Here is a 57153-nt window from a genome sequence, read left to right on the forward strand (position 1 = left end):
GGGATTCTCGCGCCGGTTCCGGAGCGCTTCATTTCATTCCGAACCGCTTACGGCTTGAAGTTCGCGGCGTCGCGCGCCCAGCCGTCGAGTACCGGTTTCAGGTCGGTGAGATTCAGATGAGTGCTGGTGTTCTCCAGCGTCTTGCCCGCACCCTTGCGCACAACCTTGGCGACCGGTTTGCTGGTCGCCCCATCCAGCGCCTCGAATTCGACGTAGACCTCAGTGTCCTGGTCCCGGGTACCCATGGCCGTGGTCGTGGCTGCCACCACCAGGGCGATCGGGATCACTTCGTAAGCCTTCAGACCCTCGGTGGAAATGTTCACGCCCGTGATAGCGGTGCGCAGCACCAGCGTGTCGCGATCAGCCTGCTGGACGATGCGGTAGCGGCTGCCCAATTGCAGCTCCACCTGTTTCTTCAGGTAGTCGGGGATCTCGTCGAGCGTCTTTTGATCGATATTCTCGTTCGGCTTGGGCGGCGGGTAGTAAACCGGCCGCTCGACCAAGACCGAGCTGTAGTTCTGCAGCTTCAGGTTCGGGTCGACCCAGCGCAGCACCGGTTGGCCGCTGGGGGAGGTGGCGGGCTTGAGTTGCGAGTAGTCGCCGAGGAAGCCCGAGTACTGCGAGGTGTCCGGTTTCTGGCTGGAGCAGCCGGCCAGCGCCAGGGCACCGGCGAGGAGCAGCGTGGGTACTACGTAGCGTCGCGTCATGGAGCATCCTTATTCAAAGTTTCACCGCATTGTGCTTTCACCACATTGAACAACCCATTGCTAACCCGGCTGTCGCGGCGGCGGCAGGGTAGCCGCATGCTGGCTCGAAGCCGGTCGAACTTCACTGATGTCAGTCAATTGGGGCCTTGTGGAAACGACCTACAATCACCCACCGATTCTCGTCGGGCGATTTGCCCGATTGACGGTCAGCCACCACCTCCACAATGAAGAGCGGAGTCGAGCGACTGATCCACAGCGCCCGCGCTCCAGCCAGCCTTGCCGCCGATGGGCCCTTTGCTCGCCCACGGCCATCCCCCGACGGTCCACAACGTGACCGTACATCCGGAAACAGAAAGCCGCCGTCATCGCGCCGCGGCTTCTTCTCCGATGGATACACGCCATTGATGGCCGATTTGAACCAAGCCTAGACGGCTTTGAAGAGCGCTGCGTGACAGGCGTTGAGGAACCTGTGTCATGCAGAAAATCAAGGTTCCTGTGACCTGGAATCGAGGTTTCAGATGCCTTTTTCCATGCCGATTGTGCATGGGGTAGGCGTTTCCGGCATTAGACGGGAAATGAGTGGGTGGGAATCATGCGCCCCTTTTTTCGCTGGCCGTCGGCATCCCGATGGTTCGGCGACCCCGACTTCCACAAGAATCAAGGGTGACTCACTATGGGCAAAGCCAAGCTCAGCCTCGCCTGGCAGATCCTCATCGGCCTGGTACTCGGAATCGCACTGGGCGCCGCGCTCAATCATTTCAGCGCGGAAAAGGCCTGGTGGATCAGCAACATCCTCCAGCCGGCGGGCGATATCTTCATCCGCCTGATCAAGATGATCGTCGTACCGATCGTGATCTCCTCGCTCATCGTCGGCATCGCCGGCATGGGTGACGCGAAGAAACTCGGCCGCATCGGCCTGAAGACCATCATCTACTTCGAAATCATCACCACGGTCGCCATCGTGGTCGGCCTGCTGCTGGCGAACCTGTTCCAGCCCGGCGCCGGCATCGATATGAGCACCCTGGGCACTGTGGATATCTCCCAGTACGCGCAGACCGCCAAGGAAGTCGAACACCATCACGCTTTCATCGAGACCATCCTCAACCTGATCCCGTCGAACATCTTCGCGGCCATGGCCCGTGGCGAGATGCTGCCGATCATCTTCTTCTCGGTGATGTTCGGCCTGGGGCTGTCCTCGCTGCCGGCGCCGACCCGCGAGCCGCTGGTGAAGATGTTCCAGGGCGTGGCAGAGGCCATGTTCCGCGTCACCCACATGATCATGCGCTACGCCCCCATCGGCGTGTTCGCGCTGATCGCCGTAACGGTCGCCAACTTCGGCTTCGCCTCGCTGCTGCCGCTGGCCAAGCTGGTGGTGCTGGTGTACTTCGCCATCGCCTTCTTCGCCTTCATGGTGCTGGGCCTGGCCGCACGCCTGTTCGGCTTCTCGATCATCAAGCTGATGCGCATCTTCAAGGATGAACTGGTCCTGGCATACTCCACCGCCAGTTCCGAGACCGTGCTGCCGCGCATCATCGAGAAGATGGAAGCCTACGGCGCGCCCAAGGCGGTGAGCAGCTTCGTGGTGCCCACCGGCTACTCCTTCAACCTCGATGGCTCGACTCTGTACCAGAGCATCGCGGCGATCTTCATCGCCCAGCTCTACGGCATCGACCTGTCCATCGGCCAGCAACTAATGCTGGTGCTGACCCTGATGGTCACCTCCAAGGGCATCGCCGGCGTGCCGGGGGTTTCCTTCGTGGTGCTGCTGGCGACCCTGGGCAGCGTGGGCATTCCGCTGGAAGGCCTGGCGTTCATCGCCGGTGTCGACCGCATCATGGACATGGCGCGCACCGCGCTGAACGTGATCGGCAACGCCCTGGCGGTGCTGGTGATCTCCAAGTGGGAAGGCGTTTACGACGCGCAGAAAGGCGCCCGCTACTGGCAGGCCATGCAGAACGGCCGCATCGAAGCCTTCCTCGAAGGCGAGAGCGCCGACGGCAAGGAAAGCCCCGCCGCTCACTGACCCGCAAGGGTTATCCACAAGGCCCCGGCAGCGTCCGGGGCCTTGTCGTTTATGGCGCCGGAGGGGCTCGTGCCGCTATCATCCGGGCCATTCCAAGGGGGACTCTTCATGCTCAACGGCCTGTGGCTGGGCTTTTTCATCGTCGCGGCGGTCACCGCGCTTTCCCGCTGGCTGCTGGGTGGCGAGGCCAGCGTATTCGCCGCCATGGTGGAAAGCCTCTTCGCCATGGCCAAGCTGTCGGTAGAAGTCATGGTGCTGCTGTTCGGCACCCTGACCCTGTGGCTGGGCTTCCTGCGCATCGCCGAGAAGGCCGGCCTGGTGGAAAAGCTGGCCGTGCTGCTCGGCCCGCTGTTCCGCCGCCTGATGCCGGAGGTGCCCCGCGGCCATCCGGCCATTGGCCTGATCACCCTGAACTTCGCCGCTAACGGCCTGGGCCTGGACAACGCCGCCACGCCCATCGGTCTGAAGGCCATGAAGGCGCTGCAGGAACTCAACCCCAGCAGCACCACGGCGAGCAACGCGCAGATCCTCTTCCTGGTGCTCAACGCCTCGTCGCTGACCCTGTTGCCGGTGACCATCTTCATGTACCGCGCCCAGCAGGGCGCGGTGGACCCGACCCTGGTATTCCTGCCGATCCTGCTGGCCACCAGCGCCTCCACCCTGGTGGGGCTGCTCAGCGTGGCGGTCATGCAGCGGCTGCGCCTGTGGGACCCGGTGGTGCTGGCCTACCTGATTCCCGGCGCGCTGGCGCTGGGCGGCTTCATGGCGCTGCTGGCGGGGCTCTCCGCCACCGCGCTGGCGCAACTGTCTTCGCTGCTGGGCAACCTGACGCTGTTCGGCATCATCCTGCTGTTCCTGATAGTCGGCTGGCTGAAGAAGGTGCCGGTCTACGAAACCTTCGTTGAAGGCGCGAAGGAAGGCTTCGACGTCGCCAAGAGCCTGCTGCCCTACCTGGTGGCGATGCTCTGCGCCGTTGGCGTGCTGCGTGCTTCCGGTGCACTGGAGATGGCGCTGGACGGCATCCGCTGGGTGGTTGAAGGCGTCGGCTGGGATACCCGCTTCGTCGATGCGCTGCCCACTGCGCTGGTCAAGCCGTTCTCCGGCAGCGCCGCACGCGCGATGCTGCTGGAAACCATGCAGTCCTACGGCGTGGACAGCTTCCCGGCCCTGGTGGCCGCCACGGTGCAGGGCAGCACCGAAACCACCTTCTACGTGCTTGCCGTGTACTTTGGCGCCGTCGGTATCCAGCGGGCCCGTCACGCGGTGGGCTGCGCGCTGGTGGCGGACCTGGCCGGCGTGCTGGCTTCCATCGGCGTCTGCTACTGGTTCTTTGCCTGAAGGGCGTGATGGCTCGTCCGGTGTGCCGCCTGTGCCTGGAACAGCAGCCATTCGCGCTGGATCACGCTGTAGGGCACGAACACGCTCAGGCGTGACATGCCGGCCAGTTCCGGGCGGTTCGCCGGCGGCCTGAACCCTGCCTGGAATCCGATATTGATTCCCAGCACGCTGCCATCGCTGCCGATCAGCGGCCCGCCGGACATTCCCTTGGCAATGGCCGCGTCGTGCACGCCGTAGCGTTCGCCACTGGTCGAGCCGTCATCGACGAAGGGCACCGGCCAGACCTTGCCCATGCTGCTCATCGGGATCAACAGCGAACTGCTGCCCAGCGCAGTGACAGCTTCACCCGCGCGGAACTCACGCCATCGCGGCAGTTCGCCATCGGACTTGTGGGCAATGAACAGCAGGTCGCAGCCAGTGCTGCAGCGATAGGCCTGGTTGCGCAGGAAAGGCGTATGGGCGGCGGTCACCGCGTAGTCCGCATTCCATTGCACCGCGGAAGCTACGATAAAGCCTGGAATCGGCGGGCCGGAAAGCACCGAGAAATAGCGGTCGGTCAGGCGACCATCGGTTTCCGGCGAAACCCAGCCGTTGCAGCCGGCCAGTAAAAACAGCAATAGCATTCCCCACACTTTGTTCATCTGAAAGCTCTCCCTTTTTTGTGGGAAAAGCTAACTTCTACTCAGGGAATTTTCTTATATAAAAATAAGATTGTTACTCGCGGTATTTCTTTAGGAGTTATCTCGAATAATGAAGGTTTCCTACAGATTTTTATGTAGGAAGTTGGCTTTGTAATGAGGCAAATAGTTTCTCAATAGATTTATCCGAATTTTAAAAACTGAGAAGTTGTTCGAATAAACATGGAATCCGACGAACGGCATCGAAGCTTTCGCCAAGCTTTCAATTCCATAAAATATGGGCCTTTCAGCCATTTTCCGATTGTCGAACCGAGGCTTTTACACATAGGGTTACAAATAATTCGCTCATCCAGGCCTGCCGGGCGCGGATGAGGAACATTTGATTTTCCCTCAGGGAAATCCCCCCTGTGGCAGCCAGAGTGATGTTCTTATGGCCTCGAACAATTCCAAAGCCAAAGCCGTCTTCCGCGTGGTGAGTGGCAACTTTCTCGAGATGTATGACTTCATGGTGTATGGCTTCTATGCCACCGCCATTGCCAAGACCTTCTTCCCGGGCGATGACCCCTTCGCCTCCCTGATGCTGTCGCTGGCGACCTTCGGCGCCGGCTTCCTGATGCGCCCGCTCGGCGCGATCTTCCTCGGCGCCTATATCGACCGCCATGGCCGCCGTCAGGGGCTGATCATCACCCTCGGCCTGATGGCCGTCGGTACCCTGCTGATCGCCTTCGTGCCGGGATATACCACGATGGGTGTGGCGGCGCCGCTACTGGTGCTGTTCGGTCGGCTGCTGCAAGGCTTCTCGGCTGGCGTGGAACTTGGGGGCGTGTCGGTCTATCTCGCGGAGATTGCTCCACCCGGCAAGCGCGGCTTCTTCGTCAGCTGGCAGTCGGCGAGCCAACAGGTGGCGGTGGTGTTCGCCGGCCTGCTGGGCGTGATCCTCAACCACTGGCTGAGCCCCCAGGACATGGGCGAATGGGGCTGGCGCGTGCCGTTCTTCGTCGGCTGCCTGATCGTCCCGGCCCTGTTCATCATCCGCCGTTCGCTGGAGGAAACCGCCGAGTTCCAAAAGCGCAAGCATCACCCGAGCCTGGGCGAAGTGCTGCGTTCCATCGGCCAGAACTTCGGCCTGGTGCTGGCCGGGACCGCCATGGTGGTGATGACCACGGTATCCTTCTACCTGATTACCGCCTACACCCCGACCTTCGGCAGGAACGAGCTGCACCTGTCGGACTTCGACAGCCTGCTGGTCACCATGTGTGTAGGCCTGTCCAACTTCATCTGGCTGCCGCTGATGGGCGCGGTGTCCGACCGGGTGGGGCGCAAGCCGCTGCTGCTGGCCGCCACGGTGCTGGCGCTGGTGACCGCCTATCCGATGCTGTCCTGGCTGGTCGCTGAACCGAGCTTCGCCCGCTTGCTGGAGGTCGAATTGTGGCTGTCCTTCCTCTATGGCAGCTACAACGGCGCCATGGTCGTGGCGCTCACCGAAGTCATGCCCGCGGATGTGCGCACCACCGGCTTCTCGCTGGCCTACAGCCTGGCGACCGCGACCTTTGGCGGCTTCACCCCGGCGGTCTGCACCTGGCTGATCCACGCCCTGGACAACAAGGCGGCACCGGGCATCTGGCTCAGTGGCGCGGCGGCCCTTGGCCTGCTCGCCACCCTGGCGCTGTTCCGCAAGGGCGCCCGCATACGCGCCGGGGCCTTGGGCGCCAGCGCCTGAGGCCAGCTGCGACCTTCTGCCTCAGCATGGTTCCGGGCGGCATTGACTTGAGTCAGGCTCGCCCGGCATCCGCAGGAGAAGGATAGGGTCATCCCAATCCCTCTTCGCCAGCGGAGACCGCGTCATGATCACCCACACTACAGCCGAGCTCGCAGCCCTCGGGGCTGTTGGCGCCGATCACTGGATAGAAACCCTCGAAGACGGCAGCCATGTGCTAATCCGCCCGTTGCGCGCCGAAGACCGCGAGCGCGAGCGCCTGTTCCTCGAGCGCCTGTCGCCCATGACCCGCAAATTCCGCTTCCATGGCGAAGTGAAGATCGACGATCGCCTGCTCGATCGGCTGATGGACGTCGACTACCAGACCACCATGGCTTTCATCGCCCTGACCCATGTGGACGGTGAGTTGCGCGAAGTTGGCATCAGCCGTTACGCCGCTGTGGATAACCAGCAGTGCGAATGTGCGGTGACCATCGCCGATGAATTCAAGCAACTGGGTTTGGATGTCGCGCTGATGCGCCATCTGATCGACGTGGCCAAGCGCAATGGCTTCCACCAGATGTACTCCATCGACTCATCCATGGACCGCGACATGCGCGACATGGCGCGCGAGCTGGGTTTCCGCGCCCAGATCGACCCGGACGACTCCTGCCAGGTCATTCGCCGCCTCGCACTCTGAAGCCTGAAGGCGCCGACGGGGTTCAGCCCCGTCGGCGCCACAGCGCCAGCGCCAGCAGCCCCACCAGCAACAGCGCGCCCAGGCCCGCCAGCGGATAGACCATGTCGTCATCCAGCAGTGGTTTCTCGATGCGCAGGTAACCTTCATCCTTGAACAGTTGCTTCGCCACGTCGTTGGCGTGGGCCAGGCTGACCTTCGCCAGGCGCTTGTCCTCGTCGGGGAACCTGCCGTCGTCGAAGTCCGCCAGCGCGCCCCAGTAGTAATCCGCCAGTGTCGAATTACCCGGTGTGCTCCAGGCCAGTTGTGCGCGCGCCACGCGCTGGATGCGGGCGAAGCGCTGCGGGTCGAGGCCGTCGTGACGGATCTTCTCCACCAGCTCCCCCAGGGCCTTTTGTGCCACCTCTTGCTCGTCCCGCTCGACATTCGCGTTGAGGCTGAGGAAGCCCTGGTTGGCCCACGCGGTTCGTTCGCTCCAGGGGCCGTAGGACAACTCGCGGCGCACGCGCAGCTCGGTATAGAGGGCATCGTTCAGGTAGGCCTGAAGCAGGTCCAGCGTGGCGCCATCGGCCTGTTCCGGCTCCGGGAAGATCCAGTGCAGCACTGCGCTTTCGCCGAACAACCCAGTGATCAGGCTGCGCTGGCGTTCGGCGCTGTTCTTCATCTGCGGCAGATCGCGGCGTTCCGGCGTGTCGTGGTCCACCAGGGCGCCATAGGTGCGGCTCAGGTAGACCGGCAGGCGCGGGTCCAGGTCGCCGACGATGATCAGGGTCATGTTGCCGGGGACGTACCAATCCTTGCGCAACTGTTCCAGCTGCGCCTGGGTGAGGTTATCCACAGGTGCGCGCTCATCGCAGGCGAGCCCCAGCTCCACAGCCAGTTGTTCCTGGCCGGCACGGCTGACGTTCTGGTGGTCCAGCCAGCGCTGCAGGTGCGAATAGTGGCCGCCGTCCTCGCGCACCAGCACCTGCTTGGCGGAGTCGATCTTGCGCTGGTCGAGCTGGGTGCGGGTGATGATCTCCAGCAGCAGGTCCAGCACCTGGCGCTGGGTGGCGGCGGGGGACTCGACCACGAAGGCGGTGTCGCCCTCGCTGGTGAAGGCGTTCCATTGGCCGCCCAGGGCCTGCATGCGTGCTTCCAGGTCAGCCTCGTCGCCGCCGTCCAGGCCGCTGAAGAACAAGTGTTCCATCAAATGCGGAAGCTGGCGCTCGCGGCAGCTGAAATCGCTGAAGCCGACGCCGACTATCAGCCGGATCGACACGTGGCCTTTCTCGCGGGTTGGCTTGAACAGAACGCCCATGCCGTTTTCCAGCTGATAGGCCTCGACCGTCTGCCGTTGGTCGGCATGGGACAAGGCGCTGAGCAGCAGGGAGAGCAGGGGGACGAACAACCAACGCATGAGCGGTGTGCCTGAACGCAAAGCCGTGAGGATAGCGGATTGACCGGCCCGAACCCACCACGTTCAACCTTTGTCGGGGGGCGACGTCGACGCTGGGCCCTGTCCCGAAGGATCACGGTGGCTATCGGACCGCGCCACTGCGCTCAGATCATCTACCCTGACTGATGGACCTGTCGTTCGCTCCAGCCCGGGGCGATCTGGAGGCTACATGCGTGTCCTGATCACCGGCGCCGCGGGGTTTCTCGGCCAGAGCCTGCTCAGTGAGCTTGCCGTCCAGCACCTGGACTGGACGCTCATTGCCGCCGACATGCAACGGATCAAATCCCAGGGACTGCGCCCGAACATCGAGCCGGTCATGCTGGACCTGAGCGTCGCCGCGCATACACGGGCTTGCGTGGAACACTGGAAGCCCGATGCGATCGTTCACCTGGCCGCGGTGGTCAACCCGCCGCGGGAGATGACGGCCCAGAAACGCCACTCGATCGAGGTCGGCGGCACGCGCGCGCTGATCGAGGCGGCGCGGGATACTGGCGTGCAGCAACTGATAGTCACCAGCTCTGGCGCCGCTTATGGCTTCCACCGCGACAACGCCGAGTGGATCGACGAGTCGCACCCGCTGCGGGGCCATCCGCACCTGCTGCACGCGCGCTGCAAGCAGGAAATCGAGCAGCTGCTGGCCAACGCACGGGAACGTTATCCACAACTCAAGCAGCTGGTTCTTCGTCCAGGCACCATCCTCGGTCGACGTGTGCATAACCCTTTGGCGGAACTGTTCGCCCGACCCACCCTGGTCGGCGTGCTGGCGCATCGCAGCCGCTTCGTCTTCATCTGGGATCAGGACGTGGTGAACGTCATTCGCCAGGGACTGGAGCGCGGCAGCGAGGGCATCTACAACCTTGCCGGCGATGGCGCGCTGTCCCTGCGCGAGATTGCCGGTCTGCTCAACAAACCCTACCGGCCGATGCCGGCCAGCCTGATGCGCATGGGTCTGGGGCTGCTCAAACCGCTGGGGTTGTCGCGTTTTGGTCCCGAGCAGGTGGACTACCTGCGCTACCGGCCGGTGCTGGACAACCGCCGACTCAAGGAAGAGTTCGGCTATGAACCGCGCTACTCCAGTCGCGAGGCTTTCCTGGCCTATCTCGCTGCGCGGGGGCCGCACGGCTGAACGGGGTGCTGGGGATAACCTGTAGACAACGTTGTTGAAAACCCTGTGGGCTCTCGTCTGCAACGCACTCCCGGCAATGTCGCTAACCCGCGGATTGCCGCCGTTGCTGGCGATATTCGCCTGGCGTCAGGCCGGTCCAGTGGCGGAACGCACGGAAGAACACGCTGGGCTCGGAATAACCGAGCAGGGCGGCGATGTCCGTGGCCGGCAGATTGCCTTCCCCCAGGTATCGTTCTGCCAGTTGCCGCCGGGTATCAGCCAGCAGCTGTTGATAACTACTGCCTTCTTCCGCCAGGCGACGTTGCAAGGTGCGTTCGCTCAGGCCGAGCTCGCCGGCAACCGCCGCGCGGCCGGGTTCGCCGCGGGTCAGTTGCTCGCCGAGCAGGGCAACCACACGGCCACTGACGCTCGCGCTGGGCAGCTTGGCGAGCAGCCCTTCGGCGTGCTGGCGCAACAGGTCGCGAAGTGGCGGGTTGGCCTGCGGCAGCGGAGCGTCGATGAGTGCTCGAGGTAGGCCCAGGGCATAGTCCGGCGCGTCGAATTGCAGCGGGCAGTCGAAGGCCTTTTCGTAGTCTGAAAGACTTTCCGGCCGGCTGTGCATGAAGCGGCAACCGGCCAGCGGCAGGTCGCTGAGCAGGGCGCGCAGCTGGCGTGCCCAGAAGCCCAGCAGCGCCAGGGCGCGAGCGCGGGTGGCCGGCGGCTCCGGATTCAGCGGGCGGTAGCTGACCCAGATGATCTCGGCCTGGGCCTCGATGGACACCTGGCCACCTTCGCCCACCAGACGCTGGTAGCGCAGCGCCGATTCGAGGGCATCGCCCATCGTGGTGCTCGACTGCAACAGGTAGCCCAGCGCGCTGAAGGATGCCGGCGACAGGGCCCGGCCCATGGCAAGGCCCGGCTCGTCATGCGGCAGGTCGGCCTGGATCGCCTGCCACATACGCTCCTGCAGCGCGAAGTCGATGCGCGCGTCCGGATCGGCGAGCTGGGATTCGCGTATGCCGCTGACCGCCAGCAGTGCGTCGCGGTTCAGGCCCAGACGCACAGCCGCCAGCAGGATGGCCTGGGTCAGGCTGGCGCTGACCGAGGGAGTGTGTTGGGAGTGAGTGCATGCTTCCATGGCGGCGGATTCTGCCCGAACCCTGGGCGTCGTGATATCAGGACTTTGTAGGGGCTGGCGAAGGTTCTGACAGAACGCTCGCTCAGCCTCTTCGGTCGTCAACCCGTCGCGCTGGAGCCGGGAGAAGCCGGTCGCTGGGAATCCTGTGTCGCCTCGACTTCGTGCTCGACGAAGTCCTCGTCTTCCACAGGCTCACCGATTGCCGAACCGCTCGCATCGGGGTTGTCCAGAACAGCATAGGCGATGGCGCAGAACAGCGAGTTCAAGCGCTTCATGTCGCTGATCAGGTCCAGGTGCAGCGAGCTGGTTTCGATGCTCTGTACCACCTGCTGGCGCAGGCGGTCGACGTGCGAGTGGGCGAAGCGCCGTTCCTGCAGGCGGAAACGCTGCTTGGCGCGGCGCAGGCGCCTGGCGCCTTCCTGGTCGCCATTGAGGAACACCGAAAGCGAAAGGCGCAGGTTCGAGAGCAACTGGCCATGCAGTACGGTGATTTCCTCCAGACCGTGATCGGAGAAAGAGCGGCTGCGCGAAGTCTTCTTGTCCTGCACGGCGCCGAGCATGTGCTCGATGATGTCGCCTGCCTGCTCGAGATTGATCGCCAGTTCGATGATTTCCGCCCAGCGGCGGCTGTCCGCCTCGCTCAGATCCTCGCGGGGCATGCGCGCCAGGTAGAGCTTTATCGCGGTGTAGAGCGCGTCGACGTCGTCGTCCAGCTTGCGGATCTGCTTGCCCAGCAGCGGGTCCCCGCTGTGGATAACCTGCATCAGGTTGTTCAGCATCTGCTCGACGATGTCGCCCATGCGCAGGGTTTCACGTACTGCATTGACCAACGCCAGGCTCGGCGTATCCAGCGCCGCCGGGTCGAGGTGGCGCGGGCGCACGGTATCTTCCGGGGAATGGCGGTCGGGCATGATGCGCGTGCAGAAGGCTGCCATCTGCCCGGTGAGCGGCAGACAGGCCAGACAACGGGTGGCGTTGTAGAGCACGTGGAAGGCGATCACCAGTTCGGCGGTGCTGAACTGCCAGTGATCGATCCAGTCCGCCAGCGGGCCTACCAGCGGCAGCACCAGCGCGCAACCGGCGACCTTGAACAGCAGGCTGCCAAGCGCCACTCGGCGGCCGGCCGCATTCTGCGAGGAAGCGCTGATCATCGCCAGGATGCCGCTGCCCAGGTTGGCGCCGACCACCAGGCACAGCGCCACCTTGAGCGAAATCACCTTGGAAGCCGCCAGCGTCGCGGTGAGCAGCACGGCGGCCAGGCTGGAATAGGAAATCATCGCGAACAGCGCGCCGGTCAGGGCGTCGAGCATCACGTCGCCGGTGAGGCTGGAGAACAGCACCTTCACGCCCTTGGCCTGGGTCATGGGCTCGGCCGCGGCGACGATCAATTGGAGCGCGAGGATGATCAGGCCCAGGCCGATGAACACCCGGCCGATCTGACCGAGCCGCGTCTGTTTGCGGCCGAGGAAGAAGATCACCCCGAAGAAGATCAGCAGCGGCGACAGCCAGGACAGGTCAAGGGTCAGCACCCGCGCCATGAGCGCCGTGCCGACGTCAGCGCCGAGCATGATCGCCAGCGCGGGAGCCAGGGCCATCAGCCCGGTCGCGACGAACGAAGTCGCCAGCAACGCCGTGGCGTTGCTGCTTTGCACCAGCGCGGTGACGCCGATGCCGGCAGCGAAGGCCAGCGGGCGCTTCTCCACGCTGCGGCTGAGGACCTTTCGCAGATTACTGCCGTAGACCCTGAGGATGCCGGTGCGGACGATGTGTGTGCCCCACACCAACAGGGCGACGGCAGAGAGCAGATCGAGCAGTTTGAGCATGTCGGGCCCCCTCGCACTCAAGCGGGCCCGTTGGCGATGCGTCCGTCGACGGACCCTGTAACGACCTCGCCCGCGGCTCCGTACAGACAGCGCGGAGGGCCGAGAAGGACACGGCAACGCACAGGCGATTGTCACAAGACTGTCATGGTAGACCCTCGTTCTTCCTTGAGGGTTCGCCAAATCGCTGATTTGCCGGGATTCCTGTCTGTCAGTAAAGCCGATCGAAAGCACAAGCGAGAGCCTTTGCATCGGTTATTTCGCACGGAACGGCGGACGCCAATGTCTAGACTGCCGTCCATCAAACCCACTACAGGCCGAGGAGAAGTCCCATGCATTGGTCGTTCCCCCTGCTGGTCGCACTGGCACTCGCCGGTTGCGGCGAAAAATCCGCCCTGCCATTCACCGCCGGCACCGGGCCGCAGCCGCAGTTGCCGGAGCCCCAGAGCAGCCTGCTGCCCACCGTCAACGTCGCCACCGCCACCGGCTGGCCCGTCGGTCAGACGCCAAGGGCGGCCGAAGGCCTGGAAGTACAGCGCTTCGCCGACAAGCTCGACCATCCGCGCTGGCTCTTCGTGCTGCCCAATGGCGACGTGCTGGTGGCAGAGAGCTCCGCCCCGCCCAAGGAGGAATCAGAAGGCATCAAGGGTTGGGTGGCCGAGAAGATCATGGCCAAGGCCGGTTCCCAGGTGCCCAGTGCCAACCGCATCACCCTGCTGCGCGATGCTGACGGCGATGGCGTGCCCGAACAGCGCAGCGTGCTGCTGCAAGGACTGTTTTCACCCTTCGGCATGGCGCTTGTGGATAACTGGCTCTATGTGGCCAATGCCGATGCGGTGGTGCGCTTCCCCTACAAGACCGGCGATACGACCATTGGCGCCAAGGCCGAAAAGGTTGTCGACCTGCCGGGTGGCCCAATCAATCACCACTGGACCAAGAACATCCTCGCCAGCCCCGATGGCCGCTACCTCTACGCTACTGTCGGCTCCAACAGCAACGTTGGCGAGAATGGCCTGGACGCCGAGAAGAACCGCGCGGCGATCCTGCAGATCGACCTGAGCAACCGCAAGGTGCGGCTGTACGCCTCGGGTCTGCGCAACCCCAATGGTTTGGGCTGGGAACCCAACAGCGGCGTGCTGTGGACAGCCGTGAACGAGCGCGACGAGCTGGGCAACGACCTGGTGCCCGATTACATGACCTCGGTGAAGGAAGGCGGCTTCTACGGCTGGCCTTGGAGCTACTACGGCCGGCATGTGGATAAGCGTGTCGAGCCGCCGCGCCCGGACATGGTGGAAAAGGCGTTGGTGCCCGACTATGCCCTGGGCGCCCATACGGCTTCGCTCGGCCTTGCCTTCTATCAGGGCAGCCTGCTGCCGGAGCGCTATCGTGGCGGTGTATTCATCGGCCAGCACGGCTCCTGGAACCGCAAGCCGCGCAGCGGCTACCAGGTGGTGTTCATCGCCTTCGGCGGCGGAAAACCCAATGGCCAGCCGGTGACGGTGCTGGACGGTTTCATCAACGACAAAAACGAAGCCATGGGCCGGCCGGTGGGCGTTGCTGTGGATAAGTTCGGTGGACTGCTGGTCGCCGACGACGTGGGTAACACCGTGTGGCGCCTGCGGCCGGCTACCGTGAAGTGAAATCTGTAAAAGGAATGGATATGGCCATCGTTCGACGCGTCACCCTGATAGCCCTGCTGCTGGCGCTGGGCGCCTGCAGCAGTCTGTTCGGCACGCGTGATCCGCTGCGTATCGATCTGGTCGGTCTTGAGCCCGCGACGGGGCAGGGCATGGAGGCGCGCTTCACGGTCAAGCTGCGGGTGCAGAATCCCAATGACCAGGCCATCGACTACAACGGCATTGCCCTGGATCTCGCAGTGAACGGCCAGCCGCTGGCCAGTGGAGTGAGCGACGCCAGCGGACAGGTGCCGCGCTTTGGTGAAAAAGTGATCAGCGTGCCGGTGAGCATTTCAGCGTTCTCCGCCTTCCGCCAGGCCTGGGGCCTGTCGGGCGGGCCACCGCGCCAGGGCATGCCCTACGAGATCAACGGCAAGCTGGCCGGCGGACTGTTTGGCACGGTGCGTTTCAACGACAAGGGCGTGCTCAACTGGCCTGCGCCGGGCGCGCGTCCTTGAGGGTTCCGCTGAGCCACTGTGGATAAAAAAACCGGGCTGCTATAGCCCGGTTTTTTATTTGAAGCCTGTGGATAGCGCCTGTGGACTATTGTCCAGGAATGTCCTTGCGCAGCTTCACCGGGTTTTCCTTCTTCCCGCGCGCGGTGCGCATGCGGATGTTCAGCGCCTCCACGGCCAGCGAGAAGGCCATGGCGAAGTAGACGTAGCCCTTGGGTACGTGGACTTCGAAGGCCTCGGCGATCAGCACGGTACCGACCACGATGAGGAAGGACAGCGCGAGCATCTTCAGCGACGGGTGCTTGTCGATGAAGTCGCTGATGGCGCCGGCCGCCAGCATCATCACCAGCACCGCGACGATGATTGCCGCGATCATCACCGGCACGTTCGACACCATGCCCACCGCGGTGATCACCGAGTCCAGCGAGAACACGATGTCGATGATGGCGATCTGGATGATGGTGCCGATGAAGCCGCCCATCACGCTCTTGGGTTCGCCCTCGGCTTCGTCCTCGCCCTCCAGGCCGTGGAAGATCTCGCTGCTGCTTTTCCACAGCAGGAACAGGCCGCCGAAGAACAGAATCAGGTCGCGGCCGGAAATGCCTTGGCCGAACACCTGGAACAGGTCCGCGGTAAGGCGCATGACCCAGGTGATCGAGAGCAACAGCAGGATGCGCGTGACCATGGCCAGCGCCAGCCCGAAGAAGCGCGTGCGCGGCTGCATGTGCTTGGGCATGCGGCCGACCAGGATGGAAATCATGATGATGTTGTCGATGCCCAGGACGATCTCCAGGGCGGTCAGGGTGAAGAACGCAATCCAGATTTCAGGGCTGGTCAGCCATTCCATTTGAGCGGTACTCGAAGTCAGTCGTTAAAGAGAGGGAAAAGCCCCAACAGCAGGGCCGCGGCGAGAATCGCCAGGCACACCAGCACGGCCCATTTGAGGGTGAAGCGCTGGTGGTCGCCGAAGTCCACCTTGGCCAGCCCCACCAGCAGGTAGGTGGAGGGGACCAGCGGGCTGAGCAGGTGCACCGGCTGGCCGACGATGGAGGCGCGGGCCATTTCCACCGGGCTGATGCCGTACTGCGCGGCGGCCTGGGAGAGTACCGGGAGCACGCCGTAGTAGAAAGCGTCATTCGACATGAAGAAGGTGAACGGCATGCTCACCAGCGCCGTGATGGTGGCCAGGTAGGGCCCCAGCGCCGGCGGAATCACCGCCAGCAGGCTCTTGGACATGGCTTCGACCATCCCTGTTCCGGAAAGAATCCCGGTGAAGACACCGGCGGCGAAGATCAGCGAGACCACTGCGAGAACATTCTCGGCGTGGGCGCCGATGCGCTTCTTCTGCTCGATGATGCAGGGATAATTCACGATCATCGCGATACCGAAGGCGATCATGAAGAGAACAGGCATCGGTAGCAGGCCGCCAACCAGGGCCCCCATCAGAACCACCGTGAGCACGGCGTTGAACCACAGCAGCTTTGGTCGGCGAGCGTCGGGAAACTGCGAGACGCTGACCTCGGCCATGGCTTCGTGGTCGGTGGGCAGGTGCAATTCGCCCAGGCGCGCGCGCTCGCGTTTGCCGTAGGCCCAGGCCAGGCCGAAGATCGCCGCGATGCCGGCGAGCATGGCCGGGATCATCGGCACGAAGATATCCGCAGGGTCCACGTGCAGCGCGCTGGCCGCGCGAGCGGTGGGGCCGCCCCAGGGCGTCATGTTCAGCACGCCGCTGGAGAGCATGATCAGGCAGGCCATCAGCAGCGGGCTCATGCCCAGCCGGCTGTACAACGGCAGTACGGCGGCCACGCAGATCATGTACGTGGTCGAGCCGTCGCCATCCAGCGAGACGATCATCGCCAGCGCGGCGGTGCCCATCGACACCTTCAGCGGGTCGCCCTTGACCAGCCTGAGGATGCGCCGCACCGCGGGGTCGAACAGCCCGGAGTCGATCATGATGGCGAAGTAGAGGATGGCGAACATCAGCATCACGCCGGTCGGCGCCAGGGTGCGGATGCCCTCCAGCATCATCGGCCCCAGGCCCTTGGCGAAGCCGCCGAGCAGGGCGAAGGTGATCGGCACCAGGATCAGCGCGATCAGCGCCGACAGACGCTTGGTCATGATCAGGAACATGAAGGTCGCCACCATGGCGAAGGCGAGGAACGTCAGCATGGGGATAACTCCGGGTCGGCGCGGGGGATTCAGCAGCAGCTGTGGATAAGCACGTGCAGGGCGGACGGAGTCGGGGCGGACAGGAACAGGACAGGGGGCATGGGCGATCACCGATTGTTGTTTTTGTACGCTGCGCGAACGCAGGTCCGGCCGGGAGGACCGAGGCGGCGATGCTAGGGGGTCAGGCTTTCAGCAGGCTTTCGGCCACGCGATATCCGGACAAGGTCCCGATGACGGGGCCCGGATGGCGACGCAGTCGGGACGATGGGGATCAGGGATGGACCAGAATCGCCTGAACCAGTGTGGCGTCGTCGACGGCGGCCAAACGCTGGTCCTGGCGCAGTTCACGCAGGGCGGACGCCAGGTACGGGCCGCTGATTTCACCGTTGCTGGCGACATGCGTAGCCGCATCATCCTTGGCGTCGTGCAGCTTGTCACCGGCCATGTCGGTCAGGCCCTTGCTGAGCGTGGTGATGAGAAACGGGGCGAGCGTGGTGGCGATGCCCACCATGGTCGGTGCGCCGACATCTTCGGCAGATGCCGATGGCAGGTGTGCCCACAACGCGAGCATGAGGCAGGCGGTTCGACAATCCTTGTAGCGCGGCATGGAGAACTCAGTATCCATCTGAGAAAGGCGGCGATGGTCCCAAGTGCGGCGCCTGGGTTCAAGGTCTTGTCAGTGATTGTGCGAACGATCACCCAAGCGCCTGGATCGCACCCATCACCACCAGCAGGCTGGCGCCGGCCAGCAAGGTCTGCAGCGTGATGATCCCGGCCATCAGCCCGCTCTCGCCGCCCAACTGGCGGGTCAGCACGTAGGCGGTCGGGGCTGTGGGTAAGGCGAAGAACAGCACCAGCAGTGCGCTTTCCAGCGCCGGCAGTGCCAGCAGGCGGGCGATGGCGAAGGCCAAAAGCGGCATGGCCAGCAGGCGGATCGCACAGTTCCAGCCCAGCGCCGAGGCTTCCGCGCGCAGTTCCTGCGGCTGCAGCGCCGCCCCGACGCAGAGCAGGCCCAGTGGCAGGCTGGCCACGGCGAGCAGGTTGAACAGCCGGTCCGTGCCGCCGGGCAGACCGATGCCCGTCACGTTGAGCAGGGCGCCGGCCACGCAGGCGAGGATCAGCGGATTCTTCACGATGGGCAGCAGCAGCGAACGCAGGCTGATTCCGCGTTCGGCGGTCAGCGCCCACACCGACATCACGTTCACCGTCGGCACCATCAGTGCCAGCATCAGCGCGGCCAGGGTCAGTCCCGGCTTGCCGTACAGGCTGCCGACGGCGGCAAGGCCCAGGTAGGTGTTGAAGCGCAGTACGCCTTGGGCAATGGCGCCGAAGCGCGCGGCGCTCCAGCCGCGCAGGCGCTTGAAGGCCAGCAGGGCGGTCCAGGCAATGCTCAGGCCCAGCATCACCGCCAGCGCCTGGCGGGCAAGGCCGGGGTCGTCCAGCGGTGCGCTGGCCAGGCTGCTGGCGAGCAGCGCGGGGAACAGGATGAAGTAGTTGAGGCGCTCCGCCGCCGGCCAGAAGGCGTCGCCGGGAAAGCCTTTGCGGCGCAGCACGAAGCCGCCCACGATCAGCGCGAACAACGGCCAGAGGGCCTGGAACAGAGCGGTCACGGCAACCCCGCGATGGTGGTGGGAGCGGGCATCTTGCCGAGGGCGTGGAGGGAAGGGCAAGGCGTGTGGATAAGTTTCTGCTTCTGTCCGGAGTCGTTTTCCACAACCGGGTGCGGTGTGGAAAACCTTGTCCACAGGGCCGGCGAAGCCGTTCACCTCCCGTCGGCGTGAGCAGCACAGAACTGCCTGCCACTGAAACCGCTTCCGGCATCGTGGCGCCGAGTGGGCCGATTGCCGTCACTGGTGGGTTGCGTGCGTTGGCGGAGTTCGGCCGCATGCCGATGACGGAATCGCATCGGCGCGCCCCGGACGTCCGCTGCGCCACGCTGGTGCAATTTCACGCGCAAGGCAGCTTTTTCTTATGGCGCAACGACATATTTAATAATTTTCCGAGCCTCCCGCTTCGGCCACCATCGGTCTGTCAGACATGTCGCGAGACAAAGCCTTCAGACGCTGGGCCATAGAGCCCGATGCCGCCCATGTCCCGGTTCTACCGGCCTCCTGGCCACTGCCGCAGTAAATCAACAACAAAGCCAAATGGCTGTGGGAGTGCTTCATGATCAAGTCCTTGCTCGTGCGTTCCATCGCGTGTTCCGCCCTGGCTCTCGCCGCCGTTTCCGGCGCGCAGGCCGGCACCCTGTCCATCGGCCACACCACCTGGGTCGGCTACGGCACCCTGTACCTGGCCCGTGACCTGGGCTACTTCAAGGAACAGGGCCTGGACCTGCAGCTGACCACCATCGAGGAAGCCTCGATGTACATGGCGGCCCAGGCTTCCGGCCAGCTCTCCGGCTCCGCCTCCACCATCGACGAAATCCTCAAGTACCGGCCCAAGTTCTGCTTCAAGGCCGTGGCCGCGCTGGACGACAGCCACGGCGGCGACGGCGTCCTGGTGGGCAAGGACGTCACCTCCCTGGCCCAGCTCAAGGGCCAGGAAGTGGCGGTGAACGAAGGCTCCGTCTCGCAGTTCTGGCTGTCCTACCTGCTCAAGCACGCCGGCATGAGCATGGCCGACATCAAGGTGCAGAACATGACCGCCGATGACGCAGCCAGCGCCTTCATCGCCGGCCGCGTGCCCGCCGCGGTGACCTGGGAACCGCACCTCTCGCTGGTTCGCGAAAAGCAGCAGGGCAAGGTGCTGGTGGACAGCTCCACGACCCCCGGCGTGATCGTCGACGTGGTCGCCCTCAACTGCGACGTCATCGAGAAGCAGCCCGAGGACGTGAAGGCCCTGGTGAAAGGCCTGTACAAGGCCGTGCAGTACACCAAGGAGCATCCGGACGAGGCCTACGCGATCATGGCCAAGGGCGTCGGCGGCTACCTCGCCGATCCCAAGGCCCTGGCCGATGCCGCCAAGGGCGTGCGCTTCTACGACAAGGCGATGAGCGAGCAGCTCATGGGCACCCCCGGCAAGCCCGGCGACATCAAGGGCCTGATCCGTCTCGCCAACGAGACCTGGAGCGGCCTGCAGGGCAAGCGCCTGGAAGTCAGCTACGACGACCTGGTCGACCCGCGCTTCGTCTCCGAGTAAACCGTCTCACTCTTGTCCCCGCGGGCGGCCTGGCGCCGCTCGCCTGGAGGAATCCGCGATGCCTCGTCGTTCGCAATCCTGGCTCAGCCGTTGCCTGACGCCCAAGGTCGACCTGCCGCTGAAGCTGGTCTGGTCCGCCGGCACCCTGTGCTGGCTGCTCGTGTTCGGCCTGTGGGCCGGGCTTTCCTACGGCGGCGTGGTGCCGGCGATGTTCCTGCCTACCCCGGACGCGGTGCTTGCGGCCGGCGTGCGCCTGGCCAGTGACGGCACCCTCGCCACCCACGTGATGGCCAGCGTCAAGGTGGTGATGATCGGCTTCATCGTCTCCTCGCTGGTGGCGGTGCCGCTGGGGCTACTGATGGGCAGCTTCCGCATCGTCCAGGCCTTCCTCGAACCGCTGGTGAACTTCATCCGCTACCTGCCGGTGACCTCCTTCGTACCGCTGTTCATCCTGTGGATCGGCATCGGCCTGGAACAGCGCGTCACCGTGATCATCTTCGGCGTGTTCTTCCAGCAACTGGTGATGATCGCCGACGTCTCCCGCAGCGTCGCCAAGGACCTGGTCAACGCCTCCTACACCCTGGGTTGCAACCGCCGCGACGTGGTCCTCCACGTGCTCGGCCCGGCCTCGCTGCCCGGCGTGCTCGACACCCTGCGCGTGACCATGGGCTGGGCCTGGACCTATCTGGTGGTCGCCGAACTGGTCGCCGCCTCCAGCGGCCTGGGCTACATCAGCCTGAAGGCCATGCGCGGCTTCCAGGTCGACGTGATCTTCCTGGCGATCGCCATCATCGGCCTGCTCGGCCTGATCACCGACCAACTCTTCCGATTCATTCGACTGAAGGTGGCGTCATGGGCGCAGTAGCGATCAAGCAGGAAGAACAAGCCGTGACCGGCCAGCCAGCCGCCAACCCGGCCCGCCTGCGGGTGGAGAACGTCAGCCTGCGCTACCGCACGCCGGAAGGCGGCACCTTCAGCGCACTGGAGAACGTTTCCTTCGAAGTGCCGGACCAGCAGTTCGCCGTCATCGTCGGCCCCTCCGGCTGCGGCAAGTCGAGCCTGCTCTACCTCACCGCCGGCCTGGCCGAGCCCACCGACGGCGACATCTACGTCGGCGGGCAGTTGGTCGACGGCCCTGGCGCCGACCGCGGCATGGTGTTCCAGAGCTATACGCTGTTCCCCTGGCTCACCGTGCGCCAGAACGTCGAGTTCGGCCTGAAACGCCGCGGCATGCCGGCGGCCGAGCGCCGCGAGATCGTCGACTACTACCTCGACGAAGTCGGCCTGCGCCGCTTCGAGAACAACTACCCCAAGCAGCTCTCCGGCGGAATGATGCAGCGCGTGGCGATCGCCCGCGCGCTGGCCAACGACCCGCAGATCCTGCTGATGGACGAGCCCTTCGGCGCCCTCGACAGCCAGACCCGCATGCAGATGCAGCAACTGCTGCTGCGCGTGTGGGACCACAGCAAGAAGACCGTGGTGTTCGTCACCCACGACATCGACGAGGCCATCCTGCTGGGCGACCGCGTCTATGTCATGGGTGCGCGCCCAGGCCGCATCAAGCGCATCCTCGACGTGCCCATCGAGCGCCCGCGCTCGCTGGACATGGTCATGGACCGCACGTTCATCGAGATGAAGCGCGAAATCCTCGGGCTGCTCCACGACGACCTGGAAGAAGCGCACTGACCTGCCGCCGGCTGGCGCCTCCTGCAGGGCGCCAGCCGATGCGGTGATTCGCTGCAGCACCGTTCGGCCCCCTTTCCCATTGGGAGAGGGTTGGGGTGAGGGGTTCTGCCATTCACGCAAGGACCCAAGGAAACCCCATGTCCAACGATTCCACCTACGACTATCTCATCGTCGGCGCCGGTTCCGCCGGCTGCGTGCTGGCCAACCGCCTGAGCGCCGACCCGGCCGTGCGCGTCTGCCTGCTGGAAGCCGGCGGCAGCGACGCCAGCCCTCGCGTGCAGACGCCGGCCGGCACCATCACGCTGTACAAGAGCAAGGTGTTCAGCTGGAACTTCTATTCCGCGCCGCAGAAGCGCCTGAACAACCGCTCGTTGCATTGCCCGCGCGGCAAGGCGCTGGGCGGCTCCAGTTCGATGAACAGCATGATCTACATCCGCGGCCACGCCTCCGACTACGACCGCTGGGAAGCCGAAGGCTGCCCAGGCTGGGGCTGGAAGGACGTGCTGCCGTTCTTCAAGAAATCCGAACGCAACCTGCTCGGCCAGGACCCGGCGCTGCACGGCACCCTCGGTGAGCTGGTGGTGGACAAGCCGCGCGACCCCAACCCGCTGTCGCAGCTGTTCATCAAGGCCGGCGAGCGTATTGGCCTGCGCCGCAACGATGACTTCAACGGCCGCGAATTCGAGGGCGTGGGCATCTACAACCTGACCCAGAAGGACGCCAAGCGCCTGAGCAGCTACCGCGCCTTCGTCGCGCCGCTGCAGCGCAACAACCTCACCGTGCTGACCAACCGCCAGGTGGGTCGCCTGCTGCTCGAAGGCGAGCGTGTCGCCGGCCTCGAACTGCGCGGCGGCGAACGCCTGCTGGCGCGCCGGGAGGTGATCCTCTCGGCCGGTTCCCTCGGCTCGCCGCAGATCCTTCTGGCTTCCGGCATCGGCCCGGCTGCCGAGCTGAAGGCTGCGGGCATCCCGGTGAACCATGACCTGCCGGGCGTGGGCAAGAACCTCCAGGACCACCTCGACGGCCTAGTCACCGTCCGCTCGCCGAGCCCGCTGAGCCTGGGTTTCTCCCTCGGCTCGCTGCCGCAGATCCTGCTCTCGCCGTTCAAGTACCTGCTGGCGAAGAAGGGCTGGCTGACCACCAACTATGTCGAGGCCGGTGGCTTCGCGCGTACGCCGCTGGCCGATTCGCTGGCCGATGTGCAGTTCCACTTCGTGCCCGGCTACCGCAGCCACCGTGGCCGCCTGTTCGAGTGGGGCCATGGCTACGCCGTGCATACCTGTGTACTGCGTCCGAAAAGCATCGGCGAACTGCGCGTGAAGCAGGGTGGCGACATCGAGATCGACTACAACTTCCTCGCCAACGAAGAAGACGGCCGCGTGCTGGTGGAAGGCGTCAAGCTGGCGCGCAGGATCCTCGCCCAGCCGGAATTCGACAATATCCGTGGTGCCGAGATGCTCCCCGGTCCGCAGGTACAGACCGACGAGCAGCTGCTTGAGCACCTGCGCGAATACGCCGCCACCGTGTTCCACCCGGTGGGCACCTGCAAGATGGGTGAGGACGCGATGGCCGTGGTCGACCTGCGCCTGCGCGTGCACGGCCTGAAGGGTCTGCGCGTGGTGGATGCGTCGATCATGCCGACGCTGATCAGCGGCAATACCAACGCGCCCTGCATCATGCTCGGCGAGCGCGCGGCGGCGATGATCCTCGAGGACAGCCGCGAGCATGCAGCGGCTCCCGCCCACGCCGTGCCAGCCTGAGCGGCTTCATGTAGGAGCGAACTTGCTCGCGAACAAGCTCGCTCCTACAGGGCTGGCTCTGCGATTTCCGCTCCTACAACAGCCAATCCGATGCTGTGGATAACCCTCTACAGCCCCAGCTCGCTCAGCGACGGATGATCGTCCGGCCTACGGCCCTGCGGCCAATGGAACAGGCGCTCGTCCTCGCCGATCGGCAGGTCGTTGATGCTGGCATGGCGCTCGAACATCAGGCCGTTGTCGTCGAAGGCCCAGTTCTCGTTGCCGTAGGAACGGAACCAGTTGCCCGAGTCGTCGTGCCACTCGTAGGCGAAGCGCACGGCGATGCGGTTCTCGGTAAAGGCCCAGAGTTCCTTGATCAGCCGGTATTCCTGCTCGCGCACCCACTTGGCGGCAAGGAACTGCACGATCTGCTCCCGGCCCTGGACGAAGGTCGCGCGGTTGCGCCAACGGCTGTCCGGCGTATAGGCCAGCGAGACGCGGTGCGGATCGCGGCTGTTCCAGCCGTCCTCGGCGAGACGGACTTTCTGGATGGCGGTGTCGCGGGTGAAGGGCGGCAGTGGGGGACGGGCTTCGCTCATGGTGCGCCTCCGAGGGCAGTGGGTGAGGAATCTGGTGCCCATCCTCCGCTTGGTCGGCGGATGGGTAAATGACGGTGATCCCACAGATATTGCCAAGTGCTCCTGAGAACGCTCCTGCTGCCGGTGTTACGCCGATCCCTCTCCCTGGAGGGGACCGTTCGGTGCAGGATGAAACCTGGGTGACAGCCGGCTCTCCCTCTCCCTTCAGGGAGAGGGCTGGGGAGAGGGACTCTTGGCCACAAATCCAGAACTGCCCGCCACCTTGCGCAACCCCACCCGATCCTGGCTCGGACATACGCCGAACTTCGCCCGATAGCTGCGCGACAGGTACGAGGGGGTCTCGAAGCCGCAGGCCACGCCGATCTCCAGCACGCTCATGTCGGTCTGGCGCAGCAGCTGGCGCGCCTTGTCCAGGCGCAGGCCGAGGTAGAAGTTCGACGGCGTGTCGTTCAGGTGCAGGCGGAACAGGCGCTCCAGCTGGCGCCGGGTCACCTGGATGCGCTCGGCCAGTTCCAGCGTGGTCAGCGGCGGTTCGGTGTGGCGCTCCATCTCGCCGATCACCTGCACCAGCTTGCGGTTGCTCACTCCGTAGCGGCTGGCGATCTGCAGGCGCTGGTGGTCCTGGCGGGTGCGGATGCGCCCGACCACGAACTGCTCCGACACCTGCACCGCCAGCTCCGGCCCGTGGGCCTGGGCGATCAGGTCGAGCATCAGGTCGATGGACGCGGTACCCCCGGCCGAGGTGATGCGCGGTCCGTCGATCTCGAACAGTTCCTGGGTCGCCTGCACCTGTGGATAAGTCTCCCGGAAGGCATCCAGCGCCTCCCAGTGCACCGTACAGCGCTGGCGCTGCAGCAGGCCGGCCTCGGCCAGGACGAAGCTGCCGGTATCGATACCGCCCAGGGTCACGCCTTCGCGATCCAGGCGCTTGAGCCAGTGCCGCAGCGCCGGCGTGCAGGCGCGCAGCGGCTCGAAGCCCGCCACTACCAGTAGCGTGTCGCCCTCGCGCAGTGCTTCCAGGCCGCTGTCGGCGTTCATCGACATGCCGTTGCTGGCCAGCACCGGCCCGCCGTCCAGGCTCATCAGGTGCCAGCGATACAGCTCGCCGCGAAAACGGTTGGCCACCCTCAGGGGCTCCACCGCGGAGACGAAGCCCATCACGGAAAAACCGGGCAACAGCAGGAACCAGAAGTCTTGGGACATGGCGGGTACCGTGCGGCTTGATGGCAGCGTGCCCATCGTTATGAACCAGGGACGTCGCCCTGGCAATCGGGGAGGTCGCTGCTGTGCAAGAGCTGGTCGCCGCAGTGCGATTCACCAGCCCTGCAGCTGCGTAACTTGATCACCACAGCCCCGTCAGGGGCCGCATGACACACAACAACGATAACCAACGCCGCAAAGGCCTTGAGGGAGAAGTCATGAAGCTATCGATCAAAGCGCTCGGCTGCGCCGCGCTGATGCTCGCCGCCGGCAGCAGCTGGGCCGCCGAGCCCGCCCAGTGCCAGAACGTGCGCATGGGCAGCGTGAACTGGACCGACGTGGTGGCCAGCAGCGCCGTGGCCGAGGCCGTGCTCGACGGCCTGGGCTACACGGTCAAGCAGACCAGCGCCTCGCAGCAGATCATCCTCGCCGGCATGGCCGACAAGCAACTCGACGTCTTCCTCGGCTACTGGCAACCGACCATGCAGCCGGTGGCCAAGCCCTACCTCGACAAGCAGCAGATCGACGTGATCACTCCGCCGACCCTGCCCGACGCGCAGTCCACCTACGCCGTGCCGAGCTACGTCTACGACGGCGGTCTGAAGACCTTCGCCGACATCGCCAAGTTCAAGGACAAGCTGGGCAACAAGATCTACCTGATCGAGCCCGGCAGCGGTTCCAACCGCATCACCGCGAAGATGATCGCCGACGACAAGTTCGGCCTGAGGGGCTTCCAGATCGTCGAGTCCAGCGAGGCCGGCATGCTCACTGCGGTCAAGCGCGCCATCAAGCGCAAGCAGTGGGTGGTGTTCTTCGGCTGGAAGCCGCACCCGATGAACCTGCAGATCGACATGAAGTACCTCACCGGCAGCGACGACGTATTCGGCCCCAACGAAGGCTCCGCCACCGTTTCCATCATGACCGCCGGCGGCTACCAGGCGCAGTGCGGCAACGTCGCCAAGCTGCTGCACAACCTCAAGTTCAGTAGCGAGCAGGTCAGCCAGGTCATGGTACCGATCCTTGACCGCAGCCAGCCGGTAGACGCCGCCAAGGCCTGGCTGAAACAGAACCCCGAGCCGCTCAAGGCCTGGCTCGAGGGCGTGACCACCTTCGATGGCAAGGATGGCTTTGCGGCCGTCCAGGCCTCACTGAAGTAACCCCCTGACACAGCACTCCCTGCGCGCGCTCTGTCGCGCAGGGCCTGCGTTCGCCCAGAAGAAAGGACAGCCACCGTGAACTACGAAGTGATCGTCACCTGCGCGGTGACCGGCGCCGGCGATACCGTCGGCAAGCACCCGGCCATTCCCGTCACCCCCAAGGAAATCGCCGCCGCCGCCATCGAGGCTGCCAAGGCCGGCGCCACCGTCGCCCACTGCCACGTGCGCGACCCGCAGACCGGCAAGCCGAGCCGCGACGTGCACCTCTACCGCGAAGTGGTCGAACGCATCCGCGAGAGCGACACCGACGTCATCATCAACCTCACTGCCGGCATGGGCGGCGACCTGCAGATCGGCCAGGGCGAGCGGCCGCTCGAGTTTGGCGCCGGCACCGACCTGGTCGGCCCGCTGGAGCGCCTGAAGCACGTCGAGGAGCTGCTGCCGGAAATCTGCACCCTGGACTGCGGCACCCTGAACTTCGGCGACGGCGACTTCATCTACGTCTCCACCCCGGCCCAGCTGCGCGCCGGCGCCAAGCGCATCACCGAGCTGGGTGTGAAGGCCGAGCTGGAAATCTTCGACACCGGCCACCTCTGGTTCGCCAGGCAGATGCTCAAGGAAGGCCTGCTGGAAGACCCGCTGATCCAGATCTGCCTCGGCATCCCGTGGGGCGCGCCGGCCGACACCACCACCATGAAGGCCATGGCCGACAACATCCCCGACGGCCTGACCTGGGCCGGCTTCGGCATCGGCCGTTCGCAGATGCCGATGGTCGCCCAGGCCATGCTGCTGGGCGGCAACGTGCGCGTCGGCCTGGAGGACAACATCTGGCTCGACCGCGGCGTGCATGCCAGCAACGGCCAGTTGGTCGAACGCGCCATCGAGATCATCGAACGCCTCGGTGGCCGCGCCCTGACCCCGGCCGAAGGGCGCAAGAAGATGAACCTCAAGCCGCGCTGATCTGCCGCGCCGAACTGCTCCCGTAGGAGCGGACCTTGTCCGCGAATGCCCCCGCAGGGGCCCGTTCGCCCACCGGCCCGCTCCCGCCCAACGCCCTTATCCGCTGGAGTCGCCATGTCCTTCATCACCCAAATCAAAACCTTCGCCGCCCTCGGCAGCGGCGTCATCGGCAGCGGCTGGGTCGCCCGCGCCCTGGCCCACGGCCTCGACGTCGTCGCCTGGGACCCGGCCCCCGGCGCCGAAGCCGCGCTGCGCGCGCGCATCGCCAATGCCTGGCCGGCGCTGGAAAAGGCCGGCCTGGCCCCCGGCGCCTCGCAGGATCGCCTGCGCTTCGTTCGCACCATCGAAGAATGCGTGCGTGACGCTGACTTCATCCAGGAAAGCGCCCCCGAACGCCTGGACCTGAAGTGCGAGCTGCACGCGAAGATCAGCGCCGCCGCCAAGCCCAATGCGCTGATCGGCTCCAGCACCTCGGGCCTGCTGCCCAGCGAGTTCTATGCCGACGCCACGCACCCCGAGCGTTGCGTGGTCGGCCACCCGTTCAACCCGGTGTACCTGCTGCCGCTGGTGGAAGTGGTGGGCGGCGAGAAGACCGCGCCCGAAGCGGTGCAGGTCGCCATCAAGGTCTACGAATCCCTCGGCATGCGCCCGTTGCACGTGCGCAAGGAAGTTCCCGGCTTCATCGCCGACCGCCTGCTCGAAGCGCTCTGGCGCGAGGCGCTGCACCTGGTCAACGACGGCGTTGCCAGCACCGGCGAGATCGACGATGCGATCCGCTTCGGTGCCGGTCTGCGCTGGTCCTTCATGGGTACCTTCCTCACCTACACCCTGGCCGGCGGCAACGCCGGGATGCGTCACTTCATGGCCCAGTTCGGCCCGGCGCTGCAACTGCCCTGGACCTACCTGCCGGCTCCGGAGTTGACCGAGACCCTGATCGACCGCGTGGTGGAAGGCACCGCCGAACAGCAGGGCAGCCGCAGCATCGCCGAGCTGGAACGCTACCGCGACGATTGCCTGCTGGCAGTGCTCGGCGCCATCAAGGAAACCAAGTCGAAACACGGCTTCGCCTTCGCCGACTAACCTCACGGTTCATCATTCGCTCCAAACCACCCCCTCTCCCTTCAGGGAGAGGGCCGGGGAGAGGGGCTCTTCGGACGCGAACATGACCCACGCCCTGAAAACCTACGAAACCCCCATCCTCGCCGAGTGGACCGACTACAACGGCCACCTGCGCGACGCCTTCTACCTGCTGCTGTTCAGCTATGCCACCGACGCCCTGATGGACCACCTGGGTCTGGATGCCGAGCATCGCGCTGCGACCCACGACTCCCTGTTCACCCTCGAAGTGCACCTCAACTACCTGCACGAGGTGAAGGAGGACGAGAGGGTCGAAGTGCGCACCCAGTTGATCGCCCATGACCGCAAGCGCCTGCACGTTTTCCACAGCCTGCACCGTGCCGGCGAAGACCTCGCGCTGGCCGCCAGTGAGCAGATGCTGCTGCACGTCAACCTCGAGGGCGGTGCGCGCTCTGCCCCCTTCGAAGGTGTGGTGCTCGAGCGCGTGCTGGCGCTGGCCGAAGCCCATCGCCCGCTGCCGCGCCCGGACTACGTCGGCCGCGTCATCGGCCTGCCGGGCTGAGCGGCATGAACCGGCGCTATCCGCTGTCCGATGCCATGCAGGCCTTCGTCGCCGAGACGGAGGCTCATCCGCTGGCCGGCCCGACGCTCGATGCCCAGCGGGAAAACTACGAGCGCATGGCGGCGGCCTTTGCGCCTCCGGTTCCGCCGGGCCTGCGGGTCCGCGACATTCGCCCCGAAGGCCTGGTCGAACTGCGTCTGTACCGGCCCGAAGGTACGCCGCCGGCGAATGGCTGGCCCACGGTGTTCTACATCCATGGCGGCGGCTGGGTGCTGGGCAGCGCCCGCACCCACGACATGATCTGCATTCCTCTGGCTGTCGAACTCGGTGCGTTGGTGGTCGCCATCAGCTACCGGCTGGCGCCCGAGCACCCTTATCCCGCCGCCCTCAACGATTGCCTCGACACCTGGCGGCGCATTCACCGGGACGGTCTCGGCGAGCCAGTGGATAACACCCGTACCGCGGTCGCCGGCGACAGCGGCGGCGCCAATCTCGCCGCCGCGCTGTGCCTGGCGCTGCGCAATGGCGGCGAAGCGCTGCCGCTGGCCCAGGCGCTGATCTACCCGGCGCTGGGCAACCTCGACACCCCCTCGCGCACCACCTGCGCCGACGCGCCGCTGATGACCCGCGCGGCCGTTGACGAATACCTCGCTGCCTATCTCTCGCGACCCGCCGATTGGCGCGACCCGCTGGCGCTGCCGCTGCTGGCCGAAGACCTCGGCGGCCTGCCGCCGGCCTTCATCGCCGTTGCCCAGTTCGACCCGTTGCGCGACGACGGCGCGCTGTACCGCGACCGCCTGCGCGAAGCCGGCGTGGCGGTGGATTACTTCCCCGGTGCCGGGCTGGTCCACGGCTGCCTGCGCGCTCGCCGCGTGGCCGAAGTGGATGCCCTGCGCGGCGCCCTGATCGCGGCCTTGCGCCGCAGCCTGAGTCGATGAGGAGCAACGCATGCAGACCACGCAGGACAACCCCGCCGTCGCCGACTGGCGTACCTACCGGCTGACCGCCGAACTGGCCAGCCTGCGCCCGCTCGACAATCGTCTGGAAGTGCTCTGGGCCGACGGCCGCGTCAGCCCCTTCCACCATCAGTGGCTGCGCGACAACTGCCCGTGCGGCGAGTGCGTCTACAGCGTCACCCGCGAGCAGGTGCTGGAGATCATCGACGTGCCGGCGAGCCTCGCCCCGGCCCGCGCCAGCCTCGATCAGGGCCAGCTGTGTGTCGACTGGCAGGACGGTCACCGCAGCCGTTTCGACCCCGGCTGGCTGCGCGCCCACGCCTATGACGACGAGTCCCGCGCGGAGCGTCTGGCCGCGCACCAGACCACCCGCGTCTGGCGCCGCGACTTCGAAGTTCCGGTGTTCCAGCACGACCGGCTGCTGGAGGACGACTCGGCGCTGCTGGAGTGGATGCTCGCCCTGCGCGACCTCGGCCTCAGCCGCGTGGACGGCGTGCCCACCGCACCCGGCTCCCTGCACCGCATCGCGCAGCGCATCGCCTTCATCCGCGAGACCAACTTCGGCGTATTGTTCGACGTGAAGTCCAAGGCCGCCGCCGCCGACAGCAACGCCTATACCGCCTTCAACCTGCCGCTGCACACCGATCTGCCGACCCGCGAGCTGCAGCCCGGGCTGCAATTCCTGCATTGCCTGGTGAACGATGCCGAGGGCGGCGACAGCGTGTTCGTCGACGGTTTCGCCATCGCCCAGGCGCTGCGCGACGAAGCGCCGGAAGACTTCCGCACGCTCTGCGAGATGCCCATCGAGTTCCGCAACAAGGACCGCCGCAGTGACTACCGCTGCCTGGCGCCGGTGATTGCCCTGGACGCGCGGGGCGAGATCAGCGAAATCCGCATCGCCAACTTCCTGCGCGGCCCCTTCGACGCCCCGGCCGAGCACATGGACGCGCTGTACCACGCCTGGCGCGCCTTCCTCACGCTGACCCGCGATCCGCGCTTCCGCCTGCAACAGAAGCTGCGTGCCGGGCAGATGTGGTGCTTCGACAACCGCCGCACCCTGCACGCCCGCACCGCCTTCGACCCGGCCAGCGGCGAACGGCACCTGCAGGGCTGCTACATCGACCGCGACGAACTGCTGTCGCGCATCCTGGTGTTGCAGCGCGAAAGCTGAAGCGGCTAAAGCCGGGCAAAAAAAATCCCCTGCGGCGCCCGACGCGCGGCAGGGGACAAATCGAGCCGATTCGGGCTCTTTCGTGTGCGAGGCCCCGCAACCGGCGCCGGTGCCGGTTGCGGGGTATGGAAGCCAGTCTGCGCGTCGTGCCGCCGCCTCGGTTAGCCGAAAACGACCTGCGCTTGCCCGCCGCGGACATTCCGTCGGACAGGTGCTTGCCGCGCTCTTCCGGGCTTACCAGAATCGATGCAGACCTCTGCCGCTCCCAAGGAGACCCGCGATGATGCACGCCGACCTGATCGACCAGGACGATTTCCGCGAACGCCTGCAAGCGCTGGGTTTCGCCGTGCCGCCGGGCATCACTGCCGAGCAGGCCTGCGAGTACGCCGTACGCGGCCTGACACCGGAGCGCTCGCTGGCGCTGCGCCGCCTGGTGGAGGAAATGCTCGCTGGCAATGCGACCCTGCTGCCCGCCGTGCGCGAGGCGATCTCCCGGCAGTTGCTGCCGGCGTTGGTGCCCAAGCCCTTGTGATCGTCAAGGCAGGTCGGCGGCTACTTCCAGTGGTATGAGCGGGAAGCTGTCGCCAATGGGATCACCCAGCAAGGCCAGGTAGCGTCGGCCCCGGTCTGCCACCGTGACCTTTCGGCCCGCGTCCAGCGGCAGGCTCGGACAAAGCACGCGCAGTTCGTTCGCCTCGGGCAGCAGCAGGGCATGGCGGGGAGCACTTTCCTGCAGCTTGCTGCGCAGGCTGAGGCGGCAGGGACGCGGCTGCGAGGATAGCCAGCTGCCGCGCAACTCATAATGATCGCCGCCGAGCAGGCGGAGGCTTTCCACTTTTGCCAGCTGCCAGGGACTTCTGGGAGAAAGGCGGATGCCGAGCAGTTCGCCGACCGCGGGCGGTGGCGGGTCCTCCCAGCGTCCACTGAAGTGCTGGCCTGTCGTACGAGGCTGTGCCAGTGGCAGGAGGGGTGGAAGACCGGGTTTGAGTGCGGGGCGGCTGAATTCGATGTCCTGCGAGTGCGCGACCACTTCGTCCAGCCCGCCACGGCCGCCGGAATGCTGGGACCAGACATCGCTCGCTTCTTGCTGGCGTTCGAAGTGGCGTGCGTCGAGCCGGGGGTCGTCCGCGACGCCCAGGTGCGCAAGCAGTGCCGGGAAACCCTGGCACATTTGCCAGGGCTCGGCGTCGGGTTCCACTTCGCTCCAGCAGGCAAGCAGGTGGGCATTGAGGTCGAAGGACGTACCCCTCTCGCTGCTGGCGGTGAAGCGCTTGAGCATGTCCCGCAGTTCATCGACTGCCAGGGCGAGTCCGCCTTCACGGCAGGCGATATCGGGATCAAGGAACGGGTGGTCGTCTTCTCGTTCCAGTCGCCACCGACTTCCAGGCCGTTCCGGTTGGACATGCACGACGGAGGCGAACACCTGGGTCGATTCGATCAGCGCCGGCAGGTATTGCGCGGGAAGCTCCAGCGGCCGGGAGCCGGCGATGAGCAGGCAATGCAGGTAGCCGCCGGCAATGGTCTGGCTCCGCGGTTCGAAGGCTTCGCCGTCCTCGATGGGCAGGTGCTGGACCTCGAGTTTCAGGGCGCGCCTGTAGACCTGGTGCAGCAACTGCCACAGCCCCGGCGGGGCGGGATGGTGGTTCTGCAGGCAATTGCAGTGCACTTCCTGCAGGCTGCGCACCATGCGTTGCATCAGCAGGGCGGCGGTCTTGCGTTCGGCGCGGCGGGTGCGCAACAGGTACCAGTAGCCCCTGAGCAGCCGTCGGTGGAGGGCAAGGATGAGCTTTTCCGCCTTGTCGGCCCGTGCCTGCTCGAGGGCGCTGGAGTGCTCGCCGAAGAGTTCGGTGAGTTGGCGGCTGACGTCGAAGATCTGCGGGCGCAGGCGCTCGAGTTGGCGCAGCAACTGGATGCCGGTCAGGTGCGAGTAGTCCAGTTCGATGGCCGTGCGGTACAGCTCCCGCGTTTGCTGGGCCAGGTAGTCGAGGGCGGTGTCCATGTGTCCCGTGATTCCGAAGGATGCTGGCGAGCCCTTCGGAGACTGCGGGATTCAGGACATTTTGCGATTCAGACGAATCTGAATGATGGTGCGTCATGCGTCACAGGCATGAAAAAGGGAGGCCACGGGCCTCCCTTTTTTCGTTTGTAACTCGGGCTCAGAGCACCCGCACGCTGGCGAAGGTGGATTCGCCCTGGGCTTGGCTGAGGGCGGAGATGGCCGAGGAGTTGGGCATGAGGGCCAGGTCCTGCGGGATCGGCATGACCATCACCGGCTGGCCGATGGGCTGGCCCTGGCGCTCGTCGCGCGGGGGGATGCCGAAGTATTCGCGGTAGCACTTGGAGAAGTGCGGCGTGGAGACGAAGCCGCACACCGAGGCGACCTCGATGATCGACATCGACGTCTGCTTGAGCAATTGGCGCGCGCGGATCAGGCGCAGCTTCAGGTAGTAGCGCGACGGCGAGCAGTGCAGGTACTTCTGGAACAGACGCTCGAGCTGGCGGCGCGAGACGTTGACGTAGACGGCCAGTTCGTCGAGGTCGATGGGCTCCTCGAGGTTGGCTTCCATCAGCGCGACGATTTCCTGCAGCTTGGGCTGGTTGGTGCCGAGCATGTGCTTGAGCGGCACGCGCTGGTGGTCCTGCTCGTTGCGGATGCGCTCGTAGATGAACATCTCGGAGATCGCCGCCGAGAGTTCACGGCCGTGCTCGCGGCCGATCAGGTGCAGCATCATGTCCATCGGCGCGGTGCCGCCGGAGGAGGTGAAGCGGTTGCGGTCGATGGAGAACAACCGGGTGCTCATGGCCACGCGGGGGAAGGCTTCCTGCATGGCGGCCAGGCATTCCCAGTGCACCGAGCAGTCGTAGCCGTCGAGCAGGCCGGCCCGGGCCAGGGCCCAGCTGCCGGTACACACGGCGCCGAGTTTGCGGCCGTGGCGCGCCTGGGCCTGGAGGAAGAGGGTGTGTTCGCGGGTGACGCTGCGCTGGATGCCGACGCCGCCGACCACGATCAGCGTGTCCATCTGCGGGGCGCTGTCGCAGGCCGCGTCGGGGGTGATCTGCAGGCCGTCGCTGGCCCACACCTGGCGGCCGTCGAGGCTCAGGGTGTGCCAGCGGTAGAGTTCGCGTCCGGAAAGCTGGTTGGCCATGCGCAGCGGTTCCACCGCCGAGGCCAGGGAGATCAGGGTGAAGTTGTCCAGCAGCAGGAAGCCGATGGACTGCGGAGCTCGGTTTTGCGGGGGAACTCCGGGGTTGAACGCATTCATTCGATCACCTCACGCTAGTCACAGTCGCCTCACGGGAGGCGTTTCTTATGCTTGTTGTTCTGTTCGGGAATCCGCCTCGGGGGTGGCCCGGGCTGTTCCTCTGTTCTCTCTGCCTGTTAACAAGGCAAATGCCGTGCCTAGGTTGAATGGCCGTTCAATTAAAAAAGAAAACGGCATGGGAATGCCGTTTTTGCAGGTCCGGATTGCGACGCCGCGAAGGTCGCAAATACGCATGGATCGGGGCCTGGGGTTTTTGGTAGCACTCACCGGTCATAGGGCCGGCGGTGCCCTGCGCGGAACGGTAACGCCCTTGTGTTGTCGGGACGGGCGTACCGCTTGCGCCATCAGGGGGCGCGCCGGGGCTGGCGTGGTCGATTGCGGGTCAGCACTCGATGATGCTGACGGCCAATCCGCCGCGCGAGGTTTCCTTGTACTTGTCGTGCATGTCCGCGCCGGTGTTGCGCATGGTGCGGATCACCTGGTCGAGGCTGATGAAGTGCTGGCCGTCGCCGCGCAGGGCCATCTGTGCGGCGTTGATGGCTTTCACCGCGGCGATGGCGTTGCGCTCGATGCAGGGCACCTGGACGAGGCCGCCGACCGGGTCGCAGGTGAGGCCAAGGTTGTGTTCCAGGCCGATCTCGGCGGCATTCTCCACCTGTTCGGGCGTGGCGCCGAGCACTTCGGCCAGACCCGCCGCGGCCATGGCGCAGGCCGAGCCGACTTCGCCCTGGCAGCCCACTTCGGCGCCGGAGATGGAAGCGTTCTTCTTGCACAGGATGCCGACGGCGGCGGCCGCCAGAAGGTAGTTGGTGACGTCGTCGTCGCTGGCATCGGGGTTGAAGCGCATGTAGTAGTGCAGCACCGCGGGGATGATGCCGGCCGCGCCATTGGTGGGCGCGGTGACCATGCGCCCGCCGGCGGCGTTTTCCTCGTTCACCGCGAGGGCGAAGAGGTTGACCCACTCCATGGCGGAAAGCGTCGAGCCGATGACGTTGGGCCTGCCGATTTCCTGCAGGTTGCGGTGCAGGCGTGCGGCGCGGCGTTGCACGTTGAGGCCGCCGGGGAGGATGCCTTCGTGGCGCAGGCCGTTGTCGACGCAGTCGCGCATGGCCTGCCAGATGGTCCTGAGGCCTTCGCGGATGTCGGTTTCGCTGCGCCACATGCGTTCGTTGGCCATCATCAGTTCGGACACGCGCAGGTTGTGGCGGCGGCAGAGCATGAGCAGTTCGGCGGCGCTGGCAAAGTCGTAGGGCAGCACGGTGTTGTCGGTGTCGAGGCTGCCGGAGGCGGCCTGTTCCTCGTCGACCACGAAGCCGCCACCGATGGAGTAGTAGGTGTCGCTGTGCAGCACGTGGTCGCCTTCGATGGCGGTCAGGCGCATGGCGTTGGGGTGGTAGGGCAGGTTTTCTTCGAGCAGGCGCATGTCGCGTGCCCAGTCGAAGTGGATCGTCCGGCTGCCGGCCAGCAGCAGTTCGCCGGAGCGGCGCAACTGCGCCATGCGCGGTTCGATCTGGCTGGGGTCGATGCGGTCCGGCCATTCGCCCATCAGGCCCATGATCACGGCGCGGTCGGTGCCGTGGCCGACGCCGGTGGCGGACAGCGAGCCGTACAGGCGCACTTCCACGCGGCTGGTGCGTTCGAGCATCTGCCGTTCGCGCAGGGCGCCGACGAACAGGGCGGCGGCGCGCATGGGGCCGACCGTGTGCGAACTGGAAGGGCCGATACCGATCTTGAACAGGTCGAACACACTGATTGCCATGCCGGACTCCGGGCGAGCTGCACATCCATGAGAGAGTGGGATAGGCACGTCCCTGTGCCCGCGATGCCCGGCCATCATCGACCCAAGTCCGGCACTGGCTGCGTCCATCGACGACGCGGCCGTATCCAATAACGCCGCCTGCGCACCCCGTTGGGGCCGGGTGCGGGAGCACCTGTTCCGGGGCCGACGAAAGCTTGCCTCTTTACGACGCGAGCGCTGCGAACCACGACCGGTCGATAGGCGTGGGCGGCCCTGCTGTTCCATGATCCGCCACCGACGAACGGCCGCGTTCGCCCGTATCCACCCCCATTCTCCGCAGTCAGAGGCTGGTCTCATGAAGAGTCTTGTGTCGTCGCTGTTGGCGTTATCCGTGGTACTACCGGGCGCTGTGCGCGCCGCCGAACCCGAATCCTGCGCCGTGGTGCGCTTCGCCGATGTCGGCTGGACCGACATCACCGTGACCACCGCGGTGACACGTCTGGTGCTCAGCCACCAGGGCTACCGCACGCAGGTGGTGCGGCTGTCGGTGCCGGACACCTACAAGGCGATGTCGGAGAAGAAGATCGACGTGTTCCTCGGCAACTGGATGCCGAGCATGGCAGGCGACATCAAGCCTTTCGCCGACAAGGGCCAGGTGGAGACGGTGGGCGCCAACCTCGAGGGTGCCAAGTACACCCTGGCGGTGCCGCGCTACGCCTATGAGGCGGGCCTGAAGACTTTTGCCGATATCGCAAAATTCAAGGATCAGCTTGGCGGGCGGCTCTATGGCATCGAGCCGGGCAATGACGGCAACCAGCTGATCCAGAAGATGATCAACGAAAAAGCCTTCGGCCTGGGCGACTTCAAGCTGGTGGAGTCCAGCGAGGCCGACATGCTGGCCTACGTCAAGCGAGCCGGGGCCTTGAAGCAGCCCATCGTGTTCCTGGGCTGGGAGCCGCACCCGATGAATACGCGCATCCAGATGAACTATCTGGAGGGAGGGGATTCCTATTTTGGCCCCAACTTTGGCGGCGCGACGGTCTTCACCAACGTCAGAGCAGGCTATCTTCAGGAGTGCCCCAATGTCGCGCGGCTGCTGAAGAACCTGAAATTCGACCTGGCGATGGAGAACCAGCTGATGGATGCGGTGCTCAACGAGCGACGCAATCCCCGCCAGGCCGCCAAGAGTTGGCTCAAAGCCAATCCGCAGGTCCTCGATGGCTGGTTGCAGGGTGTCGCTCCGAACACATCGGGCGCGGCGCCAGGGGGTCAGAAAACCGCCGCCATGGAGTGATCCGGGCCTCTGGAAGTCGCTGGAACCGGGCCTTTCCACTGGATGCGACATGGCTGGTGCTGAATACGACTCCGCCTGCACTGGATGCGACCCACCCGGTAGGCGACGAAATTTTCCTGTTCCATGATCGTTTACGAAATGACAACAAAAGGACCTGCGCTTCGAGGTCCCACTCATAATTCAGACCGCCGCGCCCCACTGTGGGCAGCGCCGGCGCCCCACCCCGCAGAGGAGTACGCTCATGAAAGGTTGCAAGTCTTTGCTGCTGGCTGCTGTGTCCGTTTGCGCACCGCTGGCGGTTCAGGCCGCTGAACCTGAGTCGTGCGGCACGGTACGTTTCTCCGATGTCGGCTGGACCGACATCACCGTGACCACCGCTACTACCCGTCAGGTGCTCGAGTCGCTTGGCTACACCACCAAGGTCACCATGTTGTCCGTGCCGGTGACCTACAAGTCGCTGGCGAACAAGGATCTGGACGTGTTCCTCGGCAACTGGATGCCGAGCATGGCCAACGACATCAAGCCCTACGCCGACAACGGTTCGGTTGAGACGGTGAAAGCCAACCTCGAGGGCGCCAAGTACACCCTGGCCGTGACCCAGGCCGCCTACGACGGCGGGCTGAAGTCCTTCGCCGACATCGCCAAGTATGCCGACAAGCTGGGCAACAAGATCTACGGCATCGAGCCGGGCAACGACGGCAACCGCCTGGTCCAGGGCATGCTGGACAAGAACCAGTTCGACCTGGGCAAGTTCAAGCTGGTGGAATCCAGCGAGGCCGGCATGCTCTCGCAGGTCGGGCGTGCCGACCGCCGCAACCAGTGGATCGTGTTCCTGGGCTGGGAACCGCATCCGATGAACACCCGCTTCAAGATGAAGTACCTCGAGGGCGGGGATGACGTGTTCGGCCCCAACTACGGCGGCGCGACCATCTACACCAACGTCCGCAAGGGCTACGTCCAGGAGTGCTCGAACGTCGGCAAGCTGCTGACCAACCTGACCTTTACCCTGGACATGGAAAACAAACTCATGGATGCCGTGCTCAACGGGGGCAAGAAGCCCGAAGAGGCGGCAAAAGCCTGGTTGAAGGACCATCCGGAACTGCTCGACGCCTGGCTTGCCGGCGTGACCACCCGTGACGGCAAACCGGCCTTGGCGGCAGCCAAGGTGGCACTCTCGAAATAAAAAGTCGAAGTAAGTGCCGAAGTAATTGCCGTTGGCCGATTCCTCAAGCTTCTGATGGGCCCGCATTATGTTTCTGACTGACCACAAGCTACCGCTGGGCGAGCATATCGCCGCCTTCGTCGACTGGCTTACGCAACACGGCGCGTCGGTGTTCGACAAGATTTCCGACACCCTCGAGTTCCTCATCCACGGCGTCACCAACAGCCTGCTCTGGTTCAACCCGCTGGCGCTGATCGCGCTGATGGTCTTCCTGGTGTTCTACATCCAGCGCAGCTGGGGGCTCGCCGCTTTCGCCCTGGCTTCGCTGCTGCTGATCCTGAACCTGGGGTACTGGCAGGAAACCATGGAGACCCTGGCGCAGGTGATCTTCGCCACGGTGGTGTGTATCGCCATCGGAGTGCCGCTGGGCATCCTGGCGGCGCACAAGCCCTGGTTCTACACCGCGCTCAGGCCCTTATTGGACCTGATGCAGACGGTGCCCACCTTCGTCTACCTCATTCCCACCCTGACCCTGTTCGGCCTGGGTGTGGTTCCGGGTCTGATCTCCACGGTGATCTTCGCCATCGCCGCGCCCATCCGCCTCACCTGCCTGGGTATCCAGGACGTGCCGGCGGAGCTGATGGACGCCGGCAAGGCCTTCGGCTGCTCGCGCTGGCAACTGCTGACGCGCATCGAGTTGCCGCACGCCATGCCGAGCATCGGCGCGGGGATCACCCAGTGCATCATGTTGTCGCTGTCGATGGTGGTTATCGCCGCGCTGGTGGGTGCTGACGGCCTCGGCAAACCGGTGGTCAACGCGCTCAACACGGCGGACATTTCCCTCGGCTTCGAGGCCGGTCTGGCCATCGTCCTGCTCGCCATCCTGCTCGACCGGGTGTGCAAGCAACGTTCGCTGCGGGGGAGGTAAGCACTATGTCGGCGATTCGATTCGAACATGTGGATGTGATTTTCGGCACCCACACCAAGGAAGCGCTCAAGCTGCTGGACCAGGGCCTGGGCCGCGAGGAAATCCTCAAGCGCACCGGCCAGGTGCTGGGCGTGGAGGATGCCTGCCTGGACGTCAATCGCGGCGAGATCTGCGTGATGATGGGCCTGTCGGGCTCGGGCAAGTCCAGCCTGCTGCGCTGCATCAACGGCCTCAACCGGGTCAGCCGCGGCAAGCTGCTGATCGAGCACGAGGGCCAGCAGGTGGATATCGCCAGCTGCTCGCCGGCGACGCTCAAGACCATGCGCACCAAGCGCATCGCCATGGTGTTCCAGAAGTTCGCCCTGATGCCCTGGCTGACCGTCGCCGAGAACATCGGCTTCGGCCTGGAGATGCAGGGACGCCCGGCCAACGAGCGCAAGAAGGTGATCGACGAGAAGCTCGAACTGGTCGGCCTGTCGCAGTGGCGCGACAAGCGCCCGGATTCGCTCTCCGGCGGCATGCAGCAGCGCGTCGGCCTGGCCCGCGCGCTGGCGATGGATGGCGACATCCTGCTGATGGACGAACCCTTCTCCGCGCTGGACCCGCTGATCCGCCAGCAGCTGCAGGACGAACTGCTGGTGCTGCAGCGCCAGTTGCACAAGACCATCGTCTTCGTCAGCCACGACCTGGACGAGGCGCTGAAGATCGGCACGCGCATCGCGATCATGAAGGACGGCCGCATCATCCAGCACGGCAAGCCCGAGGAAATCGTGCTCAGCCCGGCGGACGACTACGTGCGTACCTTCGTCGCCCACACCAACCCGCTCAACGTGCTGTGCGGTTCCAGCCTGATGCGTGGCCTGGACCAGTGCCGCCGCCAGGCCGACGAGGTGTGCTTCGACCAGGGACGCGATTGCTGGCTGGGGCTGACCGAGACCAACCAGATCAAGACCGCGCGCCAGGGCAGCAACATCATCGACCTGCAGCAATGGCGCCCGGGCGACCCGGTGGAGAAGCTCAAGCACGAGCCGACCCTGGTGGACGTCAACATCCGCATGCGCGACGCGCTGCAGATTCGTTACCAGACCGGCCACAAGCTGGTGCTGCAGGAGCAGAGCCGGGTGGTCGGCGTGCTCGGCGACAGCGAGCTGTACCACGCGCTGCTGGGCAAGAACCTGGGCTGATTCTTTCGGCCACATGAAAACGCCGGCTCCCTGCGAGGGGAGCCGGCGTTTTTGTTGTTGCTGCAGCCTTGGTTTTTGTGGGAGCGAGCTTGCTCGCGAATGGACTTCCCGGTAGTTCGGGGTGCTGGGCGGTTCGCGAGCAAGCTCGCTCCTACAGGTTTTGCCCGGTGCTGCGGCTGACCCTCACCCTAGCCCTCTCCCAGAGGGAGAGGGGATCGTTCGGCGGAGGATGAAACGGCAGCATCAGCCGGCACAATCGGCTCCCTCTCCCTCCGGGAGAGGGCTGGGGTGAGGGGAACCTCCAGCGCCGGCGCGGGACCGGGTTGCGGGCATGGCCCGCTCCTGCAAGGGCCTCTACCCCTGCGTCGACATCAGTGCTTGAGGTCCGCCAGGCCCTTGAGCAGTGCCTCGTGGAAGCGCTTCGGGTCCTGGATCTGCGGCGCATGGCCCAGGTCGTCGAACTCCACCAGGGTGGCGTCGGGGATGGCCTTGGCGGTCGCCTTGCCCAGTTCGGCGTAGTTGCCCAGCTTGGGTTTGAGCTCTGCCGGGGCGATGTCCTTGCCGATGGCGGTGTTGTCCCTGGTGCCGATCAGCAGCAGGGTCGGCATTTTCAACTGGCCGAATTCGTAGACCACCGGCTGGGTGAAGATCATGTCGTAGAGCAGCGCGGAGTTCCACGCCACGCGCTCGTGACCGGCACCGTTGAACAGGCCGGCGAGCATGTTCACCCACTTGTCGTACTCGGGTTTCCACTGGCCGGCGTAGTAGGTCGCCTGTTCGTACTGGCGGATGCTCTCGGCGCTGGTCTTCAGCTCGCGCTCGTACCACTGGTCCGGGGTGCGGTAGGGCACGCCAAGGGCTTTCCAGTCTTCCAGGCCGATGGGGTTGACCATCGCCAACTGCTCGACCTGCTGCGGGTACATCAGCGCGTAGCGGGTGGCGAGCATGCCGCCGGTGGAGTGGCCCAGCAGGGTGATCCTGCCGACCTTGAGGTGCTCCAGCAGGGCATGGGTGTTGGTCGCCAGCTGCTGGAAGCTGTACTGGTAACGCTCGGGCTTGGTGGATTTGCAGAAGCCGATCTGGTCCGGCGCGACGACGCGGTAGCCGGCGTCGCTCAGGGCCGCGATGGTGGTTTCCCAGGTGCCGGCGCAGAAGTTCTTGCCGTGCAGCAGCACCACGGTGCGGCCGTTGGGCTGCTTCTTGGGCTTCACGTCGATGTAGGCCATGTGCATGTGGTGGCCCTGGGACGCGAAGCTGTAGTGACCGACCGGGTAGGAGTAGTTGAAGCGCTCCAGTTCCGGGCCGTAGGTGGGTTTGGATTCGGCGGCGTGCAGCGGCAGGGCGGCGGCCAACAGCAAGGCGGGTAGCCAGCGTCGGGACATCGGGAAGCTCTCCTGGTGATGGGGCACGGATCAGACAGCGGGGAATGCCATAGGTTGGCAGATTTTCCGAGCCCGCGCCGCATCGGTGCTTTTGCTTTTCGTAGGAGCGAGCTTGCTCGCGAATGCTTCACACCGTGCCTGCCCGGTTCGCGAGCAAGCTCGCTCCTACAGGCTTGGGATCAGGCGGCGGCGTCGCCGGTCAACCAGTCGATGAACAGCGAGAACAGCTCCGCCTGGGAGTTGATCGCAAGCTTGGTGTAGAGGTGCTTGCGGTGCATGCGCACGGTTTCCGGGGAGATATCCAGCACCCGCGCGCTGGATTTCACCGAGTGGCCGCGCAGCAGCAGGTGGGCGATTTCCCGTTCGCGCTCGGTGAGCCGGTCGGCGCCGAAGTTCATGAAGGCCGCGCGGATGTGCCGGTTCAGCGGCGCCTGATCGTCCGGCGCGCTGACTTTAACGCCGCGCCCGGCCAGCAGCAGGTCCAGCCCGCCATTGCGCTCGAACTGGCGGAACAGCTCACGCACCAGCGGCAGGGCGGTGGCCAGCAGGTCCAGCTGGGTTTCGCTGAAGCGCGCGCCGCTCTCGCCCTGGTACAGGCACAGCGAGACCTTGCGCGCTTCGCCCAGGTCGATGATGAAGTGACAGTCCTCGGTGCAGCCGAACTTGAGGTAGTAGGTCTTGTAGTACTCGCTGGCAAAGAAATCGTCCGGGGCGATGTCGGCCAGCGGATAGAAACCTTCGGTGAGGCCGTCTTCCATGGCCAGGCAGAAGGGGTCCAGCAGGTAGCCGCGGGCGTAGTAGCGGTCGACCAGCGCCTCGTGGTGTTCCGGGTGGACGCCGCGCTGGTACAGCGGTTGCGGCGGCTGGCCGCGCTGTTCCAGGCCGAGCATCACCGACTCCACCGGCACCAGGCAGCCCAGGGCGTCGGCCAGGCGCTCGACGAAGACGACTTCGCCGACGCTGGCCAGGGCGCGCGCCAGCCCTGCATGCCAGGCATGCAGGGCCGGTGCGTCGGACGTTTCGCTCAGCGCCTGGGATTCGCTCATGTCCGGCAGCATAAAGGGCCGCCGGGGTGTAGGCAAAATCATCAGTTCCCCGCGTAATCACCGCTGCGCTTGAGATCTTCGGCGGCTTCGAGGATCGACTCGCGCAGGGTGTCGACGATCTCGTCGACCTGCTCGCGGGTGATGGTCAGCGGCGGCGACATCACGTTCAGGTGCACGATCGGCCGCACCAGCAGGCCGCGGGCCTGGGCGCGCAGGTGGATCTTCTCGCCGATGTTCAGCTCCTCGGGGAAGAGCGCCTTGCTGCGCTTGTCGGCGACGAATTCGACGCAGGCCATCAGCTTCTGGCAGCGAACGCTGCCCACCAGCGGCAGGTCGGCCAGCTCCTGCAGGCGCTGCTCGAGGTAGCCGCCGACGTCCTTCACGTGCTCCAGCAGATTCTCGCGCTCGATGATCTCGATGTTCTTCAGCGCCGAGACACAGCTCACCGGGTGCCCGCTGTAGGTGAAGCCGTGGGCGAAGCAGCGGCCCTTGTCGGCCTCGCCGATCACCTTCCAGATGCGGTCGGAGAAGATGCACGCGCCCAGCGGCAGGTAGCCGGAGGTCAGGCCCTTGGCGGTGGTGATGATGTCCGGCTGCATACCGAACACGTCCTCGGAAGCGAAGAAGGCGCCGAGGCGGCCGAAGGAGGTCACCACCTCGTCGGCGACATAGAGCACGTCGTATTGCTGGCAGACCTGCCACATGCGCTGGTGGTAGCCCTTGGGCGGAATGATCACGCCGCCCGAGCCCATGATCGGCTCGGCGAAGAAGGCGGCGACCTTGTCTTCGCCCAGTTCGAGGATCTTGTCTTCGAATTCCTTCACCAGGAATTCGAGGAAGTCGCCTTCTGTCATCCCTTCCGGGGCGCGGTAGGGGTTGGGGCAGGAGATGTGGTGGATGACGTCCTTGAGGAAGTCGAACTCGGCCGGGTGGTCGGCGACCTTGCCGCCCAGGGACATGGTGAGGAAGGTCGAGCCGTGGTAGGCGTTGACCCGGCTGATGATGTGCTTCTTCTCATGCTTGCCGCGGCAGTTCTGGTAGTACTGGATCAGGCGGTAGGCGGTGTCCACGGCGGTGGAACCACCGGTGGTGAGGAACACGTGGTCGAGGTCGCCCGGCGCCAGTTCGGCGAGCTTCTCGCAGAGCTGGATGGCGGTGACGTTGGCCATGTCGCAGAAGGGGTTGGAGTAGGCCAGCTGGCGCACCTGTTCGGCGATGGCGTCAGCCATTTCCGCGCGGCCCAGGCCGATGTTGGTGCACCACATGCCGCCCACGGCGTCCAGGTAGCGATTGCCCTTGGTGTCGTAGATGTAGGCGCCCGAGCCTGCGGCGATGTTCAGCGCACCGTTGACCCGGTGATCGTCGAACACGTGGTAGCCGTGCATGTAATGGGCCTTGTCGGCGGCGACCAGCTGCTCGTCGTTGAACTGGGCGAAGAAGGCTGGGGTTGGGGTGGTCATCGTCTGTACCTCGAAATTACGGTTCGTCGTGCGATTCCTTGCCCTCTCCCTGACCCTCTCCCTGAAGGGAGAGGGGACCCTTCGGAGCACTGGGTGACTACGAAGGTCATTGCGGGCCCGCTGTCAGCGGGGCATCAGGAAGATGACGTCCATGAACCCTGCTGCGGGCTGCCCCCTCTCCCTTCAGGGAGAGGGCTGGGGAGAGGGGGCTTTGGGACTGACTGATCAGGTTCCGGTTTTCACCGCTGCCCAGGTGCGGGTGATCAGGCGAGTGGCCTTGGGGTTCTGCACCTTCTGGGTGAACAGCCGCGCGCGGGTTTCGGCGTCGGGGTAGATCGCCGGGTCGTTGCGTACTTCGGCGGCCAGCAGCGGGGTGGCGGCGGCGTTGCTCGAGGCGTAGCGGATGTAGTCGGCGACGCCGGCGGCGACCTTCGGCTGCAGCATGTATTCGATGAACTTGTGGGCGTTTTCCACGTGCGGCGCGTCGGCCGGGATGTAGAAATCGTTGAACCAGATCAGCGAGCCTTCCTTGGGCACGAAGTAGCCCAGCTTGACCTTGGCGCCAGCCTCGTCGGCGCGGGCCTGGGCGGTGGCGTAGTCGCCGGACCAGGTCATCGCCATGCACTGGTCGCCGTTGGCCAGGCCGTTCAGGTAGCTGGTGGAGTCGAACTTGCGGATGTACGGGCGGATCGATTGCAGCAGGTCCTGGGCGGCCTTGAGGTCCTCGGGCAGCGCGCTGTTGGGGTCGCGCTTGAGGTAGGCCAGGGCCAGCGGGATCACGTCGGTGGGCGAGTCGATGATGGTCACCCCGCAATCGGCGAATTTCGACACGATCTTTGGATCGAACAGCATCGCCAGCGAGCCGATGGGCGCATCGGGCATGCGCTGCCTGATCTTGTCGATGTTGTAGGTGATGCCGTTGCTGCCCCAGGTGTAGGGCGCCGAATACTTCACGCCCGGATCGTAGTGATCCAGGTGCTTGAGCACCTCGGGGTCGAGATTGTTCCAGCTCGGCAGCTTGGTCTTGTCCAGCGGCTGGAACACGCCCGCTTTCAGCAGCGGCGGCACCAGGGCGGCGTTGAGCACCACCAGGTCGTAGCCCGAGCGGCCGGGCAGCAGTTTGCCCTGCACGGTTTCGTAGGAATCGAAGGTGTCGTAGACCACCTTGATCCCGGTTTCCTTCTCGAAGTCGGCGATGGTGTGTTCGCCGATGTAGTCGGTCCAGTTGTACAGCCGCAGCGTCTTCGCGCCTTCGGCTTCCTCCCCGTGACCCAGTGCCGGCAAGGTCGCCAGCGCCGCGCTGAGTACTGCTGCGAGCGTTTTCTGCATGTCAGTCCCACCTTTGGTTTTCTTATGAATTGGAGTTGTCGCGGATGAAGCCACTGTCGACCAGGGGCGGTGCCCGGACCATTCCCCGAACGGGTAGGTAAGGCTGGCTTCCTGTCGAACAATCGTTCAGATTGGCCACCTGAACCTTGAGGAGCCAGGCATGAACGAGGAAGTCCGCTTTACCCGACTGGAGCCGGAGCAGCGCAAGGCGCTGCTGATCGAGGCCACCCTCGCGTGCCTGAAACGCCATGGTTTCCAGGGAGCCTCCATACGCAAGATCTGCGCCGAGGCGGGTGTTTCGGTGGGGCTGATCAACCACCATTATTCAGGCAAGGATGAACTGGTCGCCGAGGCCTACCTGACCGTCACCGGTCGTGTCATGCAGCTGCTTCGCGAGGCCATCGCCGAAGCAGCACCCGATGCCCGTGCGCGCCTGTCTGCGTTCTTCCGTGCGTCGTTCTCCGCCGAGCTGCTCGATCCGCAGCTGCTGGACGCCTGGCTGGCGTTCTGGGGCGCGGTGAAGACGGCCGAGGAAATCAACAAGGCCCACGACCATTCCTACGGTGAGTACCGCACCTTGCTGGCCCTGGCGCTGAATGATCTGGCGAAGGAGCAGGACTGGTCGGATTTCGACGCCGATCTCGCCGCGATTGCCCTTAGTGCCCTGCTCGACGGCCTGTGGCTGGAGTCGGGCCTGAACCCCAATACCTTTACCCCGGAGCAAGGTGTGCAAATATGCGAGGCCTGGGTGGATGGCCTTCAATACGGTGGCCGGCAGCGTTTCAGTCGGACGTCGGGAGCCTGTTGATCGATTGTTCAGCGACCGGTAACCTGCCGCCATCTGCAGGACAGTTCCTACAGCTCTACCTCCACGCATAACAAGAATGGCCCCGTCACGAGCGGCGGCTTCAGCAGGGTATTGCGATGACTTCCCGTGTACTGATCGTCGACGACGATCCGGTGATTCGCGAGCTCCTCCAGGCCTACCTCGGCGAGGAAGGCTATGACGTGCATTGCGCCGGCACCGCCGAACAGGCCGAGGCGAGCCTGGCCGAAGCCGAACAGGCCGAGCAGCCCATCGATCTGGTGATGCTCGATATCCGCCTGCCCGGCAAGGACGGCCTGACCCTGACCCGCGAGCTGCGCGTGCGTTCGGAGGTCGGCATCATCCTGATCACCGGACGCAACGATGACATCGACCGCATCGTCGGCCTGGAATGCGGCGCCGACGACTACGTGATCAAGCCACTGAACCCCCGCGAGCTGGTGTCCCGCGCGAAGAACCTGATCCGCCGCGTGCGCCATGCGCGCCAACCCGCCGCCATAGCCGCGCCGGGCAGCCGGCAGCAGCACAAGCGCTTCGCCCACTGGACGCTGGACCCGGACCGCCGCCGCCTGATCGACAGCGATGGCAGCGAAACCCCGCTGACCCATGGCGAGTTCCAGCTGCTCGGCGTGTTCCTGCGCAACACCGGCCACACCCTGAGCCGCGACCAGCTGATGGACCAGATCCGCAACCGCGAGTGGCTGCCCAACGACCGCTCCATCGACGTGCTGGTCGGCCGCCTGCGCCGCAAGCTGCGCGACGACCCGGCCGAGCCCGAGCTGATCATCACCATCCACGGCGCCGGCTACCTGTTCACCGCCACGCCTGCCGACGCCTGAGGTTCTGCCGATGCCCCGTTTCTTCGGGCGTAACGTGAAGCTATCGGTGACTCCAGTGCATACCGTAAGCACAGGACAGCTCCCTCTCCCTTCGGAGCGGGGCGCGCAGCCAGGGTTGGGGAGAGGGCGGCGGCCGCTCCGATCTTTCCAGCATCTCGTGGCCCTCCTGCTCCTGCTCTTCTGCACGTTTGCCCAAGCCGCCCAACCCATCCGCTACTGCGACTACCCCGTCTACCCGCCCATTTCCTGGAGCGACGGCCACGAAGTACGCGGCCTGGCGCCGCAGACCGTGCGCAGCGTGCTCGGCGAGTTGGGCTACGAAGTGAAGACCGTGGTGCTGGGCAACTGGAAGCGCTGCCTGCTGGACGCCGCCGAGGGTCGCGTCGATGTGGTGCTCGCCTACCAGACCCCGCAGCGTGACGACGGCCTCCTGTTCTCCCGCGTGCCGGTGCTGCGCGAGGAAGTGGCGATCTTCTACAACCGCCGCAAGCCGGTGCGTTTCGACCAGCTGGGCGACCTCGCGCAGTATCGCGGCGGTCTGCTGTTCGGCGAGAGCTACGGGCCGCAGTTCGACCGCTTCGTCGCCGAGCACGGCAACGTCGAATGGGTCTCCGACAGCCGCCAGAACTTCGGCAAGCTGATCCGCCAGCGCATCGACTTCATCGCCCACGAGCGGCGCACCGGCACGCTGTTCGCCGAACAACTGGCCGGTGGGCAGGACATCTTCGCGCTGTCCAAACCGCTCACCGTCGATTACCTGCGCATCGCCGTCTCCCGCCATTCCCCGCTGGCGGCGAGGATGGACGAGATCGACGCGCTGCTGAAGAAGCGCGTGGACGACGGCAGCGTCGCCCGCTGGCTGGAACAGAGCGAGCACGACTACCGCGCCATGCTCGCCGGCGACGGGGTGCCGCGTTGAGGCTGCCCGGCGGCCTGGCCCGGCGCCTGCTGTTGCGGGTGCTGCTGTTCAGCCTGTGCTTCACCGTGCTGGCCAGCGTGGTGCAGCTGTACTTCGAATATCGCCGCGAGATGCGCGACATCGACAACCGGCTGGAGCTGATCCGCGTCGGCTATCTCGCCAGCTTCGAGCGCAGCCTGTGGGACCTCAACCAGGAACAGCTCAACGTGCAGCTGCACGGCCTGGCCGACTTCCCCGACATCGCCCAGGTGCGCCTGCGCAGCGCCGACTTCAACCTGGTGCAGGACGCCGATGAAAAGCGCGGGCCCTTCCGTGTCGAGCACTATGCCCTGGCTTTCCAGCCGCCGGACGGCGAGCGCCGCGACCTCGGCGAGCTGGAAATCAGCATCGACCTGGGTGCCGTCTACCGGCGCCTGCTTCAGGGCGGACTGACCAGCCTGCTGTGGATGGGGGTGTTCCTCTGTGGCCTGGCGGTGGCGCTGAGCTGGCTGTTCCATAGCCTGGTCACCCGTCATCTGCGCGCCATGGCCGATTTCGTCCGCGGGCTCACCGGCGGCGACTTGGGCACCGAGCTGGCGCTGGACAAGAAACGCTCAGGCGAAGAGGACGAGATCGACACCGTCGCCGATGCCCTCGACGGCCTGCGCCGCGCCCTGCGCGCCGAGTTGCGCCGGCGCGAGGCCGACCGCGCGGCCCTGCAGAGCAAGCGCGACGAACTCCAGCGCCGGGTCGAGCGGCGCACCGCCAGCCTGCGTCGGGCCAAGGAGGATGCCGAGGAGGCCAACCGCGCCAAGAGCCGCTTCCTCGCCACCATGAGCCATGAAATCCGCACGCCGCTCAACGGCATCCTCGGCATGGCCGAACTGCTGCGCGCCGCGCCTTTGGGCGAGCAGGACCGGCGCCGTCTGCAAGCACTGTCCACCGCCGGCGAAGGGCTGCTGGCGATCCTCAACGAGGTGCTGCACTTCGCCAAGCTGGAAGACGGCGCCAGCCGGCCCGAGCCGGTGGACTTTTCCTTGCGCCGTCTGCTCGACGACGTGGTGACCCTGCTGGAGCCGCGCGCCGAGGACAACGGCACCTGCCTGCGCCTGCGTGTCGGGCCCAGGGTGCAGGATGGCTGCCGTGGCGCCGAGCAGTTCCTGCGCCAAGTGCTGAGCAACCTGCTGGCCAACGCCGTGAAATTCACCGAGGAAGGCGAGGTGCTGCTGGAGGTCGTCGTGTTGGAGAGCGGCGACGCCGGGCAGCGTCTGCGTTTCAGCGTAACCGACGACGGCATCGGTATCTCCGCCGAGCAGCAGGAGAAGATCTTCCAGCGCTTCACCCAGGCCAGCGACGAAGTGGCGCGACGCTACGGCGGCACCGGGCTGGGGTTGGCGATCAGCAAGCGCCTGGTGGAGGCCATGGGCGGCGAGATCGGCGTGGAGAGCCTCGAAGGCGAAGGCAGCACCTTCTGGTTCGAAATCTTCCTGGCGCAGGGCGTGGTGTCGCGTTCCACCTCGGCCGTCGAACAGGCGTCGGCGCTGGGCGTGCTGGTGGTGGAAGACGTTGCCCTCAACCGCGAAGTCGCCCAGGCGTTGTTGGAGCGCGACGGCCATCATGTCTATCTCGCCGACGACGCGGAGCCGGCGCTCGCGCTTACCGCCAAGCGAGCCTTCGACCTGATCCTTCTGGACATGCACCTGCCGGGCATGAACGGCCTCGACCTGTGCCGGGCGATCCGTGCGCAGGCCGGCGGGCTCAATGCGACCACGCCGATCCATGCCTTCACCGCCAGCGTGCAGCCGGGGATGGTCCGCCGTTATTTCGAAGCGGGCATGCAGGGCGTGCTGGGCAAGCCGCTGCGCCTGGACGACCTGCGCCGGGCGCTGTCCGACGTGGCTGCTGCGGAGCCGTCGGAGGCTGTGGATAACGGTCCGCTGGACCGCCAGGTGCTGGACACCCATCGTCGCCTGCTGGGCGAGCACAAGCTGAACGAACTGCTCGCCAGCCTGTGGAAGCTGCTCGACGAGCAGTGGCCGCTGTTGCTGGAAGCCTTGCGCCAGGAGGACGCCGTGGAGGTCGCCAGTCTGGCCCATCGGTTGGCGGGGAGCTGTCGGTCGATGGGGTTGCGCGGGTTGGGGGATGGCCTGGGGGAGCTGGAGCAGGCGGCGTTGGCGGGGGCCTTGCTGATGGATTGGGCGGAGCGGCTTGAGCAGGAGAGGGCGCTTGCCGCTGAATGTCTGAAGAGCGCTCAGGCGTAAGTTCGGCATGGCACCGATGCCATCGTGGGGCGCCTGACCTGTAGGAGCGAGCTTGCTCGCGAACCCGCCCAACCCCGTTATGGCCGGCTGAATCCGTTCGCGAGCAAGCTCGCTCCTACGAAAACCTGAAGCCTGAAACCCCCGCCCCACGCGCCACGCACAAAATCCTTACATCTTTCTACAACTTCGATCCCGCCGAACAACGGGGTCTTACATCGCCTTCCAATAATCCGCTGGCATCCGTGCCCGAGCCACGGCCTCTGATTGATTGGAGATAACAATAATGATCCAACGTAGAGTTCCGCTCAGCCGCGCCCGCCGTTCCGTGGAGGTGCGCCATGTCTGAGTCGCAAGAGAAGATCCAGCTCACCCGCGCGCTCAAGAGCCGCCATATCTTCATGCTGTCGCTGGGCGGCGTGATCGGCACCGGCCTGTTCATGGGCTCCGGCGTCACCATCGGCTCCGGCGGCCCCATGGGCGCCATCCTCGCCTACCTGGTCGCGGGCCTCTTGATGTACCTGGTGATGGTCTGCCTGGGTGAGCTGTCCGTGCAGATGCCCGTCTCCGGCTCCTTCCAGGCCCACGCCACGCGTTTCATCGGTCCGGCCACCGGCTTCATGATCGGCTGGGTGTACTGGATGAGCTGGGCCTCCACCGTCGGCCTGGAATTCACCGCCGCCGGCATGCTGATGACCCGCTGGTTCCCCGATGTGCCGATCTGGATCTGGTCGGGCTTCTTCGTCGTCGTGCTGTTCTCCCTCAATGCCCTGGCCACCCGCGCCTTCGGTGAGGCGGAATACTGGTTCTCCGGGATCAAGGTCGCGGCCATTCTCGGTTTCATCGTCGTCGGCCTGCTGGTGATCTTCGGCGCCATCCCGCTCAACAGCGGCGCGGCCGCACCGGGCCTGTCCAACCTGGTCAGCGACGGCCTGTTCCCCAACGGCCTGTCCGCCGTGTTCGCGGTGATGATGACGGTGGTCTACGCCTTCCAGGGCTGCGAGATCATGGGCGTTGCCGCCGGCGAGACCGACCAGCCGGAAAAGAGCATCCCGCGCGCCGTGCGCAACGTGGTGTTCCGCGTGCTGATCTTCTACGTGCTGGCGATCGTCGTGCTGTCCTGCATCGTGCCATGGAAACAGGCCGGCCTGATGGAAAGCCCCTTCGTGCAGGTATTCGACATGGTCGGCATTCCCTATGCCGCCGACCTGATGAACTTCGTGATCCTCACCGCCATCCTGTCCGTGGGTAACTCCGGCCTGTATGCCTCCACCCGCATCCTCTGGGCCATGTCCAAGACCGGCATGGCGCCGCGTACGCTGTCGAAACTCAGCGCCCGCGGCGTTCCGCTCTATGCGCTGCTGATCAGCCTGGGCTTCGCCCTGCTGTCGCTGCTCACCAGCATCGTCGCCGCCGACACCCTGTTCATGGTGCTGATGGCGGTAAGCGGGATGTCCGGCACCGTAACCTGGATCGTCATCGCCTACGCCCAGTACCGCTTCCGCCGCGAGCACCTGGCCAAGGGCGGCACCGTGGCCGACCTGAAGTACGCCGCGCCGCTGTTCCCGCTGATCCCGCTGGCGTGCATCGCGATCTGCTGCTCGTTGTTCGTGTTCCTCGCCCTGGACCCGACCCAGCGGCCGTCGCTGTACTGGGGCTTCGGCTTCATGGCCGCCTGCTACCTCGCCTACTACCTGCTCAAGCGCAAGCGCGGGCAGGTACTGACCGACGAGGCGGTACCGAGCCTGGGCTGAGCCTTCGCGCTCTACAGAAGCCCCGCATCGCGGGGCTTTTGCTTTGCGTAGGGCGGATAACGCGCCAGCTTTATCCGCCGCAGGACCGGCGGATAACCTGTCCCAGGTCATGCGCTCTACAAGCCTGCCTTTGCCTGACAAGACGCCCCGCATCGCGGGGCTTTTTCTTTTGCTTTGCGGCTCTTCGTAGGAGCGAGCGTGCTCGCGAACCCGCCCAGCTCCAGAGCGGCCGGATAATCCGTTCGCGAGCAAGCTCGCTCCTACAGGTACACCACCGGCCCCCTCTCTTGCTGAACGTTTGTTCGAAGTTGTAACAAGCTCACGGCGAAAGCCCTGGAAAAAACCCTCAGCCCCCGCGCCGCGCGGCCTTCCCCTCGATGGGAAGGGCGTTACAAGCCACCCATTCGGGTGGATTGCCGGCTTGCTGAACAAGTGTTTAGTATTGACTCCAACGCTTCATCGCCTCAGCAAACGACTACAAGAACGAGGGCAGCATGACTCAGCCATCCCCGCTCAGCCGGGTCCAGGGCGGTATCGCCTGGATCACCCTGAACCGCCCCGAGCAGCGCAATGCGCTCGACGTCCCCACGCTCAAGAACCTGCACGCCCTGCTCGACGCCCATGAGGCCGACCCGGCGGTGCGCGTCATCGTGCTCACCGGCCAGGGCCGCAGCTTCTGCGCTGGCGCCGACCTCGCCGAATGGGCCGAGGCCGAAGCGCGCGGCGAGCTGGAAACCTACGGCTGGACCGAAACTGCCCACGCCCTGATGCGCCGCCTGTACAGCCTGGACAAGCCGACCATCGCCGCCGTCAACGGCACCGCCGTCGGTGCGGGGATGGACCTGACCCTGTGCTGCGACTTCCGCGTCGTCGGTGCTTCCGCCCGCTTCAAGGCCGGCTACACCGGCATGGCCTACTGCCCGGACGCCGGCGCCAGCTGGCACCTGCCACGCCTGATCGGCAGCGAAGCGGCCAAGCGCCTGCTGTTCCTCGACGAGCTGTGGAACGCCGAGCGCGCCCTGAACGCCGGCCTGGTCAGCGAAGTGGTCGCCGATGAACAACTGCAGGCACACGTCGGCGAATTCGCTGCGCGCCTGGCCGCCGGCCCGACCTTCGCCTTCGCCCAGACCAAGCGCCTGATGCGCGACGGCGCCGCTCGCACCCTGGCCCAGCAACTGGAGGCTGAACAGGCCGCCGGCCTGCTCTGTGGCCGCAGCGAAGATGCCGCCGAGGCGCTGCGCGCCGTGGCTGAAAAACGTTCCCCCCAATTCAAAGGCCGCTGACGGCTGCAGGTGATGTGATGGATTTCCAACTGACCCAGGAACAGGAAATGCTCGTCGAGGCGGTCAAGGCTTTCGTCGAGAAAGAACTGCTGCCGTACGAAGAAGAAGTGGACCGCGCCGACGCGGTGTCCCCGGAGCTGGCCGCGCAGATTCGCGGCAAGGCCCTGGCGGCCGGCTTCTATGCCTTCAACATGCCCGAGGAAGTCGGCGGCGGCGGCCTGGACTACCTGTCCCAGGCGCTGGTCGAGCGTGAGCTGTCCAAGGTTTCCTGGGCGCTGCACGTGTTCGTCGCGCGTCCCTCGAAGATCCTCATGGCGTGCAAGGGCCAGCAGATCCAGGACTACCTGCTGCCGGTGGTGCAGGGCGAAAAGATCGACTGCTTCGCCCTCACCGAGCCGGGCGCCGGTTCCGACGCCAACTCGATCAAGACCCGCGCCGTGCGTGACGGCGAGGACTTCGTGATCAACGGCTCCAAGCACTTCATCAGTCACGCCGGCCACGCCGACTTCGCCATCGTCTTCGCGGTGACCGACACCTTCGAGCGCAACGGCAAGAAGCGCAACGCCGTGACCGCCTTCCTGGTGGACAAGGGCACCCCGGGCATGACCGTGCGCCGCGGCCCGAAATGCGTGAGCAACAAGGGCTACCACACCTACGAAATCTTCTTCGACGACTGCCGCGTGCCGGCCTCCAAGGTCCTCGGCGAAGTCGACAAGGGCTGGGAAGTGGCCAACGCCTGGCTCACCGCCGGCCGCGTGATGGTCGCCGCCAACTGCGTCGGCCAGGCCCAGCGCGCGCTGGACCTGGCGCTGCAGTGGTCGGCCGACCGCAAGCAGTTCGGTGCGGCCATCGGCAGCTACCAGGGCATCTCCTTCAAGCTCGCCGACATGGCCACGCAGATTCGCGCCGCCGAGCTGATGACCCTGCACACCGCCTGGAAGATGGACCGCGGCAGCATGACTGACGGCGAAGCCGGCATGGCCAAGCTGTTCGCCAGCGAAGTGCTGGGTAAGGTCGCCGACGAGACCGTGCAGATCTTCGGCGGCATGGGCCTGATGGACGAAGGCCCGGTGGAGCGCATCTGGCGCAACGCGCGCATCGAGCGCATCTGGGAAGGCACCTCGGAAATCCAGCGCCACATCATTTCCCGCGAACTGCTGCGGCCGTTGTTGCGCTGATTGCGCGGGGCTTCGGGGAGCGGCCGGCGTTGCCGGATGGACCCTCTCCCCAGCCCTGGCTGCGCGCCCCGCTCCGAAGGGAGAGGGGGCAAGAGCGATTCGGCGCGTGGGCTGGCACCAGACGCTGAAGGATGACCCTGAAAAGCTCACCTCTCCCCTCAGGGCGAGGGGTTGGGGGAGAGGGCGCAGGCCCGTACGAGACCCGACATGAAAAGAGAAAACCTCCAGCGCCTGCTGGCGCCCCGGCACCTGGCCTTCATCGGCGGCCGCAGCATGGCGCGTGCGCTCAAGCGCTGCGCCGAAGGCGGCTTCCCGGGTGCGATGTGGCTGGTCAACCCGCAATATGACGAACTCGAAGGCGTGCCCTGCGTGCGCAGCATCGCCGAGCTGCCCGAAGGCCCGGATGCGGTGTTCGTCGCCACCAACCGCGACCTGACCCTGCAGGCCGTCGCCGAACTGGCCGCCAAGGATGCCGGCGGCGCCATCTGCTATGCCTCCGGCTTCGCCGAGACCGGCGCCGACGGCGAAGCGCTGCAGCGCCGCCTGCTCGCCAGCGCCGGCGACATGGCCCTGCTCGGCCCCAACTGCTACGGCCTGCTCGATTACCTGCACGGCGCAGCGCTGTGGCCGGTGGCCCACGGCGGGCACCTGGTGGAGAAGGGCGTGGCGGTGCTGACCCAGAGCGGCAACTTCGCCTACAACCTGTCCATGAGCGACCGCTCGTTGCCCATCGCCTACATGGCCTCGGTGGGCAACCAGGCGCAGCTGGGCGTGGCCGAACTGATGGACGTGCTGCTCGACGAGCCGCGCGTCACCGCCATCGGCCTGCACCTGGAAGGCCTGAAGAACGTCCCCGGCTTTGCCCGAGCCGCCTACAAGGCGCTGCAGAAAGGCATCCCGGTGATTGCCCTGAAGACCGGCGTTTCCGAGATCGGCGCCGAGCTCGCGCTCAGCCACACCAGCTCCCTGGCGGGCTCCGATGCGCTGTACGACGCGCTGTTCGACCGCCTCGGGGTGATCCGCGTCAGCGGCCCGGTGAGCTTCATCGAAACCCTCAAGGCGGCCGCCTGCGGCAACCTGCCGGCCGGCCCGAGCCTCGCTGCGCTGGCCTGCTCCGGCGGTGACGCCGGGCTGATCGCCGACTATGCCGAACGCAACGGCCTGAGCCTGCCCAAGCTGGTCGACGCGCAGCGCGCCGAGCTGGCCCAGGTGCTGCCGGACTACGCCAACATCGCCAACCCGCTGGACTTCACCACCGCCATCTGGGGCGACGGCCCGGCGCTGGAGCGCATGCTCGACAGCGCCCTGCAGACCGACGCCGATGCCGCCCTGCTGGTGCTGGACTACCCCGGCGAGGACACCGGCGAACGCCCGCAGTGCGACCTGCTGCTGGAGCTGTATTGCGCCGCGCTGGAGCGCCACGGCAAGGTCGGCTTCATCGCCTCCGCTTTGCCGGAGCTGCTTCCCAAGCATGCCCGCGAATTGCTGCATTCCCACGGCGTCGCCGCGCTGCAGGGTGTCGAAGACGGTCTCGCCGCCTGGGGCCGCATCGCTCATTACCGCCAGCGCCGCGAAACACTGCTGGCCCGTGGTGAAGCCGCGCTGGTGCCGCTCTGCCCACAGGCGCTGGACAGCGACGGCCGGCTGCTCGATGAGTGGCAGTCCAAGCAGGCGCTGAAACCATTTGGCCTGCCACTGCCGCGCGCCGCCCTGAGCACCCCGACGCAAGCCCGCGAGGCGGCGGCCGACGTCGGCTTCCCGCTGGCGCTGAAAGTGGTCAGCGCGCAATTGCCGCACAAGACCGAGGCCGGCGGCGTGGCGCTCAACCTGCGCAACGAGGCGGCGCTGGAAGCCGCACTGTTCGACATGCGCGAGAACATTGCCCGTCACGCGCCGGGTGTGCCCTTCGACCAGGTGCTGCTGGAGCGCATGGCCAACCCGCCGCTGGCCGAGCTGATCGTCGGCATCAAGCGCGAGAACGGCTTCGGCCTGGCGCTGGTGCTGGGCGCCGGCGGCATCCTCGTCGAGCTGCTCAAGGACAGCCGAAGCCTGCTGCTGCCGACCACCGACGCGGCGATCCGCGATGCCCTGCTGAGCCTGCGCAGCGCGCCGCTGCTCACCGGCTTCCGCGGCCGCCCGGCGGTGAACCTGGATGCACTGGTGGAAGCCGTGCGCGCCGTGGC

Annotated in this window: 48 protein-coding genes (1 of these 48 only partly in view); 30 read left to right on the top strand and 18 right to left on the bottom strand. The window is 65.6% G+C overall.

The window, feature by feature from the left end:
- Nucleotides 1-47: 47 nt before the first annotated feature.
- On the bottom strand, nucleotides 48-707 hold the full coding sequence (locus tag C167_RS0126935) for a DUF3313 domain-containing protein (RefSeq protein ID WP_017521429.1): 660 nt from the start codon (nucleotides 705-707) through the stop codon (nucleotides 48-50).
- Nucleotides 708-1380: 673 nt separating this feature from the next.
- On the opposite strand from C167_RS0126935, the gene gltP reads away from it, so the two are divergent.
- Together gltP and C167_RS0126945 are read left to right on the top strand one after the other, a co-directional pair.
- Nucleotides 1381-2730, top strand: coding sequence for a glutamate/aspartate:proton symporter GltP (gene gltP, locus C167_RS0126940; protein ID WP_017521430.1), 1350 nt, complete (start codon nucleotides 1381-1383; stop codon nucleotides 2728-2730).
- 108 nt (nucleotides 2731-2838) lie between these two features.
- Nucleotides 2839-4068, top strand: a complete 1230-nt coding sequence (locus C167_RS0126945) for a nucleoside recognition domain-containing protein (protein ID WP_017521431.1) — start codon at nucleotides 2839-2841, stop codon at nucleotides 4066-4068.
- Here the strand turns inward: C167_RS0126945 and C167_RS0126950 are convergent.
- On the bottom strand, nucleotides 4050-4709 hold the full coding sequence (locus tag C167_RS0126950) for a S1C family serine protease (RefSeq protein ID WP_017521432.1): 660 nt from the start codon (nucleotides 4707-4709) through the stop codon (nucleotides 4050-4052). The two genes, C167_RS0126945 and C167_RS0126950, sit on opposite strands and share 19 nt — an antisense overlap.
- Nucleotides 4710-5136: 427 nt before the next feature.
- Between C167_RS0126950 and C167_RS0126955 the strand changes: the two genes are divergently transcribed.
- Complete coding sequence (locus C167_RS0126955) at nucleotides 5137-6426, top strand: MFS transporter (RefSeq protein ID WP_017521433.1); 1290 nt, start codon at nucleotides 5137-5139, stop codon at nucleotides 6424-6426.
- Nucleotides 6427-6550: 124 nt separating this feature from the next.
- Nucleotides 6551-7102: a GNAT family N-acetyltransferase gene (locus C167_RS0126960; protein WP_017521434.1), complete on the top strand. Its 552-nt coding sequence runs from the start codon at nucleotides 6551-6553 to the stop codon at nucleotides 7100-7102.
- A 22-nt stretch (nucleotides 7103-7124) separates the two neighbouring features.
- Here C167_RS0126960 and C167_RS0126965 read toward each other — a convergent pair whose 3' ends face one another.
- The gene (locus C167_RS0126965) at nucleotides 7125-8498 is read right to left on the bottom strand and encodes a M16 family metallopeptidase (protein ID WP_017521435.1); all 1374 of its coding nucleotides are present in this window, start codon (nucleotides 8496-8498) and stop codon (nucleotides 7125-7127) included.
- Nucleotides 8499-8706: 208 nt separating this feature from the next.
- Here C167_RS0126965 and C167_RS0126970 point away from each other — a divergent pair, with 208 nt between their 5' ends.
- Complete coding sequence (locus C167_RS0126970) at nucleotides 8707-9663, top strand: NAD-dependent epimerase/dehydratase family protein (RefSeq protein ID WP_017521436.1); 957 nt, start codon at nucleotides 8707-8709, stop codon at nucleotides 9661-9663.
- Between the two features lie 82 nt (nucleotides 9664-9745).
- Here C167_RS0126970 and C167_RS0126975 read toward each other — a convergent pair whose 3' ends face one another.
- Both C167_RS0126975 and C167_RS0126980 read right to left on the bottom strand, forming a co-directional pair.
- Nucleotides 9746-10780, bottom strand: coding sequence for an AraC family transcriptional regulator (locus C167_RS0126975; RefSeq protein ID WP_017521437.1), 1035 nt, complete (start codon nucleotides 10778-10780; stop codon nucleotides 9746-9748).
- A gap of 98 nt (nucleotides 10781-10878) precedes the next feature.
- Nucleotides 10879-12603, bottom strand: coding sequence for a Na/Pi cotransporter family protein (locus C167_RS0126980; RefSeq protein WP_017521438.1), 1725 nt, complete (start codon nucleotides 12601-12603; stop codon nucleotides 10879-10881).
- 329 nt (nucleotides 12604-12932) lie between these two features.
- Here C167_RS0126980 and C167_RS0126985 point away from each other — a divergent pair, with 329 nt between their 5' ends.
- A complete protein-coding gene (locus C167_RS0126985; protein ID WP_017521439.1) occupies nucleotides 12933-14240 on the top strand; it encodes a PQQ-dependent sugar dehydrogenase in 1308 nt (435 codons plus the stop codon).
- Between the two features lie 20 nt (nucleotides 14241-14260).
- Nucleotides 14261-14734: an LEA type 2 family protein gene (locus C167_RS0126990; RefSeq protein WP_017521440.1), complete on the top strand. Its 474-nt coding sequence runs from the start codon at nucleotides 14261-14263 to the stop codon at nucleotides 14732-14734.
- An 85-nt stretch (nucleotides 14735-14819) separates the two neighbouring features.
- Here the strand turns inward: C167_RS0126990 and C167_RS0126995 are convergent, their stop codons facing one another.
- The 4 genes from C167_RS0126995 to C167_RS0127010 all read right to left on the bottom strand — a co-directional run bounded on the left by C167_RS0126995 (nucleotide 14820) and on the right by C167_RS0127010 (nucleotide 18570).
- Nucleotides 14820-15578 carry a TerC family protein gene (locus tag C167_RS0126995; RefSeq protein WP_017521441.1) on the bottom strand — a complete coding sequence of 253 codons (759 nt, stop codon included), beginning with the start codon at nucleotides 15576-15578 and terminating at the stop codon, nucleotides 14820-14822.
- 17 nt (nucleotides 15579-15595) lie between these two features.
- Nucleotides 15596-16900 (bottom strand): CitMHS family transporter, encoded by a 1305-nt coding sequence (locus C167_RS0127000; RefSeq protein ID WP_017521442.1) that lies wholly within the window; start codon nucleotides 16898-16900, stop codon nucleotides 15596-15598.
- A gap of 271 nt (nucleotides 16901-17171) precedes the next feature.
- Nucleotides 17172-17507 (bottom strand): DUF2388 domain-containing protein, encoded by a 336-nt coding sequence (locus C167_RS32985; protein WP_017521443.1) that lies wholly within the window; start codon nucleotides 17505-17507, stop codon nucleotides 17172-17174.
- An 88-nt stretch (nucleotides 17508-17595) separates the two neighbouring features.
- A complete protein-coding gene (locus C167_RS0127010) occupies nucleotides 17596-18570 on the bottom strand; it encodes an AEC family transporter (RefSeq protein ID WP_200860181.1) in 975 nt (324 codons plus the stop codon).
- Between the two features lie 496 nt (nucleotides 18571-19066).
- Here C167_RS0127010 and C167_RS0127020 point away from each other — a divergent pair, with 496 nt between their 5' ends.
- The 4 genes from C167_RS0127020 to C167_RS0127035 all read left to right on the top strand — a co-directional run bounded on the left by C167_RS0127020 (nucleotide 19067) and on the right by C167_RS0127035 (nucleotide 23487).
- A complete protein-coding gene (locus C167_RS0127020) occupies nucleotides 19067-20041 on the top strand; it encodes an ABC transporter substrate-binding protein (protein WP_017521446.1) in 975 nt (324 codons plus the stop codon).
- A 58-nt stretch (nucleotides 20042-20099) separates the two neighbouring features.
- Nucleotides 20100-20906, top strand: coding sequence for an ABC transporter permease (locus tag C167_RS0127025; protein ID WP_017521447.1), 807 nt, complete (start codon nucleotides 20100-20102; stop codon nucleotides 20904-20906).
- Nucleotides 20894-21727 carry an ABC transporter ATP-binding protein gene (locus C167_RS0127030; RefSeq protein WP_017521448.1) on the top strand — a complete coding sequence of 278 codons (834 nt, stop codon included), beginning with the start codon at nucleotides 20894-20896 and terminating at the stop codon, nucleotides 21725-21727. Before C167_RS0127025 ends, C167_RS0127030 begins: the two co-directional genes overlap by 13 nt.
- Before the next feature lie 137 nt (nucleotides 21728-21864).
- Entirely contained in the window at nucleotides 21865-23487 is a 1623-nt protein-coding gene (locus tag C167_RS0127035) for a GMC family oxidoreductase (protein WP_017521449.1), read from the top strand.
- Between the two features lie 107 nt (nucleotides 23488-23594).
- On the opposite strand, the gene C167_RS0127040 is transcribed toward C167_RS0127035, so the two are convergent.
- The gene (locus tag C167_RS0127040; protein WP_017521450.1) at nucleotides 23595-24065 is read right to left on the bottom strand and encodes a DUF1348 family protein; all 471 of its coding nucleotides are present in this window, start codon (nucleotides 24063-24065) and stop codon (nucleotides 23595-23597) included.
- 204 nt (nucleotides 24066-24269) lie between these two features.
- Nucleotides 24270-25268, bottom strand: a complete 999-nt coding sequence (locus tag C167_RS0127045; RefSeq protein ID WP_017521451.1) for a GlxA family transcriptional regulator — start codon at nucleotides 25266-25268, stop codon at nucleotides 24270-24272.
- A gap of 215 nt (nucleotides 25269-25483) precedes the next feature.
- Between C167_RS0127045 and C167_RS0127050 the strand changes: the two genes are divergently transcribed.
- From C167_RS0127050 to C167_RS0127080, 7 genes are all read left to right on the top strand, one after another.
- Entirely contained in the window at nucleotides 25484-26422 is a 939-nt protein-coding gene (locus C167_RS0127050; protein WP_017521452.1) for a choline ABC transporter substrate-binding protein, read from the top strand.
- 75 nt (nucleotides 26423-26497) lie between these two features.
- Nucleotides 26498-27382 carry a 3-keto-5-aminohexanoate cleavage protein gene (locus C167_RS0127055; RefSeq protein ID WP_017521453.1) on the top strand — a complete coding sequence of 295 codons (885 nt, stop codon included), beginning with the start codon at nucleotides 26498-26500 and terminating at the stop codon, nucleotides 27380-27382.
- 114 nt (nucleotides 27383-27496) lie between these two features.
- Nucleotides 27497-28462 (top strand): L-carnitine dehydrogenase, encoded by a 966-nt coding sequence (locus C167_RS0127060; RefSeq protein WP_017521454.1) that lies wholly within the window; start codon nucleotides 27497-27499, stop codon nucleotides 28460-28462.
- 82 nt (nucleotides 28463-28544) lie between these two features.
- Entirely contained in the window at nucleotides 28545-29021 is a 477-nt protein-coding gene (locus tag C167_RS0127065; protein ID WP_017521455.1) for a thioesterase family protein, read from the top strand.
- Between the two features lie 5 nt (nucleotides 29022-29026).
- The gene (locus C167_RS0127070; RefSeq protein WP_017521456.1) at nucleotides 29027-29959 is read left to right on the top strand and encodes an alpha/beta hydrolase; all 933 of its coding nucleotides are present in this window, start codon (nucleotides 29027-29029) and stop codon (nucleotides 29957-29959) included.
- A 10-nt stretch (nucleotides 29960-29969) separates the two neighbouring features.
- The gene (locus tag C167_RS0127075) at nucleotides 29970-31148 is read left to right on the top strand and encodes a gamma-butyrobetaine dioxygenase (RefSeq protein ID WP_017521457.1); all 1179 of its coding nucleotides are present in this window, start codon (nucleotides 29970-29972) and stop codon (nucleotides 31146-31148) included.
- A 280-nt stretch (nucleotides 31149-31428) separates the two neighbouring features.
- On the top strand, nucleotides 31429-31680 hold the full coding sequence (locus C167_RS0127080; RefSeq protein WP_017521458.1) for a hypothetical protein: 252 nt from the start codon (nucleotides 31429-31431) through the stop codon (nucleotides 31678-31680).
- Nucleotides 31681-31683: 3 nt separating this feature from the next.
- Here the strand turns inward: C167_RS0127080 and C167_RS0127085 are convergent, their stop codons facing one another.
- From C167_RS0127085 to C167_RS0127095, 3 genes are all read right to left on the bottom strand, one after another.
- Nucleotides 31684-33147, bottom strand: coding sequence for a hypothetical protein (locus C167_RS0127085; protein WP_017521459.1), 1464 nt, complete (start codon nucleotides 33145-33147; stop codon nucleotides 31684-31686).
- Between the two features lie 157 nt (nucleotides 33148-33304).
- Nucleotides 33305-34411, bottom strand: coding sequence for a GlxA family transcriptional regulator (locus C167_RS0127090; RefSeq protein ID WP_017521460.1), 1107 nt, complete (start codon nucleotides 34409-34411; stop codon nucleotides 33305-33307).
- A 382-nt stretch (nucleotides 34412-34793) separates the two neighbouring features.
- Nucleotides 34794-36170, bottom strand: a complete 1377-nt coding sequence (locus C167_RS0127095) for an L-serine ammonia-lyase (RefSeq protein ID WP_017521461.1) — start codon at nucleotides 36168-36170, stop codon at nucleotides 34794-34796.
- A gap of 334 nt (nucleotides 36171-36504) precedes the next feature.
- Between C167_RS0127095 and C167_RS32990 the strand changes: the two genes are divergently transcribed.
- From C167_RS32990 to choV, 4 genes are all read left to right on the top strand, one after another.
- On the top strand, nucleotides 36505-37443 hold the full coding sequence (locus tag C167_RS32990; protein ID WP_037006363.1) for a choline ABC transporter substrate-binding protein: 939 nt from the start codon (nucleotides 36505-36507) through the stop codon (nucleotides 37441-37443).
- A gap of 241 nt (nucleotides 37444-37684) precedes the next feature.
- The gene (locus tag C167_RS0127105; protein ID WP_017521463.1) at nucleotides 37685-38626 is read left to right on the top strand and encodes a choline ABC transporter substrate-binding protein; all 942 of its coding nucleotides are present in this window, start codon (nucleotides 37685-37687) and stop codon (nucleotides 38624-38626) included.
- Between the two features lie 67 nt (nucleotides 38627-38693).
- The gene (gene choW / locus C167_RS0127110) at nucleotides 38694-39533 is read left to right on the top strand and encodes a choline ABC transporter permease subunit (protein ID WP_017521464.1); all 840 of its coding nucleotides are present in this window, start codon (nucleotides 38694-38696) and stop codon (nucleotides 39531-39533) included.
- A 5-nt stretch (nucleotides 39534-39538) separates the two neighbouring features.
- Nucleotides 39539-40717 (top strand): choline ABC transporter ATP-binding protein, encoded by a 1179-nt coding sequence (gene choV, locus C167_RS0127115; protein ID WP_017521465.1) that lies wholly within the window; start codon nucleotides 39539-39541, stop codon nucleotides 40715-40717.
- A 371-nt stretch (nucleotides 40718-41088) separates the two neighbouring features.
- On the opposite strand, the gene C167_RS0127120 is transcribed toward choV, so the two are convergent.
- From C167_RS0127120 to C167_RS0127135, 4 genes are all read right to left on the bottom strand, one after another.
- On the bottom strand, nucleotides 41089-42099 hold the full coding sequence (locus tag C167_RS0127120) for an alpha/beta fold hydrolase (RefSeq protein ID WP_017521466.1): 1011 nt from the start codon (nucleotides 42097-42099) through the stop codon (nucleotides 41089-41091).
- A 179-nt stretch (nucleotides 42100-42278) separates the two neighbouring features.
- Complete coding sequence (locus C167_RS0127125) at nucleotides 42279-43145, bottom strand: helix-turn-helix transcriptional regulator (RefSeq protein ID WP_037006367.1); 867 nt, start codon at nucleotides 43143-43145, stop codon at nucleotides 42279-42281.
- Nucleotides 43146-43186: 41 nt separating this feature from the next.
- Nucleotides 43187-44605, bottom strand: coding sequence for an aminotransferase (locus C167_RS0127130; RefSeq protein WP_017521468.1), 1419 nt, complete (start codon nucleotides 44603-44605; stop codon nucleotides 43187-43189).
- A gap of 225 nt (nucleotides 44606-44830) precedes the next feature.
- Entirely contained in the window at nucleotides 44831-45934 is a 1104-nt protein-coding gene (locus C167_RS0127135) for a polyamine ABC transporter substrate-binding protein (RefSeq protein ID WP_017521469.1), read from the bottom strand.
- A gap of 160 nt (nucleotides 45935-46094) precedes the next feature.
- Here C167_RS0127135 and C167_RS0127140 point away from each other — a divergent pair, with 160 nt between their 5' ends.
- From C167_RS0127140 to C167_RS0127175, 8 genes are all read left to right on the top strand, one after another.
- Nucleotides 46095-46742 carry a TetR family transcriptional regulator C-terminal domain-containing protein gene (locus C167_RS0127140; protein ID WP_017521470.1) on the top strand — a complete coding sequence of 216 codons (648 nt, stop codon included), beginning with the start codon at nucleotides 46095-46097 and terminating at the stop codon, nucleotides 46740-46742.
- Between the two features lie 110 nt (nucleotides 46743-46852).
- Nucleotides 46853-47599: a response regulator transcription factor gene (locus C167_RS0127145; RefSeq protein WP_085988871.1), complete on the top strand. Its 747-nt coding sequence runs from the start codon at nucleotides 46853-46855 to the stop codon at nucleotides 47597-47599.
- Nucleotides 47600-47756: 157 nt separating this feature from the next.
- Nucleotides 47757-48518 (top strand): substrate-binding periplasmic protein, encoded by a 762-nt coding sequence (locus C167_RS0127150; protein ID WP_017521472.1) that lies wholly within the window; start codon nucleotides 47757-47759, stop codon nucleotides 48516-48518.
- Nucleotides 48515-50758, top strand: coding sequence for an ATP-binding protein (locus C167_RS0127155; protein ID WP_017521473.1), 2244 nt, complete (start codon nucleotides 48515-48517; stop codon nucleotides 50756-50758). The genes C167_RS0127150 and C167_RS0127155 overlap by 4 nt, the downstream gene beginning before the upstream one ends.
- Before the next feature lie 338 nt (nucleotides 50759-51096).
- Nucleotides 51097-52509, top strand: coding sequence for an amino acid permease (locus tag C167_RS0127160; protein WP_017521474.1), 1413 nt, complete (start codon nucleotides 51097-51099; stop codon nucleotides 52507-52509).
- Between the two features lie 494 nt (nucleotides 52510-53003).
- A complete protein-coding gene (locus tag C167_RS0127165; protein WP_017521475.1) occupies nucleotides 53004-53792 on the top strand; it encodes an enoyl-CoA hydratase/isomerase family protein in 789 nt (262 codons plus the stop codon).
- Between the two features lie 17 nt (nucleotides 53793-53809).
- A complete protein-coding gene (locus tag C167_RS0127170; RefSeq protein WP_017521476.1) occupies nucleotides 53810-54970 on the top strand; it encodes an acyl-CoA dehydrogenase family protein in 1161 nt (386 codons plus the stop codon).
- A 207-nt stretch (nucleotides 54971-55177) separates the two neighbouring features.
- A protein-coding gene (locus tag C167_RS0127175) for an acetate--CoA ligase family protein (RefSeq protein ID WP_017521477.1) crosses the window boundary here: on the top strand, nucleotides 55178-57153 show its 5' portion. 112 nt of this gene lie beyond the right edge of the window; only the first 1976 of its 2088 coding nucleotides appear in the window; the start codon lies at nucleotides 55178-55180; its stop codon lies beyond the right edge, outside the window.

This window comes from Pseudomonas nitroreducens TX1, assembly GCF_000313755.1.
GTDB lineage: Bacteria > Pseudomonadota > Gammaproteobacteria > Pseudomonadales > Pseudomonadaceae > Pseudomonas > Pseudomonas nitroreducens_A.

What these genes read in the sequence shown, in the direction of transcription:
- C167_RS0126935 (WP_017521429.1), bottom strand. Translation starts at nt 707, where the DNA reads ATGACGCGACGCTACGTAGTACCCACGCTGCTCCTCGCCGGTGCCCTG.
- gltP (WP_017521430.1), top strand. Translation starts at nt 1,381, where the DNA reads ATGGGCAAAGCCAAGCTCAGCCTCGCCTGGCAGATCCTCATCGGCCTG.
- C167_RS0126945 (WP_017521431.1), top strand. Translation starts at nt 2,839, where the DNA reads ATGCTCAACGGCCTGTGGCTGGGCTTTTTCATCGTCGCGGCGGTCACC.
- C167_RS0126950 (WP_017521432.1), bottom strand. Translation starts at nt 4,709, where the DNA reads ATGAACAAAGTGTGGGGAATGCTATTGCTGTTTTTACTGGCCGGCTGC.
- C167_RS0126955 (WP_017521433.1), top strand. Translation starts at nt 5,137, where the DNA reads ATGGCCTCGAACAATTCCAAAGCCAAAGCCGTCTTCCGCGTGGTGAGT.
- C167_RS0126960 (WP_017521434.1), top strand. Translation starts at nt 6,551, where the DNA reads ATGATCACCCACACTACAGCCGAGCTCGCAGCCCTCGGGGCTGTTGGC.
- C167_RS0126965 (WP_017521435.1), bottom strand. Translation starts at nt 8,498, where the DNA reads ATGCGTTGGTTGTTCGTCCCCCTGCTCTCCCTGCTGCTCAGCGCCTTG.
- C167_RS0126970 (WP_017521436.1), top strand. Translation starts at nt 8,707, where the DNA reads ATGCGTGTCCTGATCACCGGCGCCGCGGGGTTTCTCGGCCAGAGCCTG.
- C167_RS0126975 (WP_017521437.1), bottom strand. Translation starts at nt 10,780, where the DNA reads ATGGAAGCATGCACTCACTCCCAACACACTCCCTCGGTCAGCGCCAGC.
- C167_RS0126980 (WP_017521438.1), bottom strand. Translation starts at nt 12,603, where the DNA reads ATGCTCAAACTGCTCGATCTGCTCTCTGCCGTCGCCCTGTTGGTGTGG.
- C167_RS0126985 (WP_017521439.1), top strand. Translation starts at nt 12,933, where the DNA reads ATGCATTGGTCGTTCCCCCTGCTGGTCGCACTGGCACTCGCCGGTTGC.
- C167_RS0126990 (WP_017521440.1), top strand. Translation starts at nt 14,261, where the DNA reads ATGGCCATCGTTCGACGCGTCACCCTGATAGCCCTGCTGCTGGCGCTG.
- C167_RS0126995 (WP_017521441.1), bottom strand. Translation starts at nt 15,578, where the DNA reads ATGGAATGGCTGACCAGCCCTGAAATCTGGATTGCGTTCTTCACCCTG.
- C167_RS0127000 (WP_017521442.1), bottom strand. Translation starts at nt 16,900, where the DNA reads ATGCTGACGTTCCTCGCCTTCGCCATGGTGGCGACCTTCATGTTCCTG.
- C167_RS32985 (WP_017521443.1), bottom strand. Translation starts at nt 17,507, where the DNA reads ATGCCGCGCTACAAGGATTGTCGAACCGCCTGCCTCATGCTCGCGTTG.
- C167_RS0127020 (WP_017521446.1), top strand. Translation starts at nt 19,067, where the DNA reads ATGATCAAGTCCTTGCTCGTGCGTTCCATCGCGTGTTCCGCCCTGGCT.
- C167_RS0127025 (WP_017521447.1), top strand. Translation starts at nt 20,100, where the DNA reads ATGCCTCGTCGTTCGCAATCCTGGCTCAGCCGTTGCCTGACGCCCAAG.
- C167_RS0127030 (WP_017521448.1), top strand. Translation starts at nt 20,894, where the DNA reads ATGGGCGCAGTAGCGATCAAGCAGGAAGAACAAGCCGTGACCGGCCAG.
- C167_RS0127035 (WP_017521449.1), top strand. Translation starts at nt 21,865, where the DNA reads ATGTCCAACGATTCCACCTACGACTATCTCATCGTCGGCGCCGGTTCC.
- C167_RS0127040 (WP_017521450.1), bottom strand. Translation starts at nt 24,065, where the DNA reads ATGAGCGAAGCCCGTCCCCCACTGCCGCCCTTCACCCGCGACACCGCC.
- C167_RS0127045 (WP_017521451.1), bottom strand. Translation starts at nt 25,268, where the DNA reads ATGTCCCAAGACTTCTGGTTCCTGCTGTTGCCCGGTTTTTCCGTGATG.
- C167_RS0127050 (WP_017521452.1), top strand. Translation starts at nt 25,484, where the DNA reads ATGAAGCTATCGATCAAAGCGCTCGGCTGCGCCGCGCTGATGCTCGCC.
- C167_RS0127060 (WP_017521454.1), top strand. Translation starts at nt 27,497, where the DNA reads ATGTCCTTCATCACCCAAATCAAAACCTTCGCCGCCCTCGGCAGCGGC.
- C167_RS0127065 (WP_017521455.1), top strand. Translation starts at nt 28,545, where the DNA reads ATGACCCACGCCCTGAAAACCTACGAAACCCCCATCCTCGCCGAGTGG.
- C167_RS0127070 (WP_017521456.1), top strand. Translation starts at nt 29,027, where the DNA reads ATGAACCGGCGCTATCCGCTGTCCGATGCCATGCAGGCCTTCGTCGCC.
- C167_RS0127075 (WP_017521457.1), top strand. Translation starts at nt 29,970, where the DNA reads ATGCAGACCACGCAGGACAACCCCGCCGTCGCCGACTGGCGTACCTAC.
- C167_RS0127080 (WP_017521458.1), top strand. Translation starts at nt 31,429, where the DNA reads ATGATGCACGCCGACCTGATCGACCAGGACGATTTCCGCGAACGCCTG.
- C167_RS0127085 (WP_017521459.1), bottom strand. Translation starts at nt 33,147, where the DNA reads ATGGACACCGCCCTCGACTACCTGGCCCAGCAAACGCGGGAGCTGTAC.
- C167_RS0127090 (WP_017521460.1), bottom strand. Translation starts at nt 34,411, where the DNA reads ATGAATGCGTTCAACCCCGGAGTTCCCCCGCAAAACCGAGCTCCGCAG.
- C167_RS0127095 (WP_017521461.1), bottom strand. Translation starts at nt 36,170, where the DNA reads ATGGCAATCAGTGTGTTCGACCTGTTCAAGATCGGTATCGGCCCTTCC.
- C167_RS32990 (WP_037006363.1), top strand. Translation starts at nt 36,505, where the DNA reads ATGAAGAGTCTTGTGTCGTCGCTGTTGGCGTTATCCGTGGTACTACCG.
- C167_RS0127105 (WP_017521463.1), top strand. Translation starts at nt 37,685, where the DNA reads ATGAAAGGTTGCAAGTCTTTGCTGCTGGCTGCTGTGTCCGTTTGCGCA.
- choW (WP_017521464.1), top strand. Translation starts at nt 38,694, where the DNA reads ATGTTTCTGACTGACCACAAGCTACCGCTGGGCGAGCATATCGCCGCC.
- choV (WP_017521465.1), top strand. Translation starts at nt 39,539, where the DNA reads ATGTCGGCGATTCGATTCGAACATGTGGATGTGATTTTCGGCACCCAC.
- C167_RS0127120 (WP_017521466.1), bottom strand. Translation starts at nt 42,099, where the DNA reads ATGTCCCGACGCTGGCTACCCGCCTTGCTGTTGGCCGCCGCCCTGCCG.
- C167_RS0127125 (WP_037006367.1), bottom strand. Translation starts at nt 43,145, where the DNA reads ATGAGCGAATCCCAGGCGCTGAGCGAAACGTCCGACGCACCGGCCCTG.
- C167_RS0127130 (WP_017521468.1), bottom strand. Translation starts at nt 44,605, where the DNA reads ATGACCACCCCAACCCCAGCCTTCTTCGCCCAGTTCAACGACGAGCAG.
- C167_RS0127135 (WP_017521469.1), bottom strand. Translation starts at nt 45,934, where the DNA reads ATGCAGAAAACGCTCGCAGCAGTACTCAGCGCGGCGCTGGCGACCTTG.
- C167_RS0127140 (WP_017521470.1), top strand. Translation starts at nt 46,095, where the DNA reads ATGAACGAGGAAGTCCGCTTTACCCGACTGGAGCCGGAGCAGCGCAAG.
- C167_RS0127160 (WP_017521474.1), top strand. Translation starts at nt 51,097, where the DNA reads ATGTCTGAGTCGCAAGAGAAGATCCAGCTCACCCGCGCGCTCAAGAGC.
- C167_RS0127165 (WP_017521475.1), top strand. Translation starts at nt 53,004, where the DNA reads ATGACTCAGCCATCCCCGCTCAGCCGGGTCCAGGGCGGTATCGCCTGG.
- C167_RS0127170 (WP_017521476.1), top strand. Translation starts at nt 53,810, where the DNA reads ATGGATTTCCAACTGACCCAGGAACAGGAAATGCTCGTCGAGGCGGTC.